Genomic DNA, 57,671 nt, shown 5'->3' on the forward strand with positions numbered 1-57,671 from the left:
GAAGCGGTCGAATTCGCCACCCTCGAATGGGTGGACTGGTTCAACCACCGGCGTCTCCTCGAGCCGATCGGCAACATCCCACCCGCCGAGGCCGAGGCGCGCTACTATGAACAACTGAACGAGCTGGCTATGGTCGCCTGAGTCAAACAAAATGGCCTCCAGGATTCCCGGCGCGGTTCAGACCGTTTCGTCGATGTCGTCCCGCATGGGCTGGTGTGTGGCCTCACCGTGTTCGGTCCCGGACGATCGGTCAATGAAGAGATGCGGGAAAACCCAATTCATCGGCTGAAACGGGTCGGCAGCCTCGTCTTGAACAATGCGATCCTGTCGCCCGAATCGATGGCTGTTCTCTGTCCCGGCCGAGGATTTTTCGATGCTTCGATCGAAAATCTTGCCATGTGGAACGGGTGTCTATCCGCCGCCGATCGCAACTTCATCGAATTGGCAAACGATGCATGGCGATGGGCCGATCCTTCCCGGCCGATCCCGGAGATCGACACGGTCGTCCTGCCGGTGGGTGGCATCGGTATCGGCAATTACGGACATTTTCTCTATGATGGTTTGCCGGCAGCCCTGTTGCACCGGCTGTTGCTAGGTCCGCACGCGGTTTTAGCGGGACGTCCCTTGCTGCCCTGGCAATCGGAGATTCTCGATGCGCTCGGGCTGCTCGACGGGTATGTTGCGCTCGACCGGCCGACCCGGTTCCGCAAGATCGTCACAAGCGATATGGTTTCGTTCAATGTGCAGTACCCGAGCCGGTTCGTCTGTGCGGTGTTCGACCGACTGCGCTTCCGCTTCGGAACCGGCACGAAAGGCCGGCGGAGGCTGTTGATTTCACGTGCCCTGCCGGAGAATCGCAGGGTCATGGAGAATCGTCCTGAGATCGAAGCGGTCGCGGCGGAATTTGGCTTCGAAATGATGCAACCGGCACGTATGACCATCGCCGAGCAGGCACGCCTGTTTGCGGAGGCCGACTGCGTGATCGGCGAATCGGGTGCGGCTTTGGCCAATCTCGGTTTCTGCGATCCTGGCACGAATGTGCTCGAAATCCAGCCGGAACGCTTCGCTGATGGCTGGACCCGCGCCGCCTGTCACGTCCTTGGCTTGCGCTGGCACGTGTTTTTCGCATGCGTGACGGGCGAGCCTGGTGATGGACCGGTCCGCGAGTTCGGCTTCACCGTCGATCCGGTGATGTTCCGCAAAGCGCTGGCCGAGGCGTTTCCGGCACGATGAACGAGACTCCCATTTTTCGTCATGTTGCTGAGGGATGGCTCGACGTTGCGCAGCGCGGGCTCATTCGCGATCAGATTTGGTTTGGCGGCGCGTCCATCCGCGATCGCGCCGGCGCAAGGTACCGGCACGCAGCGATGCCCGGTCATGAAACCCTGGTGCTGCGGGATGCCGTTCTGGTACCAGAACCATTTGCGGTGATCGACCGGGATGGCATTACACGGGCTGGCACGACCCCTTCGAAGCCGGCCGAGCCGGCCGATACCGTGCTTCTCAGTAATGCCGTTGCACCGATGGCTGCCGGCGCCTCCGTACCGCTCGGTCGGTTTCTCGGAAATTCGCTTTCGATCGCATCGATGCAGCGAGCGATGTTCGGCGAAATCGGCTTTGCCGGACCGCCATTGACGCCGCCGCAGGCCGATGCCCTCGCGGCAATGGGTCTTCTCGGCGCCTATACGCCGTTGTCCGAGCCTGTGCGAGTCGAGAAATTGTTGCTGACCCTCCAAAAAGGGCAAGGGTTTTCACGCATGATCCGTCCGGCGATCGAAACCTTGCGTTTCGCCGCCGAACCCTACGAAGTCAATCCGCGCATTGCGATTCTGGAACCTGTCACCCGCACGCGTTTCACGCGCGGCAATCAGTTCGGATTTCAGGCCTGGCTGCGGGCGCAGTCTTTCGCCTTCCTCGACCCCGATGCGATGCGACTCGGGAATACCCAACTCGGCCTTTTCGATCTGATCTCGGTTCTGGCGGCGGCACGACTCGTCGTCATCGACGACCCGGCACAGGCACCGCTGCTTGGTTTCTGTGATCCAGGCACGATCGTGATCCAACTTGGCATTGACGGCTGGCCGGATGGCGCGATCGCGACCTGTGCGCGTTTGTTCTCCCTGGAGTGGCGACTTGTGCTGGCCTTTGCACCACATTACCCGGTGCGTGGGCCTCTGCCGCTTGGCGAGCGGAAAATGTTGCGAACCGAGATCGACATCGCCGCTCTTGGCGCAGCCCTGGCCAGCGTGGAGGGTGACGTTTTGCCGATGAAGGCTTGACTTTTCGCGGGTTTGCCGAGATACCAATGGGCGGATGGCGCATTTCGATGTGCCAATGCCCTTGTGCACGGCTCATCACTCTCCGGCGTATGGGCACGCGCGCATTTCTCTAATTCGAATTGGTCACCATTTTGTCCGAGTCTCAGGATTTCGATCCAAAGCCTGTCACCTCTGAATCGGTGTTCGCCGATATTCCCACCGCAGACGCCACAGTCCAACTCGATACCGGCTTTGCGGCGCTCGGGCTATCGGAACCCGTGCTCAAGGCTCTCGTCGAGAAGGGCTACACCACGCCCACACCGATTCAGGAGCAGGCTATCCCGATCGTGCTGATGGGGCGGGACGTTCTGGGCTGTGCGCAGACCGGCACGGGCAAGACCGCCGGATTTACCTTGCCGATGCTCGATATCCTGTCTGGCTCGCGCGCACGTGCACGGATGCCACGCTCGCTCATTTTGGAACCGACGCGCGAACTCGCTCTCCAGGTCGCGGAAAACTTCGTCCAGTACGGCAAGCACCTGAAGCTAACTCATGCGTTGCTGATCGGCGGCGAAAGCATGAGTGAACAGAAGGAGGTTCTGACCCGTGGTGTCGATGTTCTGATCGCGACGCCGGGGCGGCTGATCGATATTTTCGAACGTGGCGGTCTATTGTTGTCGGACGTGCGGGTTCTGGTCATCGACGAAGCGGACCGGATGCTCGATATGGGGTTTATTCCCGATGTCGAGCGGATCGTCGCGATGCTGCCGCCGCTGCGCCAGACCCTGTTTTTCTCCGCGACCATGGCGCCGGAAATCAAGCGCTTGGCCGACGCCTTTTTGTCCAATCCGAAGGAAATCAGCGTCTCCAAACCGGCTTCGGTGGCAACGACCATTACCGAAGGCTTGGCGCTGGTCGCCACGCACGATAAGCGCGAGGCGCTGCGCCGACTGGTCCGCACCGAGGACGTGCAGAATGCCCTGATCTTCTGCAATCGTAAGCGGGATGTCGATATTCTTTATAAGTCACTGACAAGGCACAAGTTTTCTGCGGGTGCGCTGCATGGTGACATGCCGCAATCGGCGCGGTTCGCCACGCTGGAGAAATTCAAGGCCGGCGAGATTCGCCTTCTGGTCTGTTCCGATGTCGCGGCGCGCGGCATCGACATCGGCGGATTGTCCCATGTGTTCAATTTCGACGTGCCGCACCATGCCGAGGATTATGTCCACCGAATCGGCCGGACCGGTCGCGCCGGGCTTGAGGGCAGGGCATTGACTTTAGCTACACCGGAGGACCGGCTTGCGGTCGAAGCGATCCAGAAATTGACCGGCCATGCGATCCCCCCTCTCGCGGTGGAGGGTTTGGATCCGGTCGATTGGGCCGAGGTCGATTCGCGCGGCCGGCGCCGCAGCCGTGGCGGCAAAGGTGCCTCACCGCCGCGCGCCGAGAAAGCGTCGAAATCGGCTGCTCCTCGACGCGTGGAGGCTGCCGTGCAACCGGCTGTTGACGAAATGCAATTAAAAGCGACGCGCCAGGACCCGCGGCGATCAAGCGAAAGGATGCGCGGGGATCGTCGCACCGATACGGCGCGGGAGCCGCGGCGTGACCGTGAGATGCGGGGTTTGGAGAATCGCGACAGCGTCATTGGTTTTGGCGCGGACATTCCTGCCTTCATGCAAATCAGGCGGCGAACGGCTGTCGTCAGGATGGAAACCCCATCCCGGAACGAGGGTGGCGATCACAACGATGGGACGGAGATTGCGGCATGAACGTGATGAGCAAGCCAGCCGACGCAACCAACGTGGGGGCCGCGCATAAAGGCGGATTTGCGCCGTTCGACTGGGCCGACGTCTTCCGTCTCGACACGCAACTGACCGAGGATGAACGCGCGATTCGCGATGCCGCGCATGATTACTGTCAGGACAAGCTGTTTCCACGCGTTCTTCATGCTTTTCGCGAAGAAAAATTCGATCGCGCCATCGTCTCGGAAATGGGCGAGATGGGGTTTCTGGGAGCCACCCTGGCAAGTCATGGCTGTGCCGATGTATCTTACGTGGCCTATGGGCTGATCGCCCGCGAATTGGAACGGGTGGATAGCGGCTACCGCTCGGTATTTTCGGTGCAGTCTTCGCTGGTCATGTACCCGATCTCTGCCTTCGGTTCGCCGGCTCAGAAGGACAAATATCTGCCGAAGCTGCGGTCCGGCGAATGGGTCGGCTGCTTTGGCCTGACCGAACCCGATGCCGGGTCCGATCCAGGCTCGATGCGCACGCGGGCAAAGAAAGTGGATGGCGGCTATCTGCTGAACGGCTCGAAAACCTGGATCAGCAATTCGCCGATCGCCGATATGGCCCTGGTCTGGGCGAAAGACGACAACGACGTGATCCGTGGCTTTCTGATCGATCGCGGCGCGAAAGGATTCGAGACGCCGAAAATCGACGGCAAGTTTTCCCTCCGCGCCTCGATTACCGGCATGATTATGCTGGAAGACGTGTTCGTGCCGGACGATCACATGCTGCCGGGCGTGAAGGGTCTGCGCGGGCCGTTTTCGTGTTTGAACAACGCACGTTACGGCATTTGCTGGGGTACGCTGGGCGCAGCCGAATTTTGCTGGCACGCGGCGCGCACCTATACGCTCGACCGGCAGATGTTCGGCCGGCCGCTCGCCGCGACCCAACTCGTGCAGAAGAAGCTTGCCGATATGCAGACCGAAATCGTCCTCGGGTTGCAGGGGGCGCTGCGTCTTGGTCGCTTGCTCGACGAAGGGGTGGCGGCCCCGGAAATGATCTCGCTGATGAAACGCAACAACTGCGGGAAGGCGCTGGATGTCGCCAGAATGTCACGGGACATGCATGGCGGCAACGGTATCGTGGACGAATATCATGTGATCCGGCACATGATGAATCTTGAAACTGTGAACACCTACGAGGGAGCGCATGACGTGCATGCGCTCATTCTCGGCCGGGCACAGACAGGCATTTCGGCGTTTTAAGCCGATTTCGAAAGACATCCACCTGGCGTTCACTCGTTACGCTGCATTTTGATATAAAATTTCACTACGGTTAATGGTTTCACGTGAGGAATCATAAGATTCGACGTCGGCAAAAACCGGAACCAATTTCCCCGCGAGTAAATTAGAATATGTCTCATCGTAGCGGAATACATTGCGAAGAAACGGAATTTTCTGCTGAACTATTTCATACTCGCACTCGATACCCATCATTAAGGCTGTCTGAAATTTTAACTTTGGATAATAATGTCTAGGTTCAGCTTTTTTATCAAATCCAATTCTGCGGTAAATTCCCGCATGGTTTTGTCTTACTCCACAAAACAATATGCCAGACTCAAAATATTTAGTCAGATATTTTGCCATTCTAAATAATGCAAATATAACTTCGACATTTTTTTCAACACCAGGATGAGAGACCAGTCGAAGAACCTCGACTGCCCGTTGCTCCAATTTATTCCGGCTATACCGTTCGATAAGCTCTGGGATTACATCCGGGAATGTCGCCATTATGGGCATGGTGTAAATGCCTTTAGATGCGGCAACAGGATCATGCAGGCATACGCGGACAGATGCGATCGGCTCGCCGTATTTGTAGATGACAATGGTTTTTGAAGTTTCGAGAGAATCGTACTCATCGGGAAACAGGCGCTCCTGGTTTTCTTCTAAAAAGCCATGGCAGTAATAACTTTCGTATCTTAAGGACCACGCTTGGCGCATAATTTCTGGTGTTGCGGCCAAACGGGCCATCAATTTATCGCTGCGCGTCACCAAATTGGCGCTAGGCGCAAGCGTCCAGGTTGGGGTTGAGCCAACAATAGAACCATCCATGTTTAACCTCCGGTCCGAGAAAGCAGGGCCATAATAGGTTATTAACCTTCATGGGGTATAAATTTATTTTTGCAGCACGTCTGAGGTGTGCTAAAGTTTTGAAAGCGATTGGTTTTCCGCCAAAAAATTTTGAACGCAACACGGAGTGTGAGGGTTTGTCTAGTTCTGTCACATTCGCACCGAATTATTAGATTTTGGCAACAATATGAAACGGTTGAACCATCGAATCGTCAGCCTGATGACCCACCGCGATATTCCTGCGCAATATCGCGATCAGGTTCAAGAAATTCACTTAAATACGTGGACACGCCACGGTTTTTTCATGATTCCCGTTGGATTTATTGTGGCGCTAGCTCTGTTTTTTCAATCTGACCGATTTATTTCAAATGTAAAAATTAAAATAAGTTTTGTTTTTATTTTTTTTATTTATGTTTTATTGTTTTTATTTTGTATATTTTGGAACAAGTCAGACAACAAAGAAAAATTTATCAAAAATTATTTTTTGTATTTGTGTTATATGAGACTATTTCTTGGAATTTTTTGGTCAATATTTATTAATATCATGATATATTCAAGCAACGGCCCACAAGTAATATTACTTTTTGGCGTTGAAATTGGTTTGATTTCTAGCGCGGTTATTGGCGGCCCATTGACTTATGCTTTTGCGTTTTGGATTCCGATTGTTATTGGATCATTTGTCCCTGTTTTTGAAGACGCTCGTTTTTTTTATTTTCCTGTATTTTTATGTTTGCTTTCTTATACTGTTTACACATTGATTTCTATTATTTTTATAAACAATAGATTGATTGAGAGAACTGTTGCTTCCCTTCGCCTCACTCAAACGAGTGAAACCATCCGTGTCTTACTCCGTGATTTCGAAGAAAATGCCAGCGACTGGCTCTGGGAGACCGATGCCGAACGCAACCTCAAGCACGCTTCTGCACGATTTGCCGAGGTGGCACGCCGACCGGCCGCATCGATCCGCGGAGATTTTCTCGCCTTCATTGCCGGAGAAGACGACACGATCCGCAAGGTGCGGAAAAACACCGGGGACCCCTACGAACCACTTCGCCTGAAATTCGAAATGCAACGACCGTTCCGCGACATCGTCGTCCCTGCGAATATGGATGGCGAGCAGCGCTGGTGGTCCCTTACCGGCAAGCCGATCACCGATCAGGCCGGAGTATTTATCGGCTATCGGGGCGTCGGTTCCGATGTCACCGCGATGCACCAGTCGCGCGAACGCATCGCCTACCTTGCCAGGCACGACACGCTGACCGACCTTGCCAACCGCACGGAATTCAATAATGCCCTCGGTCAGTTGCTTGCCGACGGCAGCCGGTCCGGTGCGGCTTTGCTCTGTCTCGATCTCGATCAGTTCAAGGCGATCAACGACAGTTATGGCCATGGCCTTGGCGATTCGGTGCTGCGCGCGGTCGCGCATCGAATCCGCAGCGCGATCCGCGATCGAGACATCGCAGCAAGACTTGGTGGTGACGAATTTTCCATCGTGCTACCCTCGAATAACGAATTCGACGCAACCGCCGTGGCCGAGCGGGTGATCGACCGCATCGCCCGTCCGTTCAAGTTCGATGGCGTCACCGTCGAGATCGGGGTCAGTATCGGTATCGCCCTTGCGCCGCATGACGGCGAAACGTCGGAGGAATTGTACAAGAATGCCGATCTAGCGCTTTATCGGGCCAAAGATGCCGGGCGCGGCACGTGGCGTCTGTTCGACCGGGAGATGGACCGTCATCTCCAGGAACGTCGCAGCCTGCAGCGCGATATCAAGCGGGCCCTGCTGAGCGAACAACTTTTCGTCGAATACCAGCCTTTCGTCGCTCTCGACACGCACAAGATCACCGGGCTCGAATCCCTGGTGCGCTGGCACCATCCCGAGCGCGGCATCATCGCGCCCGACGAGTTCATCGAAATTGCCGAACAGAGCGGTCATATCGGCACGATCACGGCATTCGTTCTCGCGGAATCCCTGGCAGTCGCCGCTCAACTGCCGGCCAATGTCTCGATCGCGGTCAATCTCTCTCCACTGCATCTTCGCGAGGCATGGTTGTTCGATCAACTCTCAGGCATCATCGAACGATCGAAAATCGACCCCGGCCGGATCGAGTTCGAAGTAACCGAATCGGCCGTGCTGGAAACCGAGGGACGCACGCTCGAAAACCTCCATCGCCTGCGAGAACTCGGATGCCGCATCGCGATCGATGATTTCGGGACCGGCTATTCCTCTCTGGCAACCTTGCGAGGCTTTCCGTTCGATCGACTGAAGATCGACCGCAGCTTCATCGTTGATTTGGAACGCCGCGAAAACGATGCGCCAATCGTCAAGGCGATCATCGAATTGAGCCGGACCCTAGGGCTGCGCGTGACCGCAGAAGGTGTTGAAACCGCGCGTCATGCCGATATTCTGCGCGCCTATCAGTGCCACGATGGTCAGGGGTTTCTGTTCTCTCCGCCATTGCCGAAACGCGATGTCCTGGAATGGTTCGAGTGCGACAACACCGCACATGGGATGGCGCCGGGGCAGGTCGGTAGCGCCATCTAAACCCTTCGCTTTGCCCCGATCATAAGTAGGGTCAACCAGATCACCATACCGGCCAGGGCAACAGCGCAACTGATGCGGATGAACGGTGGCCGATAGAAGAACCGTACGCGACTGGTCCCGGCGGGCAGGGCGACTGACTGAAACATGGTTTCGGCCGCGGCGATCGGCGTGGCCTGTCCGTCGATACGCGCATGCCAGCCGGGGTAATCCGCTTCGAGCCAAGTCAGCACTGCCGGTGCGATGCACGTGGCATCGACCGTATTCCAATTCAGCGAGGCAATATGGCAGACGGGTTCTGCCGAGAATAATGGCCGATTCCACGGCAGGCGATAAATGCGCATGACCCGGTCCTGAAAAACGAGACGCGGCAATATACCGGCCGGATGCGACACGAATCGCAGGATCGGCGCGTGCAAAGCCGGTGCCCCTGCAGGCGTGAGAGATGACGGCGCGTCCTGCCGAAGTGTACCAAGCCAGATCGCAACGGCACCTCCTGCCGCATGTGCGAGTTGGTAAGTGACCGACGCGCCTGCCGGCACCACAAGCGGGTGAACAAGCGGGATCTCCAGAAACTGGTTATCGCTCGCGGTTGCCAGATCGGCCTTACCGATTGCGCATTCCGTGCCTACGCAAATCTTTAGGCTGAGATGGCCACTTGAGGCACCGTGGTAGGTGCCGATCAGCACATCGACCCGATTGATCCGGTCGATGCGCAGCAGCCCGGCCGGAATCGCGCCGTCCAGCACGGCATCTGGTCCCAGCGCGAACGGAATTCGCGACGCGGAATCCTCCGGCAGAGCCTGAACGGCGGTGAACGGGTTCTGATTTGGCGGTGCCAGTACATATTTCACCCCGATCGTCTCATATGCAGCGAGATGCCGGCGGAGTTCGGTGGCTTGATCGGGCGGGATGGTCCCGGGTTGGGGGCGGATAAATATCCCACTCCGCAATGCCGCTGCGATATGCGGCAATAGCACGCAGCCCAGGGTGCGCGTCTGCAAGCCGATGAACAGCACGACATCTGCGTAAGGATCGAGGTGTTGATGGATGTAACGATTCCACGTGGCCTGAACCGGTAATTCGTTCTCGTCGATCGAAGCGAGTCCGTATGCCGCCGGATAGTTCGGACCGAAAGGTTGCAGCGAGTAGAATCGCGCTCCACCGAGATGGTGCTGCAGATAGCGCACCCCGTCGAGATCGAGTTTGCCACGAAACGGTGCCCCTAACTGGCCGATCGCGGCGGTGCCGAGGGCATCCGCGCCGAGGATAAATGCAAGCGCCAGCAAGGCAATCCGACTTGGCCGAATCGTGAGGAGCAAGCCGGCCGCAACCGCGAGCCCGAGTTCAGATCCGCTCGCCGCCAAGGCAAAACTGCGCGGTGCGGCGGCGCCAGCGAACCACGCACGCAAGGCGCCGGACGCAGGCAGCACCGCGATCAGAATGACTGCGACACCGAGTGCGGCGAGCAAGATCGTCGCACTCCTGTCGAGAGCCCCTGACCGCTGCCAGGCATCGACGGCGATTCCGGCCATGATGAAACAGGCAATCTCCATCGCGGGACCACAGAATCGGATCGCGTCGGTCTGCGCCATCAAAGGGAGGGCGTCGATCAGCCAGATCGCTGGGGGAAAGCCCCAGATTCGCGCCTGCCAGACCAGAACGAAGCCGAACATCACGAAAGCAAGGCCGCGTTGCGGCGAGGGGCGTAGCAGCGCAGCGAGAGCGAGCGTCACCGCGATCGGCCCGAACCAGCCGCCAAGTTGAACCCAGTAAGCCTGAATCAGATTGACCAGCGCTGCCGGCACGCCGGCGGGAGGTGCCGCTCCAATCGGCCCGTAGATGAACGGAAAAAGCTGCACCGGCGCTCCGGGCGACTCCAACCAGATCCAACTGAACAGCTTCGCGTGCCGGCTGAGGTAGGATTGTGCGATATATTGGAAGAAGGGCACCAAAAGCGGCAGCGAAAGCGCCAGCCCGATCCCTGCACCCAGCGCGATCTTTCCGGCAAAGCGCCAGCGTGCATCGCCGATCGTTGCGAATCGCCACATCACCCACACAGCGGCAAGAATTCCGTCGATATAGGCGGATTCAGGATAGCCGCCATAAATCGAATAAGCGAGAGCGAGCGGGATCAATCCCCAGCCGAGCGGCCACTTTTCCCGTGCCGCGCGCTGCGCGCGTTCGATGCCGAGCAGAAGCAGCGGCGCGAAGGGCAGGGGACCCATCGTATGCGGTACGAGAAAAAAAGTCGCGTTCAGCGCATATAGCGCACCAGCCAGAAACGCGGCTAGCCTTGTCAGGCCCAGTTCGATCAGCAGCGCATACATGAACAGGCCGCACAGCATCTGGAGAATCAGCTTGAGCACGAGCCAGCCCTGCCAGGATTTCAGCAGCAGAACGAAGGGCAGGAAGAACGACATGGTTTGCATTTCGGCGGCAAGCGGCATGCCCACTCCCGAATAGGGATTCCACCAGGGGACGATGCCGTGCAGCCAATCCGCCGCGCTCAGCATGCCGAGCGGCTGGGTGATCAGGCCGATTGTGGGATCGAACCAGCCGGGAGCGGCAAGCAAAAGCCGCTTGCCCATCGATCCGGTCAGAAACGCCACGAACAAGGCTGGATTGTTCGCGACGATGCCGGCTAGAATGAGACCACTCGCCAAAAGCGGCAGAGCTAGGAGGAGAGCGATCGGCAAGCCGTGCCGGTATTTGGCACGCAGCTTGGACGTTTTGCGATCGGTGACGTCGTGCCGCTCCATCGCTTCCCTTGTGCCCGCTTGACAGGCGACGGGCAATCCGGCTTCGCAGCCGATGCGTCATCGACTAGATTGACCCGATGGATGCGAGCCGCGCCGAAGGCGCAACACCTGCCATGGCGCAATGGTTCAGGGCGAAGGCGGATTATCCCGACGCCTTGATTTTCTTTCGCATGGGCGATTTCTACGAGCTGTTCTTCGACGACGCCGAGGCGGCGGCAGCCGCGCTCGACATCGCGCTCACCGCGCGCGGAACGCATCAGGGCGAACCTGTCCGCATGTGCGGCGTGCCGGTCTCCCAGCGCGACCTTTATCTTGGGCGGCTGATCCGGCGCGGCTTCCGCGTCGCGGTGGCAGAGCAGCTCGAAACGCCCGAGGCGGCCAAAGCGCGCGGCGGCAAAACACCGATCGAGCGGGCAGTGACCCGCCTGATCACCCCCGGCACGATTACCGAGGAAGCGCTGCTTGAAGCCGGCAGCAGCAATATTCTCCTGGCGCTCGCCGCCGATGGAGATCGGCTCGGCGCGGCGTGGCTCGATGTTTCGACCGCGATGTTCGAAACCGCGATTATCCCGACCGGCGCGCTCGCCGCTCTGCTCGGCCGACTCGATCCCGCAGAAATCATCGCTTCCGGAGTGTCAACGCTCGGCGCCTATGCCGATCGCCGTGCCGAAGCGGAAACGCCGCCACCCGAGGCCGCGCGCCGGTATCTCGTGCGTGTCTTCAATGTCACCTCACTTGATGCGTTCGGCGCCTTTACCGATGCCGAGGCTTCGGCGGCGGCGGCGGCGTTGCGCTACGTCGAGCGCAGCCAGGCCGGCGCCTTGCCGCGTCTTGCCCATCCGGTGCGAACCGCCGATCACGGTCTGCTGGCGATGGATGCGGCGACCCGCGCGAGTCTCGATTTGCTGCGCGCGCGCGACGGGTCGGAAGCAGGCAGCCTGTTCGGCGCGATCAAACGAACCGTCAGCCCAGCCGGCGCGCGAATGCTCGCCGGCTGGGTTGCGTCGCCGCTCGACGCCATCGATGCGTTGCGGGCAAGACAGGCGGGCTGGCAGTCCCTGATTGCGGCTCCCGATGCATTGCGATCCGTGCGCGCCGGATTGCGCGGCGCGCCGGATCTCGCTCGGGCACTGGCGCGGCTGAGTCTGGCCGCGCGCAACGCAGGGCGGCTGGCGCCGCGCGATCTCGGCCAGGTTCGTGATGCGCTGGCGAGCGCTGCCACTGTCAGAAGAGCATTGACTCCCCTGATGGGCAGCGATTCGGTACAGCCGCTCGCCGCTGATATCGCGGCACTCGATCCTTCGGCCGCGCTTGCGGCGCTGCTTCAGTCGGCGCTGGTCGAAACGCCACCGTCGCGGCTCGGCGAAGGTTCGTCAATCCGGCCCGGCTTCGACGGCGAACTCGATGCCGAGCGCCGGCTGCGCGACGAAACGCGGCAGGTAATCGCTGGCCTGCAGACCGAACTCGCCTCCCGCTACGGTGTGGCAAGTTTGAAAGTGCGCCATCACAATCAGCTCGGTTACGTGCTGGAGGCACCGTCCAGCGCCATCGATGCATTGCGCGACTTCCCCGAACTGATTCTGCGCCAGGGTCTTGCCTCTGCCGCCCGTTTCTCCCATCCGGAGCTGTCGGATCTGGATCGGCGGATCGCCGAAGCGCATGACAGGGCAGCCGCTCGCGAGGCGCTGGTGCTCGATCATCTGCTGCGTCAGGTGGTTCGGCATGAGGATCGGATCGGCGCCTGTGCCGAGGCCTTGGCTCGGCTCGATGCACTCCAGTCGGCGGCGAGCCTCGCCGAGATCGGGCGCTGGTGTGCGCCTTGCCTGACCGAGGGAACCGATTTTGTCATCGATGCCGGGCGACATCCGGTGGTCGAAGCGGCACTACCGCCGGGCCAGTCCTATATCGCCAACGACGCCGATCTTTCGTCCGAACGCCGGCTGATGTTGCTTACGGGCCCGAATATGGCGGGCAAATCGACATTTCTCCGGCAGAACGCCTTGATGATCGTGCTCGCTCAGGCCGGGTTGCCGGTGCCGGCCGACGCAGCGCGGATCGGTCTGGTCGACCGGCTGTTTTCGCGTGTCGGGGCCGCCGACGATCTGGCCGCCGGCCGCTCTACCTTCATGGTCGAGATGATCGAAACGGCAGCGATCCTGCATCAGGCCGGCCCTCGCAGCTTCGTGATCATCGACGAGATCGGCCGGGGCACCGGCACCAGGGACGGGTTGGCGATCGCCCAGGCGGTGCTCGAGGCTCTGCACGGGATGATCCGAAGCCGCGCCATTTTCGCGACGCATTTTCACGATCTCGTGCAATTGGATGCGGCGCTGCCCCGGCTGCGCCCCTGCACGATGCGGGTGAAGGAGTGGCGCGGCGAGGTGGTGTTCCTGCATGAAGTCATCGAGGGGGCGGCGGAACGAAGCTGGGGCGTGCATGTGGCAAAACTGGCAGGGGTGCCGGAGAACATCGTCCGCCGAGCGGATTCCCTGCTGCGCGCGGCAGAACGAACTCAAAGTCCCGCCGCATCCTTGCCGCTATTCGCCGGCATGGAGGACGCACCGGCCTTGGCCGATCCTGCAGAAGCGCCGGAATGGCGTGCGGCGCTCGCCGGTATCGATCCCGATCGACTGTCGCCACGCGAGGCGCTCGATCTGATTTATGCGTGGCGACGAAAGTTTCTTGGCGATGCGGAGCCTGACGCGGTAGAGGGTGGATGATATGACGGATACCGCACAATCATCGCCATTTTTCTTGCCCGATCTGCCGGAAGCGCCGTCAGGTTTCGTCTCGGCCCCGCTCGACGGCGCAGGCCGCGATCGCCCGGATGTCGGCGCGACGCTCGCGGCACTTATTCCCACGGGCGCCGTGCCGCCGCGCGATGCGGCGCTCGGCTTGTTCCGCCGCCAGCTCGCCCGATTGCAAACCCATGTGCAAACGCGGTTCGAACTCGGGGAACTGAGCGGACTTGCTGCCGCACGGCTGCTCTCGGGCCTGATGGATGAGTTTATTGCCGCCCTGATCCGTTATGCGCTCGAATTGCTGCCGGTCGAAGCGGGCGACCGGCTCGCGGTCGCGGCCACCGGGGGCTATGGCCGGGCCACGCTCGCGCCGTTCAGCGATATCGATCTTTTGTTTCTGACCGATCATGAACCTTCGGCACGGGTCGAGCGGGCGGTCGAATTCATCCTGTATTTTCTTTGGGATCTCGGTCTGAAAGTCGGCCACGCCACGCGTTCGACCGCCGATTGCCTGACCGAGGCAAGCGGCGACATCACCATCCGCACCTCGCTGCTCGATGCGCGCTGCCTGGCCGGCGACCGGCCTCTGTTCGCGCATTTCCAGCTCGCCTTCCGCGCCGATTGCGCCGCCGAAAGCCCCGCTAAATACATCGCTGCGAAACAGGAGGAGCGCGCCGCCCGCCACGCCCGGTTCGGCGATACGCCGTTCATGGTCGAGCCCAACATCAAGGAGGGAAAGGGCGGGCTGCGCGATCTGCAAACGCTCTACTGGGTCGCGCGCTATGTGTTCGGCACCTTCGCGATGACCGAACTGGTCGGACCCTCCGCACCCGGCGGCGGGATTCTTAGCGCCTCGGAGGCGCGGGCGTGCAAGCGTGCCTGGGATTATCTTTGGACCGTCCGATTCCACCTCCATTATGTCGCCGGCCGCGCCGAAGAGCGGCTGACCTTCGACCTGCAGCCGGTGATCGGTGCGCGCATGGGATATACACGCCATGGGCGGCAGGACGGCGTCGAGCGCTTCATGCGCCACTACTTCCTAGTGGTGCGCGAGGTCGCGCGGGTGACCGGCGTGCTGGAGCCGGCCGTGCTTCGCGCGGCACTCGGCCCGCCGGCGATCGCGCCCGCGACCGATTCGGAACTCGCGGATGCCGGATTCGTGCTTGCCGACGGGCGCATCCTATTCGCTCAGGGCCGCGAGCCGACGGTTGAGCCGCTGCAATTGTTCCGCATCCTTCGTTTCGCACGCGACCGTGCGCTTGCGCTGCATCCGCTTGCCCTGCGCGCGATGATCCGGGGCGCACGCCGGACCGCCGAGTTGCGCGGCGATCCCGCGGCGGCGGCCCTGTTTCTTGATCTTCTGTGCGGCGCCGGCGAACCAACCGCCGATGGCGCGCACTGGCTGAAGATACTGAACGAGACCGGCGCGCTCGGCCGCTATCTGCCGGACTGGCGGCGCATCGTCGGGCAGATGCAGTTCGACAGCTACCATGTCTATACCGTGGACATGCACACGATTCATGCCATCGGCGTACTCAATATGATCGAACGAGGCGAACTCGTCGAGATCGCGCCGGTGGCGAGTGGCGTCGCCCGGCATCTGCAATCGCGCCGCGCGCTTTATGTCGCGCTGCTGCTCCACGACATCGCCAAGGGCAGGGGCGGGGACCATTCCGAGATCGGCGCGGAACTTGCCGCAACGATCGGCCCCGCACTCGGTCTCGACCCGGAAGAGACCGAGATGGTCTCCTGGCTGGTACTGCATCATCTGCTACTGAGCCAGACGGCGTTTTCCCGCGATATCGACGACCCGAAAACGATTCTCGACGTCGCTGACGTCGTGCAATCGCCGGAGCGGCTGCGCCTCCTATTGATCCTGACCGTGGCGGATATCCGCGCGGTTTCGCCCAAGGTCTGGAATGGCTGGAAGGCGACGCTGCTTCGAGAAATCTATGCGCGCGTGGCCGAGGTTCTGGAGGGCGGGCTTGCGACCACCGAACGCGATGTCCGGGTCGCGCGGGTCAAGCAGATGGTCAGCGAATTGTTGGCCGACTGGCCTGCCGTCGATCGTGAGGATTTTCTCAACCTTGGCTATCCGGGATATTGGCTTGGATTCGACCCCGAAACTATCGCGCGCCACGGCAGGCTGATCCGCGACGCGAAGCAGCGGAACATGCCGCTGGTGGTGGCCGCCGAACCGTTGCCGGCGCGGGGGGTTACCGAAATCGTCGTCTATACGGCGGACCATGCCGGATTGTTCAGCAGGATCGCCGGAGCGCTAGCGGTTGCCGGCGCCTCGATCGTCGATGCGCGAATCCACACGCTGACCGACGGCATGGCGCTGGATACGTTCTGGATTCAGGATGCCGGCGGTGGGCCGCTGGATGCGCCGCACCGTCTGGCGCGGATATCCGCGGTGATCGAGCAGGTGCTGTCCGGCCGGCTTAGGCTTTCTGCGGAGATCCGCAAGGCCGGCCGCAATGTGGCCGGCGGACGGATGCGCGCGATCCATGTGCCGCCGCGTGTGGTCGTCGACAATCGCGCCTCCAATCGTCACACCGTGATCGAGGTGAACGGGCGCGACCGGCCCGGCCTGCTGCACGACGTGACGGCGGCGATCACCGGGCAAGGGCTGCAAATCGCCTCGGCACATATCACGACCTACGGCGTGCGGGCCGTGGACGTTTTTTACGTGAAGGACGTGTTCGGCCTGAAAGTGCAAAATGAACGCAAGCTCGCACAATTGCGCGGCGCGTTGATCGAAGCCCTTTCCGGCCCTCCCGAGGAAACGACGCAGGAGCGAACGCGCACCTGACGGCCCTCCGGTTGCCGATCAGGCGGCCTCTATGCATTTGAACTTTCAGAATCTTCGATACAGCGTTCATCGTGCGCCCGTGCGCGCATGGCAAAAGGGCAACATCGCCCAGACCTTCGCGCGTGGGGGGATTCGGCGATTGACCGGCGCCTATCCTCAGCGCACATTCCCTGACGTTAACGAAAATAAGTCTACAGTCACGGGAGATTCGGATGTCACTCAAGAAAGCCCTGGCGGGTGGTCTTGCGCTATCCGGCATCGCGCTGGCGCTGGCGATCGCCCCCTTTGCTTATGCGGCCTCACCCGGCAGTTTCTATGCGTTCGGCGACAGTCTAGTCGATAACGGCAACATCCCGCGCTTGACCGGAATTCCGTATCCCCCCAGCCCGCCCTATTACGAATATCATTTTTCCAACGGTCCGGTCTGGGCCGAGTATCTACCGGGCCTGACAGGCCTCGATTTTCAGCCCTCCAATGATTACGGCGTGGGCGGCGCCTTTACCGGCCCGCTGACGATCGATGGCCAGACCTTCAACAATATCTCGAACGTGGAAGGGTTTCCGGCGCCGCTGCCGAGTTTTTTACAGGAAATTCAGAGTTTTGCTAGTAAAGGCGGGCATTTCACATCGCGCGATGTCGTTGGCGTGTGGGTGGGGGCGAACAACTATTTCGTCGCGGCCGGACAAATCCTAGCCGATCCGGCCCAATACAAGCAGATCATTATTGGGGCGGTGACCACGGCGATCACCCAGACCAGCGAGGGCATCGTGCAACTGGCACAACTCGGCGCGAGGCAGATCATCGTGCAAAGCCTGCCGCCGCTGGGTGCCACCCCTGAATTCAACGCCAACCCGCTGGAGAGTTTCGTCGCAGATCAGATCTCGACGGCGCATGATGCGGCGCTTGAACGGGCGATCGCGACGATTCACCAGAAAATCGGTACCAACATCATTCTGATCAATCAATCGCTGTTGTTCAAGGAATTGCTGGTGAATCCGGGCGCTTTCGGCATCACCAACGTCACCGATGCCTGCCGGTTGACCGCCGCCTGCCTTGGTCAGCCGCTATCGGTGCAGAACCAGTACCTGTTCTGGGGCAACGTGCATCCCACCACGCATACGCATCTGCTGGTTGCGGAGTACAGCGCAAGTGCACTGAACAACCTGGATTCGCTCGCCGCGCCGGCGCGACTACTTGCCTCCGGTGCCGAAGCGTTCTCGGCGTCGATCTCGGCGCGAATGGACGCTCTGCGCAACGGTGCCTCGGGAATTTCGGTCAATCTGCCGTCCGCACCGATGCTCGCCGATGCCGCGGAAGGAGATACCGGCCCGATGGGTCCGATGCCGGATCATCGCCTTTCTGTCTATGTGACCGGCGGCTATGATTATGGGTCGCGCAGCAATGCGCCGGGCAATCTGGGATTCAGCGACAATATCGGCACCGTGACCGCCGGGGCGGATTATCGGTTCAACCCGCATATCGCCGCGGGCCTCGCGTTCGGCTACGGCACTGATAATGCGACGGTGAATGGCGGCGCTAATGTTCAGGCTCATGCCTATCAGTTTGCCGCCTATGCGATGGCGCAGTCGCGGCATCTGTTTCTCGACGGTCAGGTCGATTACGGCATTGCCCAGGTCACCCAGTTCAGCGCACCGGGCGTTCTCGTGCCGATGACCGCTGCTCCGGGCGGGCATACCGACAGCGTCGTGGTGAATGGCGGCTATCTGATCCGTCGCGGCGCTCTCGCTTTCGGCCCGATCGTCGGGTTGGACGCCACCCAGGCCAACGTGAACGCCTATACCCAGCAGGGCGATCCGGCGCTGGTCATGGCGGTGCAAACCCAGTCCCTGTCGCGCACGATCGCGAGTTTCGGCCTTGGCGTTTCGGCCAGCGCGCATATCGGCGCGCTCGATCTGCGCCCGCATGGCTCGATCGAGGGTCAGGCCGAGCTTGACGGCACGCGGGGCAGCTTCGCCAGCGTTTTCACCGACGAACCGCTGGTCGGGCTGACCACCAATTTCCCGAATCAGGCGACCAGATGGGGCGTCGCGGATATCGGTGCGACTGCCACGATTTTCGGTCAACTCGCTGCCAGCGTCGATCTCGCGACCACCTTCGCCCGCTCGGATGGCAATCAGCGGATGGTGACCGCCGGGATGCGCTACCGCTTCTGACGAGGTAAACGTCCAGATTTACCGCCGATGCGCTTGTCGGGAACGACGATCCGCGCTAGTTGCCGCCGCGATCAGTAACGTGCGGATCGCGTGCGATCTGGCTTTCTGCGGGCGGTTTTCGGCGGGCGTGGTGAAATTGGCAGACACGCCAGATTTAGGTTCTGGTGGCGCAAGCCGTGGGGGTTCAAGTCCCTCCGCCCGCATGACGGCTGGTGGATCTTGTTGAGTGGCGTAACGTAAGGATATCCTTGGACATGCAGATTACCGAGACCCTGAGCGATGGGCTGAAGCGTGGTTTCACCGTCGTCGTGCCGGGGGCCGATCTCACCGAGAAGCGCGAGAAGCGCCTCGCCGAGCTGTCGAAGACGATGCAGATGCCGGGATTCCGGCCGGGCAAGGTGCCGTTGTCGATGGTGCGCCGGCGCTTCGGCGATGCCGTCGCGGCGGAGGTTCTCGAAGCCTCGGTGAACGACGCGACCGACAGAATGCTGGCCGAACGCAGCTTGCGCCCAGCCGTCTCGCCCAAGGTCGAAGTGGTCAATCCCGGCACCGAGACAGATCTCGAATTCAAGGTCGAAATGGAGATCCTGCCCGAGGTAAAAATCCCCGACCTCAAGGCGATCAGCCTGACCCGGCCGAAGGCGCCGGTGACCGAAGCGGAAATCGACGAGGCGATGGCCAAATTCGCCGACCAGCGCGCAAGCCTCGAACCGATCGAGGAAACCCGCGGCGTGGCAAAGGGTGAAATCCTAACTGTCGATTTCCTGGGCAAGCTCGACGATGTGCCGTTCGACGGCGGCGCCGCGCAGGACACTGATGTCGAGATCGGCGGCTCGGGGTTCATTCCCGGCTTCGCCGAGCAGGTCGAAGGATTGGCGCCGGGTGAACATCGCGTCATCACCGTCACCTTTCCTGCAGACTATCAAGCCGCCAATCTCGCCGGCAAGGAAGCCACGTTCGACATTACCGGCAAGGCGCTGAAACGCAAGATTCCGGCGGTGCTGAACGATACCTTTGCCGAAGCCAATGGGTTCGAAAACCTCGCCGAATTGCGCAAATTCTTTGGCGAACGGCTCGAGGGAGCCCGCGCCGGCGCGAGCCGCATGAAGCTCAAGCGCGCATTGCTCGACAAGCTCGCCGAGCAGGCCGATTTTCCGACTCCCGAAACGCTGGTGGATGCAGAATTCGCGGAAATCTGGCGGCAGGTCGAAGCCGAACGCGCCGCCGACCGGCTCGACGCCGAGGACGCCGCGAAGGACGAAGCGACCCTGCGGAGCGAATACCGCGCCATCGCCGATCGGCGAGTACGGCTTGGCCTGCTGGTCGCCGAAATCGGTCGGTCCAACAACGTGCAGGTGTCCGAGCAGGATCTGCGTCGCGCGATGATCCAGGAATTGCAGCAATTCCCCGGCCAGGAAAAAATGATCGTCGATTTCTACCAGAAGAACCCGCGCGCCATGGACCGGCTGCGCGGCCCGATCTTCGAGGACAAGGTGGTCGATTACGCGCTGGAACTTGCCACGGTGACCGACCAGGAGGTTTCCCCCGAGGAATTGTTCGCCGACAGCGACGACTGACGCGAGGGGAGCAGCGACGACCGAAGGGGAATGGACGGCGCCCGCCCATCGGCTAATCTTGACTCCTGCGGCGTCCGGCCCGGCCTTGGCGAGGCGGAATGGATCTCGGCAGTTCGTTCGTTTCATACGGGTGCGGCGGCGCCGGCCCAGGTTCAAGAGGAATACGCCGATGGATCGGGACCCGATCGACATCTATATGAACAATCTCGTGCCCATGGTCGTCGAGCAGACGGCGCGGGGCGAGCGGGCCTACGATATCTTTTCGCGCCTTCTGAAGGAGCGGATCATCTTCCTGACCGGCCCGGTCTTCGATCAGGTCGCCTCGCTGATTTCCGCTCAATTGCTGTTTCTGGAGAGTGAAAATCCGTCGAAGGATATCGCGTTTTACATCAACAGCCCCGGCGGCGTGGTATCGGCCGGCCTCGCGATCTATGACACGATGCAATATATTCGTAGCCCAGTAACCACCGTATGCATCGGCCAGGCGGCCTCGATGGGCAGTCTGCTTTTGGCCGCAGGCGAAAAAGGCAAACGTTTCGCTTTGCCGAACGCACGGATCATGGTCCACCAGCCCTCCGGCGGCGCGCAGGGTCAGGCGGCCGATATCGAGATCCAGGCGAGGGAGATCCTTACGCTGCGCCGCCGCCTGAATGACATTTACGTGACCCATACCGGCCAGACTCTTGAGGACATCGAGCGCGCGCTGGAGCGCGATCGATTCATGTCCGCCGAGGAAGCCAAGGTTTTCGGACTAGTTGACGAGGTCGTGACACGGAACCCGATCCGTTCCGACTCGACCGTTAAGGAAATCAGTCCCGCGAAAAGCGGGGGTTGATCGGGTCACCACCCACCCGACATCTATCCCGAAACTGTTGCAATCCGGCGACTCTTGGGGGTGGAATGCTTGTGCGATCCGCCCCCGGGGTCTAGTCTCTGACGGATTGATTGTGCGCCGCCGCTTTTGGGGCGCTGCTGGAGCGTTGATGAGCACGAAATCAGGAGAGTCGAAGAACACCTTGTACTGCTCGTTCTGCGGCAAGTCCCAGCACGAGGTCCGCAAGCTGATCGCGGGCCCGACGGTCTTCATCTGCGACGAATGTGTCGAACTCTGCATGGATATCATCCGCGAGGAGCATCGCACCCATCTCGTCAAGTCGCGGGACGGCGTGCCCACTCCACGCGAGATCTGCAAGGTGCTGGACGATTACGTGATCGGCCAGGATCAGGCCAAGAAGGTGCTCAGTGTTGCAGTACACAACCACTACAAGCGCCTTGCCCACGCTCAGAAGAATAACGACATCGAAATCGCCAAGTCCAACATCCTGCTGATCGGGCCCACCGGCTCGGGCAAGACGCTGCTGGCGCAGACCTTGGCGCGGATTCTCGACGTTCCGTTCACCATGGCGGACGCGACGACGCTGACCGAGGCTGGTTATGTCGGGGAGGATGTCGAGAACATCATCCTGAAACTGTTGCAATCGGCGGATTACAATGTCGAACGGGCGCAGCGCGGCATCGTCTATATCGACGAGGTCGACAAGATCAGCCGCAAATCCGACAATCCCTCGATCACGCGGGATGTGTCCGGCGAAGGCGTGCAGCAGGCTCTGCTCAAGATCATGGAAGGAACCGTGGCCTCGGTGCCGCCGCAGGGCGGACGCAAACACCCGCAACAGGAGTTCCTCCAGGTCGATACCACGAACATATTGTTCATTTGTGGCGGCGCTTTCTCCGGGCTAGAGAAAATCATCGCCCAGCGCGGCAAGGGTTCGGGGATGGGCTTCGGCGCCGATGTCCGCGACCCGAGCGAACGCCGCACCGGCGCGATCCTGAAGGACGTCGAGCCCGAAGACCTGCTGAAATTCGGCCTGATCCCGGAATTCATCGGCCGCCTGCCGGTGGTCGCGACGCTGGACGATCTGGATGAATCGGCATTGATCGAGATCCTGACCAAGCCGAAAAACGCGCTGGTCAAGCAATATGCCCGTTTGTTCGAGATGGAAGGAGTCAAGCTGAATTTCACCGACGATGCGCTGCGTGTGGTCGCGACCCGCGCGATTCTGCGCAAAACCGGTGCCCGTGGCTTGCGTTCGATTATGGAGCAGATCCTGCTTGTAACTATGTTCGACCTGCCGGGTCTCGACAGCGTCGAGGAGGTGATGATCAATGGCGAGGTTGCCGAAGGTCGCGCCAACCCATTGTTCCTGCATGGAAAAGAGCGGGCTGAAACAGGGTCTTGAAGAGCTGCTTCTGCGCAGACCGGCCGGACCGCCGCATGGATTGCGCGATCGCCATGGCCTCCCCATATCGCCTTTGTGGCCGGATAACCCGGCGCCGCGCTCTGTGCCGCTTCCGGGCAGGGCACGTGGATCAGGAAAGGTAGTCTAATGTCAGAGACCGACCCCACCCGAAAACCGGGCGCCGGAATACCCTGCGGCGAACTGCTTTCGGTGCTGCCGTTGCGCGATATCGTCGTGTTCCCGCACATGATCGTACCGCTTTTCGTCGGCCGTGAAAAATCGGTGCGCGCGCTCGAAAGCGTGATGAAGGAAGATAAGCAGATCCTGCTCGTCGCGCAGAAAAACGCCCAGCAGGACGACCCTGCCGCCGAGGATATCTATGATGTCGGCACCGTTTCGACCGTGCTGCAGCTTCTCAAACTGCCCGACGGCACGGTGAAAGTGCTTGTCGAGGGCGTCCGGCGGGCCCGAATCACCGGATATAAGGAAACCGAGAGTCATTTCGAGGTCTATGCCGAACCGCTCGACGATGTGCGGCAGGAGGGCAAGGAACTCGAAGCCCTGGCCCGCGGCGTGGTCGCTCAGTTCGAGCAGTACATCAAGCTCAACAAAAAGATCGCGCCGGAAGTTCTGGTTTCGGTCAATCAGATCGACGATGCCTCCAAGCTCGCCGACACCATATCGAGCCATCTCGGGCTGAAGATCGCCGACAAGCAGGAATTGCTGGAAGCCTCGGCGGTTGCCGAGCGGTTGGAGCGCGTTTTCGCCCATATGGAAGCCGAAATCGGGGTGCTCCAGGTCGAGAAGCGCATCCGCAATCGCGTCAAGCGGCAGATGGAAAAGACCCAGCGCGAATATTACCTGAACGAACAGCTCAAGGCGATTCAGAAGGAGCTGGGCGAGGGCGAGGATGGCAAGGACGAGACCGCCGAACTCGAAGAGAAAATCAAAACGACCAAGCTCTCGAAAGAAGCGCGCGACAAGGCGGTGGCGGAATTGAAGAAGCTCAAGACCATGAGCCCGATGAGCGCGGAAGCCACGGTCGTGCGCAACTATCTCGACTGGATACTCGGCATTCCGTGGAAGAAGCGCGGCAAGATCAAGAACGACGTGGTCGCGGCTGAGCGCGTGCTGAACGACGATCATTATGGTCTGGACAAGATCAAGGAACGCATCGTCGAATATTTGGCGGTGCAGTCGCGCAGCCCGAAACTGCGCGGGCCGATTCTTTGCCTTGTCGGCCCTCCAGGCGTCGGCAAGACCTCGCTCGGCAAATCGATCGCCCACGCGACCGGGCGGAGCTTCGTGCGGATGTCGCTCGGCGGCGTACGCGACGAGGCGGAAATTCGCGGCCACCGGCGGACCTATATCGGTTCGATGCCCGGCAAGATCATTCAGGGCATGAAGAAGGCCAAAACGTCGAACCCGTTGTTCCTTCTGGACGAAATCGACAAGCTGGGCTCGGATTGGCGGGGCGATCCCACCTCGGCGCTGCTCGAGGTTCTCGATCCCGAACAGAACGCGACCTTCAACGACCATTATCTGGAAGTCGACTACGATCTGTCGGATGTGATGTTCGTCACCACCGCAAACAGCTTGCGTATGCCGCAGCCGCTGCTCGACCGCATGGAGATCATCCGTATCCCCGGTTATACCGAGGATGAAAAAATCGAGATCGCCCGGCGGCACCTGATCGCCAAGCAATCCGAGGCACACGGTTTGAAACCGGAGGAATGGTCGGTTTCCGACGATGTGCTGCGCGAACTGATCCGTACCTACACGCGCGAAGCCGGGGTGCGTAACCTTGAACGCGAGCTCGCCAATCTGGCGCGCAAATCGGTCAAGGAGATCGTCACCAAAAAGGTTGCGAAAGTCGCAGTAACCCGCAAGAACCTTGAGAAATTCGCGGGTGTCCCACGTTTCCGTTTCGGCGAGACCGAGGCCGAGGACATGGTGGGCGTGGTCACCGGCCTGGCCTGGACCGAAGTAGGTGGCGAAATCCTGACCATCGAAAGCCTGCTTCTGCCCGGCAAGGGAAACGTCAAACAGACCGGCAAGCTTGGCGACGTGATGCAGGAAAGTGTTTCGGCGGCGATTTCGTATATCCGCTCGCGCGCGATCCAGTTCGGGATCAAGCCTCCGGTGTTCGAGAAACGCGACATCCATGTCCATGTTCCCGAGGGTGCCACGCCAAAGGATGGCCCGTCGGCGGGCATCGCGATGGCGACGTCGATTGTCTCTGCACTGACGAGTATTCCGGTGCGCAAGGATATCGCCATGACCGGCGAAATTACGTTGCGCGGCCGGGTGCTGCCGATCGGTGGACTTAAGGAGAAGCTGCTTGCCGCCTTGCGCGCGGGCATCACCACGGTGCTGATCCCGAAAGACAACGAGAAGGATCTCGCGGAAATCCCGGAGAATGTGAAAAAATCGTTGAAGATCATTGCAGTATCTCATGTCGACGAGGTGATCGGGCAGGCGCTGGTGCGCAAACCCGAGCCGATCGACTGGGAAGAGCCGGTGGAACCGATTCCGCCACGTGCGGCTGAATCGGCTGGCGCCGCCCTGCCGCACTGACGTTCTGGGCGTTCGTGGCGGCTTAAATCAGCGTCATGGGGCCGGTTTTTTCGTCGTCTTCGTTGACGAGAGGAAACCGGCCCCTCTACTGTGCGCGCCTTGAGTCGGGAACCGACATCGGGAACAGGTACGGACTTGTTTCCAGATGCTCCTTTCCATGGCTTTTTCACAACCGGGAGACCAATCCGTGAACAAGATGGACCTCGTCGCAGACGTGGCGGAACAAACCGATCTTTCCAAGGCCAAGGCGGCGGAAGTCGTCGACGCGGTATTCACCGCGATCGAAAAGGCGTTGAAAAAGAAGCAGGAAGTGCGCTTGGTGGGATTCGGCACCTTCGGCACTGCACAGCGCAAGGCGGGAACCGGCCGCAACCCGCGGACGGGCGAGGAGATTAAAATCCCCGCGTCCACCTCGGTGCGGTTCAAGCCTGGCAAAACCCTGAAAGACGCGGTGAACTGACCGCGCGTTCGGCTTATTTCGGCTGCATTTCTGGGAATGATGCGAAACCTTTCTGAAGGGGCTCATTCTACGCACATCATTGCGACCCCGAACAACGCCAGGGGGAACCAATCCAGTCCATTTGATCGCTGGATGGTTTCGGCGCTATGCGCCTCGCACTGATGGTTGCGAACAACAGCTTGCCGTCGGGCTTGGTACAGGCCTACTTGCCGATATTTTAGGGCGGCTCACGACGAATCGTGGATCGCCAAGCGCTTGGCATGAGATCCTTGGGCGGTTAGCTCAGCGGTAGAGCGTCTCGTTTACACCGAGAGGGCCGGCGGTTCGATCCCGTCACCGCCCATTCCCGCACCGGACGACGGGTAGCACTGAAACCTCCGATCACACCCATCTGAACTGGAATTCATACCTGGGACGGCGATTCGTCAGCGCTGCACCCCATGTCCGTCTTGTGTTCGATTTTCGGAGGGCATCGCGATGTTGACATGGACCAGACCGATTCTCGCTCTTGGATTGGCGCTTGGTTTGGCTGCCTGCGGCTATTCGCCGGGCACCAGGGCTCTGACCGGCGGAATGCTCGGCGCGGGCGCGGGCGCGGGGATTTCCGCCTTGTCCGGCGGCAAACCGGCGACCGGCGCGCTGATCGGCGGTGGCGTCGGCGCTCTCGGCGGTGCGTTGACCGCCCCCTGAGCACGCACCCCGCTACGCTTGACGCCTGCCGGCCGGCGCTCTAGTAGGCTCCCCACGACGCGGGTGTAGCTCAGTTGGTTAGAGCGCCGGCCTGTCACGCCGGAGGTCGCGGGTTCGAGCCCCGTCACTCGCGCCAGTTTATTCAAGCTGGTCAACCATCTATCGCATAATCTTGATGGGATAATAACGGGGGATCTGGTCCTTCGCGGATTGCGGGGTTGACCTGTTCCGCGCGCAGTATGACATGCGGAAAGCAATCGGCATTGGTTGTACGATTTGGTGCCGATCCAACTCGGGAGCGTCATAGGGGGCTGATCACGGTGCAACCCATTCTTCACGACTATTTCCCGATCCTCGTGTTCGTGGCCATCGCGGGTCTGCTCGGAATCGCTTTCGTGGCGGGATCTCTGCTGGCAGCGCGCCAGAATCCATACGGCGAAAAACTGAGCGCCTACGAATGCGGATTCGAGCCGTTCAGCGATGCTCGCAGGAAATTCGATGTCCGGTATTATCTCGTTGCAATTCTGTTCATCATTTTCGACGTCGAGATCGCTTTTCTGTTCCCCTGGGCGGTGAGCCTTTCGCGGATCGGCGCCTTGGGCTTCTGGTCGATGATCGGATTCCTCGCGATCCTCACCGTGGGGTTTATTTATGAGTGGCGTAAGGGTGCCCTTGATTGGGAATGATGATGGCATTGCGGCCGGAAATGGACGGGGCATGACGAATTTGGTAAGCGGCCGTTGTGTGGCCTGATCGGGGACGCGTGAGATGAACGCCGTGCAAGATACTGATATTGCGTGGAATCATGAGGCTCTATCGGCCGGGACCGACCAAGATGCCGTGATCCGCGGGATTACCGGCGAAATCGCCGGCAAGGGTTTCGTGGTCGCCAATCTCGACAGGTTGGTGAATTGGGCGCGCACCGGCAGCTTGTGGCCGATGACCTTCGGGCTCGCCTGCTGCGCGGTCGAGATGATCCATGCCTATATGCCGCGCTGGGATCTCGACCGCTTTGGTGTCATCCCGCGCAATTCCCCACGCCAGAGCGATGTGATGATCGTCGCTGGCACGCTGACCAACAAGATGGCGCCGGCGCTGCGCAAGGTCTATGACCAGATGCCGGAACCGCGCTGGGTGATTTCGATGGGAAGCTGCGCGAATGGCGGCGGCTATTATCATTATTCCTATTCCGTGGTGCGCGGCTGCGACCGGATCGTGCCGGTCGATATCTATGTCCCAGGCTGCCCGCCAACCGCCGAGGCGTTGGTCTACGGCATCATGCAATTGCAGAAAAAAATCCGCCGCACCGGGACGATCCTCCGTGACTGACGCACAGGACCAGAGTGCCGGAACCGTGGCGGAGGCGCCCGTCGATCCTTTCGAATCGGCGCTCCGCGCGCTCGACGGCGTGAGAGACGTCTCGGTGGACCATGGCGAGCGGGTGGTGCGTGCAGCGCGCGGCTCCCTTGCAGATTTGATGCGCACCTTGCGGGGCGATCCGCGGTTTGCCTTCGAACAGTGCATGGATGTGTGCGGCGTGGATTGGCCGCAACGGGCGGAACGATTCGATATCGTTTATAATCTGCTGTCGGTGACGCGAAACGACCGGCTGCGGGTGATCGTGACCACTGATGAGGCAACGCCGATCTCCAGCGTGACCGCCATCTGGCCCGGTACCGCGTGGTGGGAGCGCGAGGTGTTCGATTTGTTCGGCGTCATCTTCGATGGCCTCGCCGATCATCGCCGGATTGTGACAGATTATGGATTCGAGGGGCATCCGTTACGCAAGGATTTTCCACTGACGGGTTATGTCGAGCTGCGCTATGACGAGGAGCAGAAGCGCGTCGTCTATGGTAAGGTGGCGCTGACCCAGGAGTTCCGCAGTTTCGATTTTCTCTCGCCCTGGGAGGCGATGACGACTCTGCCCGGCGACGAAAAAGCCGACCCGAAAGCAGGAAGCAAGGCATGAGCGGTACTATGCGGCAGATCGTGCCGGTGACCGCGCCGGGACGGGACAGCCAGCTTGAGCGGCATACGGTCAATGTCGGCCCTCAGCATCCGGCGACCCACGGCGTCCTGCGCCTGATCCTGGAGTTGGAAGGCGAGACGGTAGTCCGCGCCGATCCGCATATCGGGCTATTGCATCGCGGCACCGAAAAGTTGATCGAATACAAATCCTATCTTCAGGCGGTACCTTATTTCGACCGGCTCGATTACGTCTCGCCGATGTGCTGCGAGCACGCTTTCGCACTGGCAACCGAAAAGTTGCTCGGCATCACCGTGCCAGAGCGCGGCCAGTGGATCAGGGTGCTGTTTTCCGAAATCACCCGCGTGCTCAATCACTTGCTGACCGTCGTGCATCTCGCCCTCGATGTTGGGGCGCAATCACCGAGCCTGTGGGGCTACGAGGAGCGCGAGAAACTGCTCACCTTCCACGAAGCGGTTTCGGGGGCGCGATTCCACGCGAATTATTTCCGGCCGGGCGGAGTTTCGAAGGATCTGCCTGCCGGACTTGCCGAAGAAATCTGGGCTTGGAGCGAGAGTTTCCCGAAATTTCTCGACGATTTGCAGAATTTGCTGAACGAGAATCGCATCTTCAGACAGCGTCTGGTCGATGTCGGGATAATCTCGGCGGAAGACGCCCTTGGGATGGGATTTTCTGGCCCCAATCTGCGGGCGGCTGGCGTGGCGTGGGACCTGCGCCGCACGCAGCCTTACGACAAATACTCCGAAGTCGAGTTCGACGTGCCGGTAGGGCGGCATGGCGACTGCTTCGACCGTTATCTCGTGCGCGTCCGCGAAATGGGCGAGAGCGTGAAAATCATCCGCCAGGCGCTGAAAAACATGCCCGAAGGCCCGGTAAAGGTTCAGGACAACAAGATTTCGCCGCCGAAGCGTGCCGAGATGAAGCGCTCGATGGAAGCCTTGATTCACCACTTCAAATTGTTCACCGAAGGATATCACGTGCCGGCCGGAGCGACCTATACGGCGGTCGAAGCGCCGAAGGGCGAATTCGGCGTCTATCTGGTGGCTGATGGCACCAATCATCCCTATCGGTGCAAGATCAGAGCGACCGGATTTTCGCATCTCCAGGCGATCGATCTGATGTCGAAAGGTCATTTGTTGGCTGATGCGATCGCCGTGCTCGGCTCGATCGATATCGTCTTCGGGGAAGTGGATCGCTGAACGATGGACGAGACAGCAGATATGGCCTTTGGTTTCGACGAGACGAGCGAGGCCGCGATCCCGGCGATCATCGCGAAATACCCGGAAGGCCGGCAGGCGAGCGCGGTGATGCCGCTGCTCGATCTTGCCCAGCGGCAAATGGCGCGGCAGATTGGTCATGCCTGGGTGCCGCGCGCCGCGTTGGATGTCGTGGCCGATCGGCTCGGCATGCCGCGTATCCGCGTCTACGAGGTTGCGACCTTCTACACCATGTTTCATACGACGCCGGTAGGGCGGTTCCATTTGCAGGTCTGCACGACGACGCCGTGCTGGCTGCGCGGATCGGACGTGGTGATGGAGGCGTGCAGCCGCGCTGCCGCGGCGGACGGGGAAACATTCACCGTCGAAGAGGTTGAATGCCTCGGCGCCTGCGTGAATGCACCGGTGGTTCAGGTCAACGACGATCTCTACGAAGACCTTGACGGACCGCGCACCAAGGCGCTCCTCGACTTGCTGCGGCGCGGCGAGACGCCAAAGCCGGGATCGGCGATCGGGCGGCAGAATTCGGCACCCGAAGGCGGACCGACGACGCTGTTCGCCATCCCCGCCGAATCCGGCAGCGGAGCTGCGTAGAATGCTGAGCGACAAGGACCGCATTTTTACCAATCTCTATGGCATTCATGACTGGCACCTGGCCGGCGCGCGGGCACGCGGCGACTGGGACGGCACGGCGGCGATCATCGCGCGCGGGCGGGGTGCGATCGTCGAGGACATGAAAGCCTCGGGGCTGCGCGGGCGGGGCGGGGCGGGATTCCCGACCGGCATGAAATGGTCGTTCATGCCGAAGGTAAGCGATGGGCGGCCGAGCTATCTGGTCGTGAACAGCGACGAGAGCGAGCCTGGCACCTGCAAGGATCGCGACATCATCCGCCACGACCCGCACAAGCTAGTGGAAGGCTGCCTGCTCGCGGGCTTTGCGATCGGTGCACATACCGCGTTCATCTATGTCCGCGGCGAGTTCTACAATGAATATCTCAATCTTCAGGCTGCGGTGGACGAGGCGCGTGACGCCGGGCTGATCGGGCAGAATGCGAGCGGCTCCGGGTGGGATTTCGACATCGTGATCCATCGCGGGGCGGGTGCTTATATTTGCGGCGAGGAATCGGCACTTCTGGAGAGCATCGAGGGCAAGAAGGGATTGCCACGGATGAAGCCGCCATTTCCTGCGGCGATGGGACTCTACGGCTGTCCGACCACGGTGAACAATGTCGAGACAATCGCCTGCACGCCGACGATTTTGCGGCGCGGGGCGGCATGGTTTTCAGCGCTCGGCCGCCCCAAGAATTCTGGCACCAAGATTTTCTGCATCTCGGGCCATGTCAACAAGCCGTGCAATGTCGAAGACGAACTCGGCGTTCCGCTGCGTGAACTGATCGAGAAGCACGCCGGTGGCGTGCGCGGCGGGTGGGACAATCTGCTCGCGATCATTCCAGGCGGGTCGTCAGTGCCGATGCTCCCGAAATCGGTGTGCGACACGGTGCTGATGGACTATGACAGTCTGCGCGATGTGCGCAGCGGTCTCGGCACCGCGGCGGTGATCGTAATGGACAAATCGACTGACCTGATCCGCGCCATCGCGCGCATCGCGGCGTTCTACAAGCATGAGAGTTGCGGCCAATGCACGCCCTGCCGCGAGGGCACGGGCTGGATGATGCGCATGATGAATCGCCTCGTCGAAGGTCGGGCGGAAATCGCGGAGATCGACCTGCTCGAACAAGTCACCCGCCAGGTCGAGGGGCATACGATCTGCGCGTTGGGCGATGCGGCGGCATGGCCGATCCAGGGATTACTGCGGCATTTCCGCCCGGTGGTCGAACAGCGGATCGCCGATTACCGAGCCAGCGCCACGTCGCGCCTCGCGGCAGAGTGAAAGCAACACTGATGGCAAAAGTCACCGTCGACGACATCGAGATCGAGGTGCCGAACGGTTTTACCGTGCTGCAGGCGGCGGAAGCCGCGGGCAAGGAAATTCCGCGCTTCTGCTATCATGAACGGCTGTCGATCGCGGGCAATTGCCGGATGTGCCTGGTTGAGGTCGAAAAAATGCCCAAGCCTGTGGCGTCCTGTGGGCAGCCGGTTGGCGACGGCATGGTGATCCATACCGATACCGAAAAAGTCCGCCAGGCGCGGCGCAGCGTGATGGAATTCCTGCTGATCAACCATCCACTCGATTGCCCGATCTGCGATCAGGGCGGCGAGTGCGACCTGCAGGACGAGGCGATGGGCTATGGCCGCGATCATTCGCGCTATCATGAGGCCAAGCGCGCGGTGGCCGACAAATATCTCGGCCCGCTGGTCAAAACGGTGATGACGCGCTGTATCCAGTGTACGCGCTGCATCCGGTTCCTCGCCGAAGTGGCGGGGGTGCCGGAACTGGGCGCGACATCGCGGGGCGAAGCGATGGAGATCACCAATTATGTCGAACGCGCGCTGAGTTCGGAACTGTCCGGCAATATCATCGATATCTGCCCGGTCGGCGCGCTCACCTCGAAGCCCTATGCCTTCGTCGCCCGTACCTGGGAGCTGCGCAAGACCGACGGCATCGACGTGCTGGACGCGGTCGGAACCAATATCCGCATCGATTCACGCGGCGGCGAGGTTCTGCGCATCCTGCCGCGCATCAACGATGCGGTGAACGAGGAATGGCTTGCCGACAAATCGCGTTTCGCGCTGGACGGTCTGAAGCGCCGGCGGCTCGATCGGCCCTGGATCAGGCGGGACGGCAAACTGCGAGAGGCGAGTTGGGATGAAGCGTTCGCCGCGATCGCGGCACGGATGAGCGGCCTCGATCCCGCGCGGATCGGCGCCATTGCCGGTGATCTGTGCGATGTCGAAAGCATGATGGCGCTGAAGGATCTCATGGTGTCGATCGGGTCGCGCAATCTGGATTGCCGGCAGGACGGCGCCACGCTCGACTGGTCGCGGCGTGAATTCTATCGGTTCAATACGACGATCGAGGGAATCGACGAGGCGGATGCACTGCTGATCGTCGGCGCCAATCCACGCCGGGAAGCGCCGGTGCTGAATGCACGGCTACGCCGGCGCTGGGTTGAGAACACCAAGTTTTTCGCGGGCATGGTCGGTCCAACTGCTGACCTCACCTATGATTACGCGCATCTCGGCACGGACGGCGCCGCATTGCGCACTCTGCTCGACCCGGAACATCCGTTTATCAAACGCCTTGTCGCGGCTGAACGCCCGATGCTGATCCTCGGACAGTCTGCCCTCGCTCGACCGGACGGTCCCGCAATCCTTGCCGCATGCTGGAAGATCGCCGAGACCACCGGAATGCTTAGCGCGGATTGGCATGGCTTCAACGTCCTTCATAACGCCGCGGCGCGGATGGGAGCGTTCGATCTTGGCTTTGTTCCCGAAGGCGGCAAGGATATCGCCGCGATGTTCGATGGCGGAACTGATTTCCTTTGGCTGTTGGGCGCCGACGAGATCGACATGGGGCGCATCAGCGCAGAAACCTTCGTCGTCTATCAGGGGCATCACGGCGATCGTGGCGCGGCGCGTGCAGACGTTATTCTGCCGGGTGCGGCCTATACCGAAAAGCCCGGCACCTACGTGAACATCGAAGGCCGGGTGCAGACCACGTTGCGCGCGGTATTTCCGCCCGGTCAGGCGCGCGAGGACTGGACGATTCTGCGCGCGTTCAGCGCCGTCCTCGGCAAGCCGCTGCCTTATAATGACCTTGAAGCGCTGCGCCGCCGTCTTGCTGAGGCCAACCCGGTATTCGCCGAACCCGATACGATTCGCCGTATCGCCCATACAGGCGGCGTGAAGCCGGCTGGCGATTCCTCCGCGATCGCGGATGCCGCCTTTGCGCCGGCATTTGAGACCTATTACCAGACCGATCCGATCAGCCGTGCGAGTCCGACCATGACGAAATGCATTGCCGAAACCGCGGCACCCATGCGGCAAGCGGCGGAGTAGACGCGATGCAGGGCGGTTTTTTTGCAACCGATTTCGGCATTCTGATTCTGACACTGCTCAAATCCCTGGCGCTGATCGTACCGCTGCTGATCGGAGTCGCCTATCTCACCTATGCCGAACGCAAGATTCTCGCGGCGGTGCAGTTGCGGCGCGGTCCGAACGTGGTCGGTCCCTTCGGCCTTTGGCAGCCTTTCGCCGATGCGATCAAGATGCTGTTCAAGGAAACCATCATCCCTGACGGGGCGAATCGGTTCCTGTTCCTGATCGCTCCGATCATCACCTTCGGACTCGCGATCATCGCCTGGGCGGTGATCCCGGTTAACGATCACTGGGCGATCGCCAGCATCAATGTCGGGCTGCTCTATCTGTTCGCGATTTCGTCGCTCGGCGTCTATGGCGTGATCATCGCGGGATGGGCAAGCAATTCCAAGTTCGCCTTTCTAGGCGCGATGCGCAGTGCCGCGCAGATGGTCAGTTACGAGGTATCGATCGGGCTGGTGATCCTGTCGGTTCTGGTCTGCACGGGCAGTCTCAATCTCAATCAGATCGTGCTGGCCCAGCGAACCATCTGGTTCGCGATTCCGCTCCTGCCGATGCTGGTGGTATTCTTCATCTCCGGACTTGCGGAAACCAACCGGGCGCCATTCGACCTGCCGGAAGGCGAAAGCGAGATCGTCGCCGGCTTCTTCGTCGAATACAGCGCGATGAGCTTCGCGCTGTTCTTTCTTGGCGAATACGCGAACATGATCCTGATGAGCGGGATGACGACCATCCTGTTTCTCGGGGGCTGGCTCTCGCCGATCCCGTTCGCACCATTCACCTGGGTACCGGGGCCGATCTGGTTCATCCTGAAAGTCGTTTTGTGTCTGTTCGTGTTTCTATGGGTGCGCGCGACTTTGCCACGCTTTCGGTACGATCAGCTCATGCAACTCGGCTGGAAGGTATTTCTGCCATTTTCTCTCGCCTGGCTGGTTATTACCGCAAGTGCGCTCGAAATTTTCGGCTGGTTGCCGCATGCGTGATCAGGAGATTCGATAATGTCCAGACTCGATCGCATCGCGCGCAGCTTTCTGCTGACGGAAATCTTGTCCGGTCTGGCTCTGACCTTGCGCTACTTTTTCAAGCGCAAGGCGACTCTGAACTATCCGTACGAAAAAAACGCGATCAGCCCTCGGTTCAAGGGGGAACACGCGCTGCGCCGCTATCCGAACGGCGAGGAACGGTGCATTGCCTGCAAGCTTTGCGAAGCAATCTGCCCGGCTCAGGCGATCACCATCGAAGCCGAGCCGCGCGATGACGGTTCGCGACGAACCACCCGTTACGATATCGACATGACGAAATGCATTTATTGCGGATTTTGCGAGGAAGCCTGCCCGGTCGATGCGATCGTAGAGGGGCCGAATTTCGAATTTGCGACCGAAACGCGCGAGGAGTTGCTTTATGACAAGCAGAAATTGCTCGCCAATGGCGATCGCTGGGAGGCGGAGCTCGCCAAGCGTCTCGAACTCGATGCTCCCTATCGCTAGAGCGTCATCATGATCGCCGATATCGCCTTCTATGTCTTCGCCGCCATCCTGCTTATCTCGGCCTGCATGGTGATTACCGCGCGCAACTCGGTGCATTCGGTGCTGTTTTTGATCCTCGCTTTCATCAACGCAGCGGCTTTGTTCGTGCTTGCGGGGGCAGAATTCCTCGCGATGGTTTTGGTAATCGTCTATGTGGGCGCGGTCGCGGTACTGTTTTTGTTCGTCGTGATGATGCTGGATGTCGACTTTGCGGCGCTGCGCGAGGGTTTTCAGCGCTATGCGCCGCTTGGTCTGACGATCGGCTTCATTCTGATGGTTGAGGTCGGACTCACGGTGATCGACTGGTCGGTCGCGTCCGGTGCGCATTTCGTTCGACTTGCGCCGATGCCGGCGCATCTCTCGAATACTGCAGCGCTCGGTGATCTGATCTACACACACTACATGTTTGCCTTTGAACTCGTGGCATTGTTGCTGCTAATCGCCATGGTGGGTGCGATCGTACTGACCCATACCGATCGGCGCGGCCCGCGCCGGCAGAATATCGAGACGCAGCATGAGCGACGAATTGACGAGACTCTGACCATGGTGACGATCGAGTTTGGCTCGGGAGCGAAACGCATATCGGCACAATCCGGCAAGGAGATCGGCTGATGGTCACGGTTGGTCTTGCGCATTATCTGGTTGTGGCTGCGTTGCTGCTGGTAATCGGAATTTTCGGGATCTTCCTAAATCGGAAAAACGTGATCGTCATCATGATGTCAATCGAGCTGATCCTGCTTGCCGCCAACATCAATTTCATCGCCTTTTCGGCGGCGCTGCACGACATGGTGGGACAGGTTTTCGCCATGTTTGTTTTGTCGGTCGCTGCAGCGGAAGCGGCGATCGGACTTGCTATCGTCGTTGTCTATTTCCGCAATCGCGGCTCGATCGAAGTCGATGATGTCACGCTGATGAAGGGCTGAAATGATGCTCGCAATCGCCGTCCTGGCACCGCTTGCAGGCGCCCTGCTTGTCGGGCTGCTCCGCCCTTTTGTGACACGTGGCATGGCCGTCGGGCTCAGCGTGGCTTCGCTCATTATCTCGGCTCTTGCCGCGATCGTCACGGATTACCGGCATCTTGTGCTGCAGGTTCCGGATCACCTCGTGGTGCTTGGACCGTGGATCAGCGTCGCGCAGTTCACGCCCCACTGGACGCTGCGTGTAGATACGCTCTCGCTGGTGATGGTTGGCATGGTCAGCGTGGTCTCTGCGATCATCCACGTCTATAGCGTAGGCTATATGGCGGGTGACCGCACGGAGCCGCGGTTTTTCGCCTATATTTCTCTGTTCACTTTCGCGATGCTGATGCTGGTAACGGCGAACAACCTGCTCCAACTGTTCTTCGGCTGGGAAGGGGTTGGCCTAATGTCCTACCTGCTGATCGGCTATTGGTATGACCGCGCGAGTGCCAACGAGGCGGCGATCAAGGCGTTTATCGTGAACCGGGTGGGCGATCTGTTTTTCGCGGTAGGCATCGCACTCACCTATCTGCAATTCCATAGCGTCGATTACAGCGTGATTTTCAACGGCGCAACACAGGCCGTCTCCGCACGTTATCACGTGTTCGGCGCCGATCTGCCGGTGTTGGAAGTGATTTCGATCCTGCTGTTCGTCGGCGCGATGGGCAAATCAGCCCAATTGTTCCTGCACACCTGGCTGCCGGACGCGATGGAAGGGCCGACGCCGATTTCCGCTCTGATCCACGCCGCAACCATGGTGACGGCCGGGGTGTTCATGACGGTGCGAATGTCGCCGCTCATCGCGCAAGCGCCGGTTGCGATGGATGTGATTGCGGTGATCGGCGGGGCGACGGCGTTTTTCGCGGCTACCATCGGCTGCGTGCAGAACGACATCAAACGCATCATCGCCTATTCCACCTGCTCGCAGCTCGGCTACATGTTTCTTGCAGTCGGAGTTGGTGCCGCACCTGCGGCGATATTTCACCTAGTCAATCACGCATTCTTCAAGGCGTTGCTGTTTCTTGCTGCGGGTTCGGTGATCCATGCACTCGCTGAGGAGCAGGATATTCGCAGGATGGGCGGGTTGTGGCGCAAACTTCCCGTTACCTACGTAACGATGTGGGCGGGAGCTTTGGCGCTCGCCGCGATTCCGCCTTTCTCGGGTTTCTATTCAAAAGACGCGATACTTGCCGCTGCCTTCGCCGATCACTCCGCCTCCGCCATGTTCGGCTGGCTGCTCGGCACACTCGCTGCGGGACTGACAGCATTCTATATCGTGCGCCTGTTGTTGATGGTGTTTCATGGTACGCCGCGTGGCCCGCGTGAGGCGATTGCACATGCGCATGAAAGCCCTTTGGTCATGCTTGGCCCGCTCATCGTGCTTGCGGTTGGGGCGCTGGCCAGTGGCTTTCTTTTGGCCCCCAGTTTCATCGGTGGACGTTTTGGCGCGTTCTGGAGTAGCAGCATCGCGCTGCCGGCACATGGTGCCGTGATGCAAGCACTCCACCTGGTTCCGGTCTGGGCCGAGCGCATGCCGCTTCTGCTCGCGATCGCGGGGATCGGAGTCGCCTACTGGCTCTACGAACTGGCGCCAGGGCTTCCGGCGCGGCTTGCGCGTGCGCTACCAGGTCTCTATGCCTTCCTGCTCAACAAGTGGTATTTCGACGAGCTGTATGACGCGGTTTTCGTTCGTCCAGCATGGCGTCTTGCCCGATTCATTTGGCGGGTCGGCGACGAAGAGGTGATCGACGGTATTCCAGACGGAATCGCACGCCTGACTTCCGATGCATCCGGCCAAGCGGTGAAGCTCCAGAGCGGCTCGATCGCGGTTTATGGTTTTGTCATGCTGATCGGCCTGACGGTGCTGATCACGCTGTTCCTGCTCGTGCGATAAGGGAGATCCGGTGATGAATTTTCCGCTTCTCTCCTTGATGATCTGGCTGCCCCTGGTTGGTGCCGGCCTGATGTTCGTCACCCAGGGCAACGAGATCGTGGCCGCGCGCAACGCGCGATGGATCGCGTTGTGGACCAGCCTGATCGTTATGATCCTCGCCATCGTCATGTTGCTCGGATTCAATCCGGCGGCGCATGATTTTCAGTTCACCGAGACGGCGCATTGGATTCCGCAATTTCATGTTGCTTACCGGCTCGGTGTCGACGGCATCAGCCTGTTCTTCGTCGCGCTCAGCGCGTTGCTGACGCCGATCGCAGTGCTCGCGAGTTGGCGCGAGACGCGACGGGTGCGCGACTACATGGCGGCGTTCCTGCTGCTGGAGACCATGACGATCGGGATGTTCTGCTCGCTCGACTTTCTGATGTTCTACATGTTTTTCGAGGGCGTTCTGATCCCGATGTATGTGATCATTGGCGTCTGGGGTGGTGAGCGGCGGGTTTATGCCGCGATCAAGTTCTTCGTCTATACCTTGGCTGGGTCGCTGCTGATGCTGCTCGCGTTGGTGTGGATGTGGCACAATGCCGGCACGACCAACATGATTGTGCTAATGCACACGCCGATCCCGCCGCATATCCAGGATTGGCTGTTCCTGGCGTTTCTCGCGTCGTTCGGGGTGAAAGCGGCGGTGTGGCCACTGCACACCTGGCTGCCGGATGCTTACGGCGAAGCACCGTTGCCCGGTACGATCATGCTCGCGGCAGTGCTGTCGAAAATGGGCGCCTACGGATTCCTGCGCTTTTCGCTGCCGATGCTGCCGCAGGCTTCCGCCTATTTCGCACCCTTGATGTTTGTGCTCGGGATCATGGCGGTGATCTATATTTCCTTCGCCGCCCTCGCGCAGACCGACATGAAACGCATGATCGCCTATTCCTCGGTTGCTCATATGGGCTTGATCGTCGTCGGCATTTTCACCTTTACGGTCGAAGGGATCGAGGGTGCGCTGTTTCAGATGGTCTCGCACGGCCTAGTGATCGCGGCGTTGTTCCTGTGTGTCGGCGTGCTGCTCGCGCGCGGCCATTCGCTGCGGTTGGATCAATTGGGCGGGCTGGCGGCACGCATGCCGGTTTATGCGGCGTTTCTGATGTTGTTCGTCATGGCGAATGTCGGCTTGCCCGGAACATCAGGTTTCGTCGGCGAAATTCTGGTGATGATCGGCGCGATCCAGGTCAATTTCTGGGTCGCACTGCTCACCGGCACGGGTATGATCCTGAGCGTCGCCTATATGCTGGTGCTGACACGGCGCGTGCTGTTCGACCATGCGCGCGGAATCGCCAGCGCGCTAATCGACGATATCTCGGGGCGTGAGTGGGCAATGCTCGCGCCGCTCGCCATATTAGTGATCGTGCTCGGATTTATCCCGAACGGCCTGACTTTCGCGTTCAACAACGCGGTGAAGGATCTTGTGCACGCTCATATGTCGGCGCTCGGGCAGGCTCATCTGGCAATGGCAAAACCATGAGCACGGCAATGGCGATGCTTTATACCACGTTGCCTGTCCTGTTTCTTGCCATCGCTGGTATGGTCATGCTGATGTTCGGCGTCTTTGCTCGCCGCGATCATACCTTCGCGATCACCGCCGCTTCGATCGTGGCCCTGGCGATCACCGCACGACTGATTTTCGCGGCTCCCGACGGGCAGGTTTTTCATGCCATGCTCGTCACCAACGACTTCACCCGCTTCGCGGATATATTGGTGTTGGTGGGCGCAGCAGGAGCTCTGTCGCTTTCCGTCGGCTTCAACGAACGCACCGGCATCACACGGTTCGAATATCCTGTGCTGATTCTGTTCTCGGTCATCGGGATGGTGGTTCTGGTCTCGGCCGGCGATCTGCTGACGCTGTATATTGGCTTCGAAATCCAGTCGCTGGCTCTCTACGTGCTCGCCACCTTCGCGCGGAACAACGTGCGGTCTTCCGAAGCCGGATTGAAATATTTCGTGCTCGGCGCGCTGTCGTCGGGGGTGCTGCTTTACGGCATATCGCTGGTCTATGGCTTTGCCGGCACGACCAGTTTCGTCGATATCGCGCATGCGCTCGCAAGACATTCCATGGTTTCGATCGGCTCGACCATCGGCATCGTGTTCGTCATGGTGGGGCTTGCCTTCAAGATTTCCGCGGCACCATTCCATATGTGGACACCCGATGTGTACGAAGGCTCGCCGAGTTCGGTGACTGCGTTCTTTGCCACCGCGCCGAAGGTTGCAACCTTCGCGCTTTTGCTCCGGGTGATGCTCGGGCCGTTCGCGCCGATGCTCGCTCAATGGCAGGATCTGGTCCAGATTGTCGCTGCGGCTTCGATGGTGATCGGTGCGCTGGGTGCAATCGGTCAGAGCAACATCAAACGACTGATGGCCTATTCCTCCATCGGTCATATGGGTTACGCCCTGATGGGATTGGCTGCCGGTACGGTGACCGGCGTGCGCGGCGCGCTAATCTATCTCGCGATCTATCTGGTGATGTCGCTCGGTACCTTCGGCTGCATCATCGCGATGAGCCGCAAGGGAAAGCCGGTCGAACGGATCGACGATCTCGCCGGCATGGCTTCCGAGGATGGGCGCTATGCGCTCGCACTCGCGGTACTGATGCTGGCAATGGCCGGGATTCCACCACTTTCAGGCTTCTTCGGTAAACTCTATGTATTTCTGGCCGCGATCCGCTCGGGACTCGACGTGCTTGCGGTGATCGGCGTGGCGACCAGCGCGATCGCGGCCTTCTACTATCTGCGCGTCATTAAGGTGATGTATTTCGATACCGGCACGCCGGGATTCGATCGGCGCACGGCCGGGATCAACCTGGTGATCGGCGTAAGCGCTGCAGTCACCGTGCTGTTCGTGTTCTACCCGTCGCCGCTATCCACCGTTTCGTCCTACGCGGCACACGCATTGTTCCAGAGCGCGAAATTTTGACGTCGCCGCTGTCCTGGCGAATCGAACGATACGAAGCGCTCGCCTCGACGTCTGATCTCTGCGTCGATCGAGCGCTGGCAGGTGAACCCGATCGTCTGATGGTGATCGCGGCACGGCAGAATGCAGGGCGTGGTCGGGCAGGCCGGGCATGGTCGTCGCCCGAGGGCAATTTCTACGGCTCGGTTCTATTGCGCCCCGGGGCTCCGGCCAACTCCGGCGGGAGTTTCGCGCTGCTGGCCGGCCTTTCGCTTCTCGAGGCGTTTGCCGGCTTTTTGCCCGATGCCTCGCGCCTCGTGCTCAAATGGCCGAACGACATCATGGCCGGACAAGCGAAACTCGCCGGGGTTTTGCTCGACGCGGCGATCGAGGCTGACCGCATCACCTGGCTGGTGATCGGCTTCGGCGTCAACCTGGTGGCTGCCCCGGCGGTTCCAGGACGGCTGACCACTAATCTTGCGGCGCTCGGCTGCATCACATCCCCCGATCGGCTTGCCGAAAAATTGTGTTCCCGCATCGATCACTGGCAGGCGAGCCTTGCCGCTGACGGCGGTGCCGCGTTGCGTCTGGCCTGGACGGCATGGGCGCATCCGCCGGGAACGGCAATCACCGTCGATGGCGGGCGCATCTGCGGTATCTATGAGGGGATTGACGCAGAGGGAAGTTTGTTGCTCCGAAACGGCGGCACCGTCACCGCAATCCGCAGTGGCGACGTCGCTTTGTTGTGACCGCGGACGAAAGGCCAACCGCAATGCTTCTGGCCATTGACGCCGGGAATACCAATATCGTCTTCGCCGTGCATGACGGCGAAAGCTGGCGCGGCATCTGGCGCATCGCAACCGATGCGCAACGCACATCGGACGAATACGGTGTCTGGCTTGGCTTCTTGCTGAATCGCAACGGAATCGCGATCGCGCAGATCGATCGTGCGGTGATCGGCACGGTGGTTCCTGCCGCGCTCTATCACCTGCGCCGCTTTTGCCGGGATTGGTTCGGGATCGAGCCGCTGATCGCGCAGGCGGAATTGGACTGGGGCTTCGCCATCAAGGTGGACAACCCGAACGAAGTGGGGGCGGACCGACTGCTCAACGCACTTGCGGCACACCAAACCTATGGTGGTCCGCTGATCGTGATCGATTTCGGGACCGCGACGACCTTCGATATCGTGGATCAGACTGGCGCCTATGTCGGCGGCGTGATCGCGCCAGGGATCAATTTGTCGATCGAGGCGCTGCATCAGGCGGCGGCCCGCCTACCGCGAATCGGGATCGGCCGGCCGCAGATGGTAATTGGAACCTCGACGATTCCGGCGATGCGCTCGGGGATTTATTGGGGCTATGTCGGGCTGGTCGAAGGACTGGTCGCGCGCATCCAGGCCGAATTCGGCCACACGATGAAGACTGTCGCGACCGGCGGTCTCGCGCCGCTGATTGCCGAGGGTAGTGCGCATATCGAGCGCACCGACCCGGATTTGACCCTCGAAGGCCTTCGCCTCCTTTCGCTACGCAATGCGGCACCGCAACTGCACCACCGCGACCCGGACAACGACTAATGATGAAAGCACGATACGGATGAACCAGACGATGGAGGGGCTGTTTTTCGCGCCGCTCGGCGGCACCGGCGAAATCGGGATGAATCTCAACGTCTATGGCATCGACGGCACTTTGCTCGCGGTCGATTGCGGTATGGGTTTCGCGGGACCGGAAGCGCCTGAAGCCGAGTTGCTGGTGCCCGATCCGACCTGGCTCGCCGCCGAACGCGACCGGCTGAGCGGCTTGGTGATCACCCATGCGCATGAGGATCATATCGGCGGCATTGCGCGGATCTGGGATGCGCTGCGCTGCCCGATCTATGCCACGCCGTTTGCCGCGGCACTGATCCGCTATCGACTGAACGAGGCTGGGCTGCTGCGCACGGTGGCAATTCACGAAATCAAACCGGGAAGCCGGTTTGAGATCGCGTCATTCAGCCTGCGCTATATCCGCATGGCGCATTCGACGCCCGAGGCGCAGGCTCTTGCAATCACCACACGACTCGGCACGATCCTGCATACCGGCGACTGGAAACTCGACCCCGAGCCGCTGATCGGACCGCCCACCGATGAGGCCGCGTTGCAGGCGCTGGGTGACGAAGGCGTGCTGGCGATGATTTCCGACAGCACCAACGCCCTAGTCGAGGGGCATTCCGGTTCGGAAGCCACGGTTCGCAAAAGCCTCACCGCGCTGATCGCCGGCCTGAGGGGCAGGGTGGTCGTCACCTGTTTTTCCAGCAACATCGCGCGCATCGAATCGGTGGTGAAAGCCGCACAGGCCGCCGGCCGGCAGGTCGCACTGGTGGGGCGGAGCCTGGGGCGATATGTCGAAGCCGCGCGCGAGGTGGGATATTTGCGCGATTTGCCTGATTTCGTGCCGGAGGATGAGGCGGGGCGCATCCCAGACGATCATCTGTTGATCCTCGCCACCGGCAGCCAGGGCGAAAAACGCTCGGCCCTGGCCCGGATCGCCGCGGACACCCATCGCAATATTGCCCTCGGCGAAGGCGACACGGTGATTTTCTCGGCGCGCATGATCCCCGGCAACGAGCGGGCGATCGGCACGGTGCAGGACGATCTGGTCCGAGCCGGCGTGACCGTGATGACCGACGGCGATCACATGGTCCATGTCTCCGGCCATCCGGCACGCGACGAACTGCGCCGGCTGTATCGGCTGGTGCGGCCGAAGTACCTGATCCCGACCCATGGCGAGTGGCGGCATATGGCGGCGCAGGCCGATCTGGCGGAAGCCGAGGGAATTCGCACGCTGTTGCTGGAAGACGGCGATGTCCTGCATCTCGCCCCCGGCGTGGCCGAAGTGATCGACAGCGTCCCGGTGGGCCGATTGGCGGTGGATGGCGAGCGGCTGGTGCCGATGCAGGGCGGAGTGATGGCGGCGCGCCGGCGCATGATGTTCAACGGCGTCGTGGTGGGCAGTATCGCGGTGGATAAAGCCGGCCGAGTGAAAGGCGCCGCGCAGATCGCCGCCCCTGGCCTGTTCGAGGCACAGGACGCGGCGCTGGGCGAATTGGAGGCCGATTTCACCGCATCTTTCGAGGAATTGCCCGCGAGTCTGCGATCCGATCGTGCCGCGGTGAAAGAAGCTGCCCAGGCGACCTTACGCCGCGTACTCGGACGCCGGTTTGGCAAACGACCACTGGTGGATGTGCATGTTATTCAAGTTTAATGCTTATATATTAATCATTTGAATAAATAATGTATTTTAATGATGAAATTATCGACAAATATGGTTTTTTTAGCTATTTTTGTAGCTAAAATGCGCTGATTATCCTTTACCTTATGAATGGTGCGGTGCATCATGGCTTTAGGGTGAAGTTTGGTTCTTCACTCTGCCGTGTGACTGGCGTTTCCTCCCTGAACTTGGCCCGCTGGCCCTATGGCCGGCGGGCATTTTTCTGGGCATAACCCAAAAATCATGAATAAAGCCCGCGAACTGACGGATTTGACCGCCTGCCGGGCTTTGTTTGCCCTTTGGGTTTTTGCCTATCACCTCAATCTCCACATCCAGATTGCGAAGTATCTTGGCCTGCTCGGGCCGGTGATCGATCGAGGGTATTTGGGGGTCGATGGATTCTTCGTGCTTTCCGGCTTCATTCTCGCGCGGGTCGATCGAGGAATTGCGCTAACCCGACAGAGCCTTCTTCAGTTCTGGGGCAAGCGGCTCGCCCGCATCTATCCCGTGCATCTCGGGGTCATCTTCCTGCTCGGCGTGTTGTTCATTGGCGGCGTCACCTATGGAATCACCCCACGGGAACCCGATCGATTCGGCACGATCGCGCTGATCGAGCATTTGTTGCTGATCCAGGGATGGGGCGTCATTCACCACTGGGCCTGGAACTATCCATCCTGGTCGATCAGCACGGAATGGGCGGGTTATCTTTTGTTTCCGTTCATCGTGGCCGGCCTGACCCGTTTCTACGATATGGCCGTGGTCACGATCTTGCCGATCTGTTTCTTCGTACTGTGCCTGATCTCGTTTTTTTTCGGCGGGCTGAACCTTACATTCGGTACATCCTTATTGCGCTTTTTTCCAGAATTCCTAGCCGGTGCTGCGACTGCTATCGCGGTGCCAATGCTGGCCGACGAATTGCCCGGCGCGCGTTTCGCCGCTGTCGGTGCGGCTATCGCCTTGGCATTCGCCTGGGCCGGCCACGACGCGATGACCGTCTTCGGCCTTTGGTTGATGCTTTATGGATTCGGCATGCAAGGTGACGCGGAAAAGCCCGAAACCGTCGGCCAGATCAAGCCGTTACATGCGCTTGGGGTAATTTCCTACAGCTTTTATATGAGTTTCGCGCCCGGCGAACTCATCGCCTCGCAACTCTTCCGTCACCTGCATGTTGCTCCGGCCGCCGAGCCGCTCGCCTATGCCGCAGCGCTCTCGGTGCTGACACTCGGGCTAGCGATCGTTCTCCATGTCGTTATCGAGAAGCCGTCCCGCATTGCACTCAATCGCCGGCTCGATCCTGCCCGCGCCGCCGCTCTGGCCGAAGGCTCCGTGCCGCTGTAGGAGAGCAGCGACAAACCAACTCGATCAGGATATCGCATGCGCCTTTCCCGCTCGCTGATTCCCACCCTCAAGGAAACGCCCGCCGAGGCGCAGATCGTCTCGCACCGGCTGATGCTGCGCGCAGGGCTGATCCGCCAGCAATCCGCCGGGATATATGCGTGGCTGCCGGCCGGGCAGCGCGTGTTGCGCAACATCGCAAACATCGTTCGCGAGGAGCAGGATCGCGCCGGAGCACAGGAAATTCTGATGCCGACCATCCAGGCCGCCGATCTCTGGCGCGAAAGCGGCCGCTACGACGCCTACGGCCCGGAAATGCTGCGCATCCGCGACCGTCACGACCGGGAAATGCTTTACGGCCCGACCAACGAGGAAATGCTCACCGCGATCATGCGCGACAGCGTGCAATCATATCGCGACCTGCCGCAGATGCTTTATCATATTCAGTGGAAGTTCCGCGACGAAGTCAGGCCGCGTTTCGGCGTGCTGCGCGGTCGCGAATTCCTGATGAAGGACGGCTACAGTTTCGATCTCGATTACGCGGGCGCGGTCGCCAGCTATCGGCGTATGTTGCTTGCCTATATGCGTACTTTTCGCCGCCTTGGCGTCCGAGCGATCCCGATGCGCGCCGATACCGGGCCGATCGGCGGCGATCTGTCGCACGAATTCCATATCCTCGCTCCCAACGGAGAAAGCGGCGTGTTCTACGACAACGCATTCGAGACGATCGGTCTCGGCGACGATACATTATCATACGACAACCAAGCCGATCTCAACGCTTTCTTCGAGCAGATGACATCGCTCTACGCCGCGACCGACGAAAAGCACGACACCGAAGCCTGGAACAATGTCCCGGCACAGAGCCGCCGCGAGGGCAGGGGAATCGAGGTCGGTCAGATCTTCTATTTCGGCACCAAGTACAGCGAAGCAATGGGCTTTTCCGTGGTCGGACCGGACGGATCGAAAATTCATCCTGAAATGGGCAGTTACGGTATCGGCGTGTCGCGTCTTACGGGCGCCATCATCGAGGCGAGTCACGACGACGCCGGCATCATCTGGCCCGCATCGATCGCGCCGTTCCGCACCGCCATCCTCAATCTCAGGCAGGGCGATGCCATAACCGACACACTCTGCGAAAGCCTGCATGAGAAGCTCGGCGATGCCGCGCTCTACGATGACCGGCCAGCACGCGCGGGTGAAAAATTTGCCGATGCCGATCTGATGGGCCATCCCTGGCAACTTATCGTCGGCCCACGCGGAGCGGCGAATAACCAGGTCGAAGTGAAGAATCGCCGCAGCGGCGAGCGCACCGAACTCAGCGCCGACGATGCGCTGACCAAGGTGCTTGGTTGATGTTTTCAGCTTTCGAACGCCGCGTCGCCTTCCGTTATCTGCGCGCGCGCAAAGGCGAGCGCTTCGTCTCGATCATCGCGATCTTTTCGCTGATCGGCATCGCCCTTGGTGTAGCGACGCTGATTATCGTGATGAGCGTGATGAACGGCTTTCGCCAGGAACTGCTCGGCCAAATTCTCGGACTGAACGGCGATATCGGGGTATTCGGCGCCGGCCACAACATCACGCAATACGACGCGACGGCGCGCAAGCTCGGGAAAATCCCGGGCGTGGTCAGTGCGATCCCGATCGTGCAGGGTGAAGTGCTGATGACCGGCCCGCATGGCGGCGCGATCGGCGGCGTCGCGCGCGGCATCCAGCTTTCGGGATTGCAGAAGCTCCGCACAGTTTCCCGTCACATCATCGCAGGTTCGCTCAAGAATTTTTTTGGCAACGACATCGCGATCGGCGCCGGTGTCGGCACGCAACTCGGCATCCCGCTCGACGGCACGATTACCCTGGTTCTGCCACAGGGTAACGCCACGATCATCGGCACCATCCCGCGCATCGAAAGCTTCCATGTCACCGCGATCTTCCAGACCGGCATGGCCCAGTATGATTCAAGTTTCGTATTCCTGCCGCTTCATGCCGCGCAAACTCTGTTCCGTGCGCCGAACGCCGCGACTCAGATTCAGCTTTTCGTGAAGAACCCGGATCGCGACACCGCGATCAAACAGGCGATCCCGGCGGCGATTCCGGGCGTGCCGATCAACATCGTCGATTGGCAGGACAGCAACAATGCATTTTTCGCGGCGGTCAATGTCGAGCGCAACGTGATGTTCCTGATCCTTACGCTGATCATCATCGTCGCCGTGTTCAATGTGGTATCTTCGATGATCATGATGGTGAAGGACAAGACCGCCGATATCGCGATCCTGCGCACCATGGGAGCATCCTCGAGCTCGATCCTGCGGATTTTTTTCATGGTGGGCGCTTCGGTCGGTGTCATCGGCACCGCGATCGGTTTCACGCTCGGCCTGCTGTTCTGCGTGCATATCAACCAGATCCGCCTGTTCATCCAGTCGATCACCGGCACGCAATTGTTCAACCCCACGGTCTATTATCTCGAATCCCTGCCGGCGAAGCTGGAATGGAGCCAGGTGATCGAGGTGGTGGTGCTTGCCGTCGCTCTTTCGTTTGCCGCGACGCTGTATCCGAGCTGGCGTGCCGCGCGCACCGATCCGGTCGAGGCGCTGCGCCATGAGTGAGGTTCTGAAGCTCGAAGCCCTGGTTAGAACCTTTCGCAACGAAGGCGACGACCTGCACATTCTGCGCGGCGCCGACCTCGTGCTGAACGCGGGCGAGATCGTCGCACTCGTCGCACCGTCGGGGGCGGGCAAATCGACGCTTCTGCACCTTGCCGGGTTGCTTGAGCGCCCGGACGATGGTGTGGTCAGGATCGGCGGGATCGATGCCGGCAAGCTTTCTGATTCCGAACGCACCCGGCTACGCCGGGATTCCATAGGATTCGTCTATCAGGCGCATCATCTGCTCGCCGAGTTTACCGGACTGGAGAACGTGGTGCTGCCGCAACTCATCGCGGGTTCGCCGCGCGCAAAGGCCGAAGCGCGAGGACGCGATCTGCTCCGCGCCTTTGGCCTCGGTCCTCGCGAAACCCATCTGCCCGGCAAGCTCTCGGGGGGCGAACGCCAGCGCGTGGCGATCGCACGCGCCATGGCCAATGCACCGAAACTTCTGCTCGCCGACGAACCCACGGGCAATCTGGATGTCGCCACGGCAGACATCGTGTTCGATGAGCTTCTGCGGATGGTGCGTGGCGAGGGTGTCGCAGCGCTGATCGCGACTCACAACCCGGATCTCGCCGCGCGCCTGGACCGCGTGGTCATGTTGCGCGACGGCAAATTGGTTGCTGGATGAATGGTCTCTAATTTTGATCCCGAGGCGAGCCGCGCGCCACGTCCGCATTATCGCTGGCGCGGGCTGACCTTCCGCTTCTACGACATGGCGGTCGATGCGGTCATTATCGGGGTCATTCCGCTGATGTTGATCGCGCTGGGTTATGCGTTCGTCGAGGCGGTTATCAGCACTGTTCACATGATCCTGATGATACAGCCTGCCGGGCGAGACGCGTTGGAACTTCGCGTCCTGGTCGAACGCATCCTCGATGTCGTGATCCTCATTGAATTGTTCAACACGTTCATGGATTACGCTCGGACACGGCGGATCAGGCTATCGACGCTGCTCGACGTGACCATCGTATTTTCACTCCGCGAGATTCTGATCAAGCTCTACGCTCAGAAATTTTCGTCGCGCGATCTGGTGGCACTTTGCATTGTGGTGATCGTTCTGGTGATTGCGCGCAGCGTCACGATGTGGTTTTCGCCGACGGTGCGGAAAGATCGCGACACGCAAGACGTCTGATCAGGTTTCGGCGGCCTCGCGTTTGAGTTCGAGATCGAGCCATTCAGTTTCGGCGGCAGTAAGGCAATCTTGTAAATCAGACAATTTTCCTGATGTGGTTTCGAATTTTCGTGGGTTGATCTTGAACAAATCAGGATCGGCGAGGATCGCTTCGAGGCTTGCGATCTCCGCATGCAATTTGGCGATCTCGGCATCCAGCGTCTTCAACCGGTGCCGATCCCTGAAGGAAAACGCGGCGCGTTCGACCTGGCGCTTCGGGCTCGTTGCGGCGGATTTGCGCGCCTGCCCCGAAACATCACCCATTTCGCCGCGCTGGGCCAGCATGTCAGTGTAGCCGCCAGCATACTCCACCCAGCGCCCATCGCCCTCGGCGGCGAGTGTGGATGTCGCAATCCGGTCGAGAAAATCGCGATCATGACTGACCAGCAGGATGGTGCCTGAATAATCGCCAAGCATGTCCTGCAGGATATCGAGGGTTTCGATGTCGAGATCGTTGGTCGGCTCATCGAGAATCAACAGATTGGACGGTTTGGCCAGGATCGCCGCGAGCAGCAACCGCCCGCGCTCGCCACCGGAAAGCGAGCCGACCGGCGTGCGCGCCTGATCGGGGCGGAACTGAAAATCCTTCATATAGCCAATGACATGGCGGAACGTGCCACCAACCTCGACCATGTCGCCGCGCCCGCCGGTGAGCGTTTCGGCAAGCGTGCTGGCGGGATCGAGGGCCGCGCGCTGCTGATCGAGTGTCGCAATCGAGAGATTGGTGCCGAGCGTGATGGTGCCCTGGTCCGGCATGTCGATGCCGGTAAGCAGTCTGAGCAGAGTGGTCTTGCCGGCACCGTTGGGCCCGACGATCCCGAGCCGGTCGCCGCGCAGCACCCGCAACGTCAGATCACGAATAATAGCCTGGTCTCCGAAAGATTTGCTGATCGACTTAGCGTCCGTCACGATTTTGCCGGACAATGACGCAGCACTCGCGGTCACCCGCAAATCGCGGGAGTCGCGTTGCTCTTCCCGTTTGCGTTCGCGCAGCGTGGTGAGTTCGGCAACGCGGCGGACATTGCGCTTGCGCCGCGCGGTCACGCCATAGCGCATCCAATCCTCTTCGCGCGCGATCTCGCGGCTGAGCTTCTGCGCATCGCGCGCTTCCTGTTCGAACACCTCGTCGCGCCACGCCTCGAAATGCGAAAACCCGCGATCGATCCGGCTGGTCCGGCCACGGTCGAGCCAGACAATGCTGCGCGACACCCGCTCCAGCAGCCGCCGGTCATGGCTGATCAACACGATACCCGCGCGCGAGCCGCGCAATTCGGCTTCGAGCCATTCGATCGCAGGCAGATCGAGATGGTTGGTCGGCTCGTCGAGCAGAAGCACATCGGGCGCCGGCGCCAGCACTCGCACAATCGCGGCGCGCCGCGCCTCGCCGCCGGAGAGGCGCTCGGTCGCTTCAGCCCCGGTCAACCCAAGCTGGTCGAGCAGGCCGCGCGCGCGATGCGCATCCGATTCGGCATCCAGGCCGTCCAGTACATAATCGAGCACGGTGGCAAACCCCGACAAATCCGGTTCCTGCGGCAGATAGCGCAGGGTTGCCCCTGGTTGGAGGAAGCGGGTGCCGCGATCGGCGACAACCATTCCCGCGGCGATGCGCAGCAGCGTCGATTTGCCGCAGCCATTGCGGCCGACCAGGCAGATGCGCTCGCCGGCACCCACGCCGATCGTCGCGCCATCGAGCAGAGGCGAGGCGCCGAACGAGAGCCCGATATCCTGCAGCAGCAGCAAAGGGGGAGCCATCGGCACGTTGTGGCCAATCGGTGCCGGCATGGCAATCCGCGATCAGTCGCGTTATGAGCCTGCATCATGCTGCGTTTGACCGAAATCAGGCTGCCTCTCGACCATGCGGGCAATGCGCTGCACGGCGCAATCCTCGCCAAACTCGGAGTCGAGGCGTCCGTGCTGCGCGGCTTCACCGTGTTCCGCCGGGCTGTCGATGCGCGACGCAAATCCGCGATCATGCTTATCTACACCATCGATGCGGATGTGGCCGACGAAACCGCATTGCTCGTGCGTTTTGCCGCCGACCGCCATATCTGCCGCACACCCGATCTGGCTTACAAGCCCGTGACGACGCGAACCGCCCCGAAGCGCCGCCCGCTGGTGATCGGCACCGGGCCATGCGGCATTTTCGCGGCCCTGATTCTCGTGCAATACGGGCTGCGGCCGATCATCCTGGAGCGTGGCAAGACGGTGCGCGAGCGCACCAAGGATACCTGGGGCCTATGGCGGCGCGGCATTCTCCAGCCCGAATCCAACGTGCAATTCGGCGAGGGCGGGGCTGGGACGTTTTCCGACGGTAAGCTCTACAGCCAGATCAACGACCCGAACCATCTTGGCCGCAAAGTGCTGACCGAATTCGTTACGGCCGGCGCGCCGAAGGAAATCCTTTATGTCGCGCATCCCCATATCGGCACGTTCCGGCTGGTCGGCATGGTCGAGGCGATGCGCGCGACGATCGAGCGTCTGGGCGGCGAATACCGGTTCGGCACCAGGGTGACCGATCTCGACATCGGAATCGCCGGCGGTGCTCGAAGGGTGCGCGGGGTGGTGCTTGAGAACGGCGAGACGATCGAAGCCGATCATGTAGTGCTCGCGGTCGGCCATTCCGCGCGCGACACATTCGCGATGCTGAAGGATCGCGGCGTGCACATCGAAAAAAAACCGTTTTCGGTTGGATTTCGCATTGAGCACCCGCAATCGCTGATCGATCGCGCCCGCTATGGCGGTTTCGCAGGCAACCCGATCCTGGGTGCTGCCGACTACAAGCTGGTGCATCATGCCGCCAACGGGAGGAGCGTCTATAGTTTCTGCATGTGCCCCGGCGGCACCGTCGTTGCCGCGACCTCCGAGCCGGGTCGGGTCGTGACCAACGGCATGAGCCAGTATTCGCGCAACGAGCGCAACGCGAATGCGGGGATCGTGGTCGGCATCGAACCGGCAGATTACCCCGGAGATGTGCTCGCCGGCATCGATCTGCAGCGCGATCTCGAAAGCCGGGCGTTCGTCGCGGGCGGCGGGGACTACCGCGCGCCGGGACAGTTGGTGGGTGATTTTGTGGTGGGCCGCGCCTCAACCGCATTCGGCGCGGTCATCCCGTCTTACAAGCCCGGCGTGACGCTGACCGATCTCGCGCCATGCCTGCCGGATTACGCGATCGCGGCGATCCGCGAGGCACTGCCTGCCTTCGGTAAAAGAATTCCGGGGTTCGACCGGGAAGATGCGGTGCTGACCGGCGTGGAAACCCGCACTTCCGCGCCGATTCGCATCACGCGCGACAGGGATGGTCAGAGCCTGAATACGCGAGGCCTGTTTCCGGCGGGCGAGGGCGCGGGCTATGCCGGCGGCATCCTGTCGGCAGGGGTCGACGGGATTCGCGCGGCAGAGGCGGTGGCGCGCAGCCTCGGTTAATCCATGATCGAAACGACGACCGGCACGTGGTCCGAGGGCTGCGGCTTGTCGCGCTCCGCCCGCGCGATATCGACGGCTACAAGACGCTCCGCCACACGCGGCGAAAGCAAGGCATGGTCGATACGCAAGCCACGATCACGCTGCCATGCGCCAGCCTGATAATCCCAGAACGTATAGAGCGGATCATTCGGGTGCAGCGCGCGCACCGCATCGGTCAGGCCAAGCCAGATCAGGGCGTTGAACGCGGCGCGAGTTTCGGGGCGCACCAGCGCATCGTCCGCGCCCAGTGCGCCTTTGGCAAAATCGGCGTCGGTCGGGCAGACATTGTAATCGCCCGCGAGAATGAAATCCTGCTCCGCATCCAGCATGGCCGCCGCGTGTCGGCGCAGATTTTCCATCCAGGAAATTTTCGCGCGATAGCCGTCGTCGCCGCCAGAATTGCCGTTCGGCAGATAGAGATTGCCGATGGTGAGGTCACGGAACGAAACTTCGATGTAGCGGGCGTGGCCGTCATGTTCCTGGTCGGGCAGGGCACGGTGCCGCACCTCGACCGGTTCGCGCGAGAGAACGGCGACCCCGTTATAGGATTTCTGCCCGACGATCGCGGCGTGATAGCCTAAATCCTTGAATGGTTCGCCTGGAAATTGCCCATCCTCGCACTTGATCTCCTGCATGAGCAGAAGATCAGGTTGTTCGCGCGCAAGAAAATCCGCGACCAGGCCGGCGCGGATGCGAACCGAATTGACGTTCCAGGTAGCGAGCTTAATCAACCGAAAACGACGTGCCGCAGCCGCAGGATGTTTTCGCATTGGGATTACCCACAGCGAAATATGCGCCCATCAGCGTGTCCTTGTAATCGAGTTCCGCCCCCTCGAGCAGGTCGAGGCTCGCCGGATCGATCGCAACCCGTGTCCCATCACGTTCGATAATGATGTCGTCCTCGGCGATCTGCCGCGTCAGATCGAATTTATACTGAAATCCGTTACAGCCGCCGGCCAGCACCTCGACTCGCAGGGCAGAGCCGGGTGGCTCGGCCGCCAGAATGGCGGCAATCTGCCGTGCCGCGCCGTCACTGATCCGAAACCGATCCATCGTGTCGCTCATGGCCCCTATATAGTCCCGATCGCGCCGAATCAGAACCCCTTTCGATGCGAGGCATGGCTTGGAGACGGCGCCAGCCTCCTGTAAGCCGGGCACATGTCGCTCGCCCCCTATGCCGTGTGCGCCGGCGCCTCGCGCGGCCGTCAGCACCTGGAACCGGACAGCAATACGCGGTCGCCGTTCCAGCGCGACCGCGACCGCGTGCTGCACAGCAATGCCTTCCGCAAGCTGCAGTATAAGACCCAGGTTTTCGTGATCCATGAGGGCGATTTCTACCGCACGCGCCTGACCCACAGCCTGGAGGTCGCACAGATCGCGCGCAGCATCGCCCGCAGCCTCGGGCTCGACGAGGATCTGACCGAGGCCCTGGCCCTTGCGCATGATCTCGGCCATCCGCCATTCGGCCATGCCGGGGAAGCAGGGCTGAATGCGGCCCTCGATGCGCATGGCGGGTTTGACCACAACGCACAGAGTCTGCGCAGCGTGACCTTCCTGGAACACCGCTATGCCGGTTTCGACGGCCTGAACCTCACCTGGGAAACCCTGGAGGGTATCGCCAAGCATAACGGCCCGGTATTCGACCCGCCCGACTATATCGCCCGCTTCGACCGTGATTTTCCGCTCGACCTCGCGCGCCAGGCTTCGGCCGAGGCGCAGGTAGCGGCCCTCGCGGACGATATCGCGTATCACGCCCATGATATCGACGATGGCTTGCGCGCCGGGCTGTTCGGTCTGGACGATCTTGCGCATCTGCCGGTAGTCGGCGTCGCTCTTGCCGAAGCACGCGGCCTGACCGCCGATCCTCGGCGCATCCGCGCCCAGACGGTGCGTCAGACGATCGGCGTCTTCGTCACCGGCGCGCTCGCCGAGAGCCGCGCGCGGCTTGATGTTCTGGCACCAGAATCATCCGATGCGATCAGGAACACCGACGGTCCCGTGATCGGCTTTTCGGCCGATCTTGCCGCCGCAAACCACGCGATCCGCGAATTCCTGTATGCCCGGATGTACCGTCACTGGCGAGTCAACCGCATGACCCACAAAGTCGAGGCCGTCGTGCGCGAGATGGCGAATCTGTTCCTCGCCCGCCCAGATTTGCTGCGCGACGACTGGCGCGACCGGGCTGGATCGCCGAACAGCGAAGCCGCCGCCGAGGCGGTGCGCGACTATATTGCAGGCATGACCGACCGTTTCGCGCTCGACGAACATCGCCGCCTGACCGATCCGCATTCCGCCGCCTGAAGGTATAAAAATGTCCGAAAACCTGTTCGCCGAGTTGCGCGGTATCGTGCTCACGGAACTCGCTACACTGCATCCCGGATTGCCGGAGGACGCGCTTTCGCGCATCGAAATCACCCTCGCGCGCGATCCGGCGCATGGTGACGCAGCGACCAACGCGGCACTGATCGCGGCCAGGCCGCTGGGACTCCCACCGCGCGAAATTGCTGCTGGTCTTGCCGTGAAGCTCGCCGCGAGAGAGGAAATCGCCAGCGCCGAACCGGCCGGCCCCGGCTTCGTCAATGTCACGCTCGATCATACCGTCTGGCATGCGCAGCTTCCCGCGATCCTGCGTGCGGGCGAAGCCTATGGCGCAAGCCGGATCGGCCGGGGCAAGCGGGTCAATATCGAATATGTCTCGGCCAACCCCACCGGCCCGATCCATGTCGGCCATACCCGCGGCACGGTGGTCGGCGATGCGCTCGCCAATCTGCTCGCCAAGGTCGGTTACGAGGTAACCCGCGAGTTCTACATGAACGACTCGGGCGCACAGGTGATCGCGCTCGCCTGGTCGGTCTATTGGCGCTACCTTCAGGCGCTCGGGACCACGCTCACCGAAGTCGAATTTGCCGCCGCAACCCCGACCGGATTGCAATATGGTGGCGCATATCTGGCGCCGCTCGGCAACACGCTCGCCGAACGCCACGGCGCTGCCCTCGCTGGTCCCGGCCTCACCGTGGCTGAAGCTGAACTCTGGCTCGATACCGTCCGCGATTTCGCGGTCGCTGAAATGATGACACTGATCCGCGAGGATCTCGCCGCCCTCGGCGTTCACCATGATGTATTCACCAGCGAGGGCGCGCTGATTGCCGCCGGCAAGATCGAAACCGCGCTCGATGATTTGGCGACACGCGGCCTGCTGTATGAGGGCGTGCTGGAGCCGCCCAAGGGCAAGACGCCGGACGATTGGGAACCGCGCGAGCAGACCTTGTTTCGCTCCACCGAATTCGGCGACGACGTGGATCGCCCGGTGCGCAAATCCGACGGCTCCAACACCTATTTCGCCAACGACATCGCCTATCATGTGGACAAGATCGCGCGCGGCTTTTCGCTCCTGATCGACGTCTGGGGCGCCGACCACGGCGGCCATATCAAGCGGATGCAGGCCGCCGTGGCGGCTCTTCGCGGCGGCACCGGGGCGTCGCTGGAAATCGTGCTGTGCCAGATCGTTCGGATCATGAAAAACGGCCAGCCGATGCGCATGTCCAAGCGCGCCGGAACCTATATCGCGCTGCGCGACCTGATCGACGAGGTCGGCGCAGACGCGGTGCGCTTCATCATGCTGATGCGCAAATCCGACGCGCAGATGGAATTCGATCTCGACGCCGCGGTGGCTCAGACCCGCGAGAACCCGGTATTTTACGTGCAATACGCCCATGCGCGCTGCCGCTCGGTGCTGCGCGCCGCCGCCGAAATGCCCGAACTCGGCGCGACTGGCGATGCATCCCTGGCCGAGATCGATGTCTCGACACTGACCGCACCGGAGGAACTTGCGCTGATCCGGCGGCTCGCCTCCTGGCCGCGCCTGCTGGAAGGCGCGGCGCTTGCGCGCGAACCGCACCGACTCGGATTCTTCCTGTATGATGTCGCGGGCGACTTCCATGCGCTGTGGAACAAAGGGCGGGAGGATGCGAATCTGCGGTTCATCCGTAACGATGCGGTGGCCGAAACCCGTGCGCGGCTTGCCCTGGTCGCGGCAACCGCCATGGTCATCCGGTCCGGTCTCGCGGTAATGGGAGTAACGCCGGTCGAGGAAATGCGCTGAGCGGAGTCTTTTGCCATGGACGACCCGAATATCGACATCCCGCCCTACGCCTCGCCGAGGTTGCGGTCCCGCGGCGTCGATTCGGCGACCAAACGGATGGCGACGGTGGCGGGCGGACTCGGTATAGCGATCATCCTGCTCGCCCTGGTCTGGAGCGGCGTGCATACCGGGCTCGGCCCGCCGCCGGTCGTCAAGCCGCCGCCAGGCCCGATGCGGACCGCGCCGGTCAATCCCGGCGGGCTGCAAGTTCCCGGCGCGCACGAGCAGATCATGTCCGGTACGACCGCATCCGGACCGCCGCAACTTGCACCGACGCCGCCACCACCGGATTTCGCGAAGCTCGACCGGGAGGCCAAGCAAGCCAAGCTGGCACAAGCCAAGCCCGGCCGGTTGCGTCCGCTGCCGCCGCAAGCCACGCCGGCACCCCGAAACTCCTCTCAAGTTGCATCCCTGCCGTTGCCGCCGCCTGTCGTGGCAACACCACCTGCCCCTACGGTTGC

General features: G+C 60.9%; 45 protein-coding genes, 3 tRNA genes and 1 pseudogene (1 of these 49 running past the window's edge). 44 read left to right on the top strand and 5 right to left on the bottom strand.

The window, feature by feature from the left end; all coding sequences use genetic code 11:
- The 5 genes and pseudogenes from L2A60_RS10145 to L2A60_RS10165 all read left to right on the top strand — a co-directional run.
- Positions 1-141: pseudogene (locus L2A60_RS10145) on the top strand (IS3 family transposase); the annotation flags it as partial.
- Between the two features lie 120 nt (positions 142-261).
- On the top strand, positions 262-1,233 hold the full coding sequence (locus L2A60_RS10150) for a glycosyltransferase family 61 protein (RefSeq protein ID WP_235704268.1): 972 nt from the start codon (positions 262-264) through the stop codon (positions 1,231-1,233).
- Positions 1,230-2,279 (top strand): hypothetical protein, encoded by a 1,050-nt coding sequence (locus tag L2A60_RS10155; RefSeq protein WP_235704269.1) that lies wholly within the window; start codon positions 1,230-1,232, stop codon positions 2,277-2,279. Before L2A60_RS10150 ends, L2A60_RS10155 begins: the two co-directional genes overlap by 4 nt.
- Positions 2,280-2,410: 131 nt before the next feature.
- On the top strand, positions 2,411-4,027 hold the full coding sequence (locus tag L2A60_RS10160) for a DEAD/DEAH box helicase (RefSeq protein ID WP_268920215.1): 1,617 nt from the start codon (positions 2,411-2,413) through the stop codon (positions 4,025-4,027).
- Positions 4,024-5,250 (top strand): acyl-CoA dehydrogenase, encoded by a 1,227-nt coding sequence (locus L2A60_RS10165; RefSeq protein WP_456237166.1) that lies wholly within the window; start codon positions 4,024-4,026, stop codon positions 5,248-5,250. Before L2A60_RS10160 ends, L2A60_RS10165 begins: the two co-directional genes overlap by 4 nt.
- Positions 5,251-5,286: 36 nt before the next feature.
- Here the strand turns inward: L2A60_RS10165 and L2A60_RS10170 are convergent, their stop codons facing one another.
- Positions 5,287-6,096 carry an N-acyl amino acid synthase FeeM domain-containing protein gene (locus tag L2A60_RS10170; protein WP_235704270.1) on the bottom strand — a complete coding sequence of 270 codons (810 nt, stop codon included), beginning with the start codon at positions 6,094-6,096 and terminating at the stop codon, positions 5,287-5,289.
- 205 nt (positions 6,097-6,301) lie between these two features.
- Between L2A60_RS10170 and L2A60_RS10175 the strand changes: the two genes are divergently transcribed.
- Positions 6,302-8,659 carry an EAL domain-containing protein gene (locus L2A60_RS10175; RefSeq protein WP_235704271.1) on the top strand — a complete coding sequence of 786 codons (2,358 nt, stop codon included), beginning with the start codon at positions 6,302-6,304 and terminating at the stop codon, positions 8,657-8,659.
- Here L2A60_RS10175 and L2A60_RS10180 read toward each other — a convergent pair.
- Positions 8,656-11,418 carry a YfhO family protein gene (locus L2A60_RS10180; RefSeq protein ID WP_235704272.1) on the bottom strand — a complete coding sequence of 921 codons (2,763 nt, stop codon included), beginning with the start codon at positions 11,416-11,418 and terminating at the stop codon, positions 8,656-8,658. The genes L2A60_RS10175 and L2A60_RS10180 overlap by 4 nt on opposite strands.
- 77 nt (positions 11,419-11,495) lie before the next feature.
- Between L2A60_RS10180 and mutS the strand changes: the two genes are divergently transcribed.
- The 34 genes from mutS to L2A60_RS10350 all read left to right on the top strand — a co-directional run bounded on the left by mutS (position 11,496) and on the right by L2A60_RS10350 (position 49,568).
- Positions 11,496-14,138 (top strand): DNA mismatch repair protein MutS, encoded by a 2,643-nt coding sequence (gene mutS / locus L2A60_RS10185; protein WP_235704273.1) that lies wholly within the window; start codon positions 11,496-11,498, stop codon positions 14,136-14,138.
- Between the two features lies 1 nt (position 14,139).
- On the top strand, positions 14,140-16,974 hold the full coding sequence (locus tag L2A60_RS10190) for a [protein-PII] uridylyltransferase (RefSeq protein ID WP_235704274.1): 2,835 nt from the start codon (positions 14,140-14,142) through the stop codon (positions 16,972-16,974).
- A gap of 212 nt (positions 16,975-17,186) precedes the next feature.
- Entirely contained in the window at positions 17,187-19,148 is a 1,962-nt protein-coding gene (locus L2A60_RS10195) for an autotransporter domain-containing protein (RefSeq protein ID WP_235704275.1), read from the top strand.
- A 121-nt stretch (positions 19,149-19,269) separates the two neighbouring features.
- Positions 19,270-19,351: transfer RNA gene (locus L2A60_RS10200), tRNA-Leu, on the top strand.
- A gap of 51 nt (positions 19,352-19,402) precedes the next feature.
- The gene (gene tig / locus L2A60_RS10205; protein WP_235704276.1) at positions 19,403-20,725 is read left to right on the top strand and encodes a trigger factor; all 1,323 of its coding nucleotides are present in this window, start codon (positions 19,403-19,405) and stop codon (positions 20,723-20,725) included.
- 169 nt (positions 20,726-20,894) lie between these two features.
- Positions 20,895-21,560, top strand: coding sequence for an ATP-dependent Clp endopeptidase proteolytic subunit ClpP (gene clpP, locus L2A60_RS10210; protein ID WP_329603568.1), 666 nt, complete (start codon positions 20,895-20,897; stop codon positions 21,558-21,560).
- Between the two features lie 148 nt (positions 21,561-21,708).
- Positions 21,709-22,965 carry an ATP-dependent Clp protease ATP-binding subunit ClpX gene (gene clpX / locus L2A60_RS10215; RefSeq protein ID WP_235704277.1) on the top strand — a complete coding sequence of 419 codons (1,257 nt, stop codon included), beginning with the start codon at positions 21,709-21,711 and terminating at the stop codon, positions 22,963-22,965.
- A gap of 147 nt (positions 22,966-23,112) precedes the next feature.
- Positions 23,113-25,542: an endopeptidase La gene (lon, locus tag L2A60_RS10220; protein WP_235704278.1), complete on the top strand. Its 2,430-nt coding sequence runs from the start codon at positions 23,113-23,115 to the stop codon at positions 25,540-25,542.
- 145 nt (positions 25,543-25,687) lie between these two features.
- A complete protein-coding gene (locus tag L2A60_RS10225) occupies positions 25,688-26,002 on the top strand; it encodes an HU family DNA-binding protein (protein WP_268920216.1) in 315 nt (104 codons plus the stop codon).
- 271 nt (positions 26,003-26,273) lie between these two features.
- Positions 26,274-26,345 (top strand) — tRNA-Val (locus L2A60_RS10230).
- 134 nt (positions 26,346-26,479) lie between these two features.
- A complete protein-coding gene (locus L2A60_RS10235; protein WP_235704279.1) occupies positions 26,480-26,692 on the top strand; it encodes a hypothetical protein in 213 nt (70 codons plus the stop codon).
- A gap of 59 nt (positions 26,693-26,751) precedes the next feature.
- A tRNA-Asp gene (locus L2A60_RS10240) sits at positions 26,752-26,828 on the top strand.
- Between the two features lie 184 nt (positions 26,829-27,012).
- Positions 27,013-27,378 carry an NADH-quinone oxidoreductase subunit A gene (locus L2A60_RS10245; protein WP_235704331.1) on the top strand — a complete coding sequence of 122 codons (366 nt, stop codon included), beginning with the start codon at positions 27,013-27,015 and terminating at the stop codon, positions 27,376-27,378.
- A gap of 82 nt (positions 27,379-27,460) precedes the next feature.
- Entirely contained in the window at positions 27,461-28,021 is a 561-nt protein-coding gene (locus L2A60_RS10250) for a NuoB/complex I 20 kDa subunit family protein (RefSeq protein WP_235704280.1), read from the top strand.
- Positions 28,022-28,046: 25 nt separating this feature from the next.
- On the top strand, positions 28,047-28,661 hold the full coding sequence (locus L2A60_RS10255; protein ID WP_407932538.1) for an NADH-quinone oxidoreductase subunit C: 615 nt from the start codon (positions 28,047-28,049) through the stop codon (positions 28,659-28,661).
- 8 nt (positions 28,662-28,669) lie between these two features.
- The gene (locus tag L2A60_RS10260; RefSeq protein ID WP_407932539.1) at positions 28,670-29,878 is read left to right on the top strand and encodes an NADH-quinone oxidoreductase subunit D; all 1,209 of its coding nucleotides are present in this window, start codon (positions 28,670-28,672) and stop codon (positions 29,876-29,878) included.
- 3 nt (positions 29,879-29,881) lie between these two features.
- Positions 29,882-30,490 (top strand): complex I 24 kDa subunit family protein, encoded by a 609-nt coding sequence (locus tag L2A60_RS10265; RefSeq protein WP_235704282.1) that lies wholly within the window; start codon positions 29,882-29,884, stop codon positions 30,488-30,490.
- Between the two features lies 1 nt (position 30,491).
- The gene (gene nuoF / locus L2A60_RS10270; RefSeq protein WP_235704283.1) at positions 30,492-31,787 is read left to right on the top strand and encodes an NADH-quinone oxidoreductase subunit NuoF; all 1,296 of its coding nucleotides are present in this window, start codon (positions 30,492-30,494) and stop codon (positions 31,785-31,787) included.
- Positions 31,788-31,798: 11 nt separating this feature from the next.
- Entirely contained in the window at positions 31,799-33,856 is a 2,058-nt protein-coding gene (gene nuoG, locus L2A60_RS10275) for an NADH-quinone oxidoreductase subunit NuoG (protein ID WP_235704284.1), read from the top strand.
- Positions 33,857-33,861: 5 nt separating this feature from the next.
- Complete coding sequence (nuoH, locus tag L2A60_RS10280) at positions 33,862-34,878, top strand: NADH-quinone oxidoreductase subunit NuoH (protein ID WP_235704285.1); 1,017 nt, start codon at positions 33,862-33,864, stop codon at positions 34,876-34,878.
- A 15-nt stretch (positions 34,879-34,893) separates the two neighbouring features.
- The gene (gene nuoI / locus L2A60_RS10285; RefSeq protein ID WP_235704286.1) at positions 34,894-35,382 is read left to right on the top strand and encodes an NADH-quinone oxidoreductase subunit NuoI; all 489 of its coding nucleotides are present in this window, start codon (positions 34,894-34,896) and stop codon (positions 35,380-35,382) included.
- 9 nt (positions 35,383-35,391) lie between these two features.
- A complete protein-coding gene (locus tag L2A60_RS10290; RefSeq protein ID WP_235704287.1) occupies positions 35,392-36,033 on the top strand; it encodes an NADH-quinone oxidoreductase subunit J in 642 nt (213 codons plus the stop codon).
- Complete coding sequence (nuoK, locus tag L2A60_RS10295; protein WP_235704288.1) at positions 36,033-36,344, top strand: NADH-quinone oxidoreductase subunit NuoK; 312 nt, start codon at positions 36,033-36,035, stop codon at positions 36,342-36,344. The genes L2A60_RS10290 and nuoK overlap by 1 nt, the downstream gene beginning before the upstream one ends.
- Position 36,345: 1 nt before the next feature.
- Positions 36,346-38,274 (top strand): NADH-quinone oxidoreductase subunit L, encoded by a 1,929-nt coding sequence (gene nuoL, locus L2A60_RS10300; RefSeq protein ID WP_235704289.1) that lies wholly within the window; start codon positions 36,346-36,348, stop codon positions 38,272-38,274.
- Positions 38,275-38,287: 13 nt separating this feature from the next.
- A complete protein-coding gene (locus tag L2A60_RS10305) occupies positions 38,288-39,793 on the top strand; it encodes an NADH-quinone oxidoreductase subunit M (RefSeq protein ID WP_235704290.1) in 1,506 nt (501 codons plus the stop codon).
- Positions 39,790-41,238: an NADH-quinone oxidoreductase subunit NuoN gene (nuoN, locus tag L2A60_RS10310; RefSeq protein WP_235704291.1), complete on the top strand. Its 1,449-nt coding sequence runs from the start codon at positions 39,790-39,792 to the stop codon at positions 41,236-41,238. The genes L2A60_RS10305 and nuoN overlap by 4 nt, the downstream gene beginning before the upstream one ends.
- The gene (locus L2A60_RS10315) at positions 41,235-41,963 is read left to right on the top strand and encodes a biotin--[acetyl-CoA-carboxylase] ligase (RefSeq protein ID WP_235704292.1); all 729 of its coding nucleotides are present in this window, start codon (positions 41,235-41,237) and stop codon (positions 41,961-41,963) included. The genes nuoN and L2A60_RS10315 overlap by 4 nt, the downstream gene beginning before the upstream one ends.
- A 23-nt stretch (positions 41,964-41,986) precedes the next feature.
- Complete coding sequence (locus L2A60_RS10320) at positions 41,987-42,787, top strand: type III pantothenate kinase (protein ID WP_235704293.1); 801 nt, start codon at positions 41,987-41,989, stop codon at positions 42,785-42,787.
- A 19-nt stretch (positions 42,788-42,806) separates the two neighbouring features.
- A complete protein-coding gene (locus tag L2A60_RS10325; RefSeq protein ID WP_235704294.1) occupies positions 42,807-44,453 on the top strand; it encodes a ribonuclease J in 1,647 nt (548 codons plus the stop codon).
- A 249-nt stretch (positions 44,454-44,702) separates the two neighbouring features.
- Entirely contained in the window at positions 44,703-45,797 is a 1,095-nt protein-coding gene (locus L2A60_RS10330) for an acyltransferase family protein (RefSeq protein WP_235704295.1), read from the top strand.
- Between the two features lie 36 nt (positions 45,798-45,833).
- Positions 45,834-47,147: a proline--tRNA ligase gene (gene proS, locus L2A60_RS10335; protein WP_235704296.1), complete on the top strand. Its 1,314-nt coding sequence runs from the start codon at positions 45,834-45,836 to the stop codon at positions 47,145-47,147.
- On the top strand, positions 47,147-48,394 hold the full coding sequence (locus L2A60_RS10340) for a lipoprotein-releasing ABC transporter permease subunit (RefSeq protein ID WP_235704297.1): 1,248 nt from the start codon (positions 47,147-47,149) through the stop codon (positions 48,392-48,394). The genes proS and L2A60_RS10340 overlap by 1 nt, the downstream gene beginning before the upstream one ends.
- The gene (locus L2A60_RS10345) at positions 48,387-49,064 is read left to right on the top strand and encodes an ABC transporter ATP-binding protein (RefSeq protein WP_235704298.1); all 678 of its coding nucleotides are present in this window, start codon (positions 48,387-48,389) and stop codon (positions 49,062-49,064) included. The genes L2A60_RS10340 and L2A60_RS10345 overlap by 8 nt, the downstream gene beginning before the upstream one ends.
- Positions 49,065-49,568, top strand: a complete 504-nt coding sequence (locus L2A60_RS10350) for a phosphate-starvation-inducible PsiE family protein (RefSeq protein ID WP_235704299.1) — start codon at positions 49,065-49,067, stop codon at positions 49,566-49,568.
- Here the strand turns inward: L2A60_RS10350 and L2A60_RS10355 are convergent, their stop codons facing one another.
- Positions 49,569-51,359, bottom strand: coding sequence for an ABC-F family ATP-binding cassette domain-containing protein (locus L2A60_RS10355; protein WP_235704333.1), 1,791 nt, complete (start codon positions 51,357-51,359; stop codon positions 49,569-49,571).
- Positions 51,360-51,425: 66 nt separating this feature from the next.
- On the opposite strand from L2A60_RS10355, the gene L2A60_RS10360 reads away from it, so the two are divergent.
- Positions 51,426-53,030 carry an NAD(P)/FAD-dependent oxidoreductase gene (locus L2A60_RS10360; RefSeq protein ID WP_235704300.1) on the top strand — a complete coding sequence of 535 codons (1,605 nt, stop codon included), beginning with the start codon at positions 51,426-51,428 and terminating at the stop codon, positions 53,028-53,030.
- Here the strand turns inward: L2A60_RS10360 and L2A60_RS10365 are convergent.
- Both L2A60_RS10365 and L2A60_RS10370 read right to left on the bottom strand, forming a co-directional pair.
- Positions 53,027-53,797, bottom strand: coding sequence for an exodeoxyribonuclease III (locus L2A60_RS10365; protein WP_235704334.1), 771 nt, complete (start codon positions 53,795-53,797; stop codon positions 53,027-53,029). The genes L2A60_RS10360 and L2A60_RS10365 overlap by 4 nt on opposite strands.
- On the bottom strand, positions 53,793-54,134 hold the full coding sequence (locus tag L2A60_RS10370) for a HesB/IscA family protein (protein ID WP_235704301.1): 342 nt from the start codon (positions 54,132-54,134) through the stop codon (positions 53,793-53,795). The genes L2A60_RS10365 and L2A60_RS10370 overlap by 5 nt, the downstream gene beginning before the upstream one ends.
- A 93-nt stretch (positions 54,135-54,227) precedes the next feature.
- On the opposite strand from L2A60_RS10370, the gene L2A60_RS10375 reads away from it, so the two are divergent.
- The 3 genes in view from L2A60_RS10375 to L2A60_RS10385 are tightly spaced (at most 15 nt apart) and all read left to right on the top strand, a layout consistent with a single transcriptional unit that may run on beyond the window.
- Positions 54,228-55,370 (top strand): deoxyguanosinetriphosphate triphosphohydrolase, encoded by a 1,143-nt coding sequence (locus tag L2A60_RS10375; RefSeq protein WP_235704302.1) that lies wholly within the window; start codon positions 54,228-54,230, stop codon positions 55,368-55,370.
- A 10-nt stretch (positions 55,371-55,380) separates the two neighbouring features.
- The gene (argS, locus tag L2A60_RS10380; protein WP_235704303.1) at positions 55,381-57,171 is read left to right on the top strand and encodes an arginine--tRNA ligase; all 1,791 of its coding nucleotides are present in this window, start codon (positions 55,381-55,383) and stop codon (positions 57,169-57,171) included.
- Between the two features lie 15 nt (positions 57,172-57,186).
- Positions 57,187-57,671, top strand: partial view of an SPOR domain-containing protein gene (locus L2A60_RS10385; RefSeq protein ID WP_235704304.1) — the 5' portion only. 292 nt of this gene lie beyond the right edge of the window; 485 of the gene's 777 nt are visible here — the first part of the coding sequence; the start codon lies at positions 57,187-57,189; the stop codon falls past the right edge of the window.

Source organism: Acidiphilium iwatense (genome assembly GCF_021556475.1).
Lineage (GTDB): Bacteria > Pseudomonadota > Alphaproteobacteria > Acetobacterales > Acetobacteraceae > Acidiphilium > Acidiphilium iwatense.

Bases quoted from the DNA above. Each gene is read 5' to 3' on its own strand.
- L2A60_RS10340 (WP_235704297.1), top strand. From the start codon at position 47,147: ATGTTTTCAGCTTTCGAACGCCGCGTCGCCTTCCGTTATCTGCGCGCG.
- L2A60_RS10350 (WP_235704299.1), top strand. From the start codon at position 49,065: ATGGTCTCTAATTTTGATCCCGAGGCGAGCCGCGCGCCACGTCCGCAT.
- L2A60_RS10330 (WP_235704295.1), top strand. From the start codon at position 44,703: ATGAATAAAGCCCGCGAACTGACGGATTTGACCGCCTGCCGGGCTTTG.
- L2A60_RS10290 (WP_235704287.1), top strand. From the start codon at position 35,392: ATGATCGCCGATATCGCCTTCTATGTCTTCGCCGCCATCCTGCTTATC.
- tig (WP_235704276.1), top strand. From the start codon at position 19,403: ATGCAGATTACCGAGACCCTGAGCGATGGGCTGAAGCGTGGTTTCACC.
- L2A60_RS10175 (WP_235704271.1), top strand. From the start codon at position 6,302: ATGAAACGGTTGAACCATCGAATCGTCAGCCTGATGACCCACCGCGAT.
- L2A60_RS10370 (WP_235704301.1), bottom strand. From the start codon at position 54,134: ATGAGCGACACGATGGATCGGTTTCGGATCAGTGACGGCGCGGCACGG.
- L2A60_RS10360 (WP_235704300.1), top strand. From the start codon at position 51,426: ATGCTGCGTTTGACCGAAATCAGGCTGCCTCTCGACCATGCGGGCAAT.
- mutS (WP_235704273.1), top strand. From the start codon at position 11,496: ATGGATGCGAGCCGCGCCGAAGGCGCAACACCTGCCATGGCGCAATGG.
- argS (WP_235704303.1), top strand. From the start codon at position 55,381: ATGTCCGAAAACCTGTTCGCCGAGTTGCGCGGTATCGTGCTCACGGAA.
- L2A60_RS10190 (WP_235704274.1), top strand. From the start codon at position 14,140: ATGACGGATACCGCACAATCATCGCCATTTTTCTTGCCCGATCTGCCG.
- L2A60_RS10305 (WP_235704290.1), top strand. From the start codon at position 38,288: ATGAATTTTCCGCTTCTCTCCTTGATGATCTGGCTGCCCCTGGTTGGT.
- nuoK (WP_235704288.1), top strand. From the start codon at position 36,033: ATGGTCACGGTTGGTCTTGCGCATTATCTGGTTGTGGCTGCGTTGCTG.
- nuoI (WP_235704286.1), top strand. From the start codon at position 34,894: ATGTCCAGACTCGATCGCATCGCGCGCAGCTTTCTGCTGACGGAAATC.
- L2A60_RS10265 (WP_235704282.1), top strand. From the start codon at position 29,882: ATGGACGAGACAGCAGATATGGCCTTTGGTTTCGACGAGACGAGCGAG.
- L2A60_RS10250 (WP_235704280.1), top strand. From the start codon at position 27,461: ATGAACGCCGTGCAAGATACTGATATTGCGTGGAATCATGAGGCTCTA.
- L2A60_RS10180 (WP_235704272.1), bottom strand. From the start codon at position 11,418: ATGGAGCGGCACGACGTCACCGATCGCAAAACGTCCAAGCTGCGTGCC.
- nuoH (WP_235704285.1), top strand. From the start codon at position 33,862: ATGCAGGGCGGTTTTTTTGCAACCGATTTCGGCATTCTGATTCTGACA.
- nuoN (WP_235704291.1), top strand. From the start codon at position 39,790: ATGAGCACGGCAATGGCGATGCTTTATACCACGTTGCCTGTCCTGTTT.
- L2A60_RS10345 (WP_235704298.1), top strand. From the start codon at position 48,387: ATGAGTGAGGTTCTGAAGCTCGAAGCCCTGGTTAGAACCTTTCGCAAC.
- proS (WP_235704296.1), top strand. From the start codon at position 45,834: ATGCGCCTTTCCCGCTCGCTGATTCCCACCCTCAAGGAAACGCCCGCC.
- L2A60_RS10170 (WP_235704270.1), bottom strand. From the start codon at position 6,096: ATGGATGGTTCTATTGTTGGCTCAACCCCAACCTGGACGCTTGCGCCT.
- nuoL (WP_235704289.1), top strand. From the start codon at position 36,346: ATGATGCTCGCAATCGCCGTCCTGGCACCGCTTGCAGGCGCCCTGCTT.
- L2A60_RS10195 (WP_235704275.1), top strand. From the start codon at position 17,187: ATGTCACTCAAGAAAGCCCTGGCGGGTGGTCTTGCGCTATCCGGCATC.
- clpX (WP_235704277.1), top strand. From the start codon at position 21,709: ATGAGCACGAAATCAGGAGAGTCGAAGAACACCTTGTACTGCTCGTTC.
- nuoF (WP_235704283.1), top strand. From the start codon at position 30,492: ATGCTGAGCGACAAGGACCGCATTTTTACCAATCTCTATGGCATTCAT.
- L2A60_RS10260 (WP_407932539.1), top strand. From the start codon at position 28,670: ATGCGGCAGATCGTGCCGGTGACCGCGCCGGGACGGGACAGCCAGCTT.
- L2A60_RS10325 (WP_235704294.1), top strand. From the start codon at position 42,807: ATGAACCAGACGATGGAGGGGCTGTTTTTCGCGCCGCTCGGCGGCACC.
- L2A60_RS10165 (WP_456237166.1), top strand. From the start codon at position 4,024: ATGAACGTGATGAGCAAGCCAGCCGACGCAACCAACGTGGGGGCCGCG.
- L2A60_RS10150 (WP_235704268.1), top strand. From the start codon at position 262: ATGCGGGAAAACCCAATTCATCGGCTGAAACGGGTCGGCAGCCTCGTC.
- L2A60_RS10320 (WP_235704293.1), top strand. From the start codon at position 41,987: ATGCTTCTGGCCATTGACGCCGGGAATACCAATATCGTCTTCGCCGTG.
- clpP (WP_329603568.1), top strand. From the start codon at position 20,895: ATGGATCGGGACCCGATCGACATCTATATGAACAATCTCGTGCCCATG.
- nuoG (WP_235704284.1), top strand. From the start codon at position 31,799: ATGGCAAAAGTCACCGTCGACGACATCGAGATCGAGGTGCCGAACGGT.
- L2A60_RS10355 (WP_235704333.1), bottom strand. From the start codon at position 51,359: ATGGCTCCCCCTTTGCTGCTGCTGCAGGATATCGGGCTCTCGTTCGGC.
- lon (WP_235704278.1), top strand. From the start codon at position 23,113: ATGTCAGAGACCGACCCCACCCGAAAACCGGGCGCCGGAATACCCTGC.
- L2A60_RS10235 (WP_235704279.1), top strand. From the start codon at position 26,480: ATGTTGACATGGACCAGACCGATTCTCGCTCTTGGATTGGCGCTTGGT.
- L2A60_RS10375 (WP_235704302.1), top strand. From the start codon at position 54,228: ATGTCGCTCGCCCCCTATGCCGTGTGCGCCGGCGCCTCGCGCGGCCGT.
- L2A60_RS10155 (WP_235704269.1), top strand. From the start codon at position 1,230: ATGAACGAGACTCCCATTTTTCGTCATGTTGCTGAGGGATGGCTCGAC.
- L2A60_RS10225 (WP_268920216.1), top strand. From the start codon at position 25,688: ATGCTCCTTTCCATGGCTTTTTCACAACCGGGAGACCAATCCGTGAAC.